Consider the following 50,085-nt stretch of genomic DNA (forward strand, 5'->3'; position numbering starts at 1 on the left):
GTGCTATTCGACTAAGAGAGAACCCTTCCGAGCGTTACCTCTTCATTTGATTCTTCGATATAACCCTTCAATTCCGAAAGGAACTGCCTAGCTTTACCAGAGTAATGTGACCATTCTCCATTTGAGCTAGGAACATTCCGCACAACTAAACTGCACCGTTAGCCATCCATGTAGCGCAAAAACCAGCGCTACATCACAGAAAATGAAAGATGATTAAGTTCTTTCATGGGAGATGAATAGCACGCCTCATAAAATAATTGTTAGTCTTAACCTCAATTATTATGCTTCTTTCGCTACAAGAGACTTTACCTTTGAACGTTTTACATTGATTCCCCGCTGCTTATTGTAAAACCATGTAACAAGTACAGAGGGGTTGCCATATTCTTTTTTCTTGCCATAGCAATTCTCAATATACGTATCACAAACTCCATGTAATTTCGTTATATTCAAATAGGCATTACGTGTTTGCAAAGGATCTTTTGTCCAGTTCATTTTTTCGTAGCCAATTTGAGAAGCAAGTTGTTTTTGTTGTAAAAAAAACCAGCTAAGCACCTATTTGCTTAGCTGGTTATTTTAAAATTATTCCTTAATTCTTCCCATGACAATCGTATTATAATAGTTACCATCTGAAAGGAGTTTATCATTTTTTAAGACGCCTTCAACTTCAAAGCCAAGCTTTTTATAGAGCAATATCGCTTTGTCATTTGTCTCTAAAACATTCAAGGCCATTTTTTTAATGTCATTACCGTCAGCCCATTCTACCGATGCTTTTAAGAAATTTTTGCCTATCCCATAGCGCCAAAATTCCTTTAATACACCTACACCGAAATCTACTTTATGAGCAAATCTTTTTAATGGAGACCCCTCACATCTAGAAAATCCGACGATGCGATTATCGACCACTGCTACTAAACACAAATTCCTTGGACTTTCTGTGTCAACTTTAATGATCTGCTCGAAACCTTTTGTATCGATAACAGCTTCCCCTTGTTCTCTATCAAAGTTTTCCGTTTCTCCATCAAGTTGTAATCTTATTGCAGATAATGCTTCGGCATCTTCTATTTTGGCGGATCTAATTGTGTAATGGAGTTCATTTACATAACATTCTTGGCTGTTTATTAGCATTGTTGAATCCCCTCTTTACTTCGTATTAAAAAAAGAACGTGGCTGAATTTTCACGAATCGATTGTTCCAAACGGACTCGTGGTGCTTTATAATTTGCTGCGCATTTAGTACGTGACTATCTAGTGTGGAATGTGCACCTTCAACTAAAACATTTTGATGGTATCCTCGGCTATAGGCATTTCGAATGGTCGTATCAAGACAAAATTCTGTTTGAGCACCAGCGAAAATAAGCTGCTCAATTTGTTGTTCCTGTAAGTATTGAGCCAACTCCGTTTGATAAAATGCATCCCACGTTGTTTTTTGTATGACTTGATCCTCCGGTTGTCGTAGAAGACCATGATATAAATCCCAGCCTGGCTTGCCAAACGCAAAATCATCATCTTCATTTGAATCCGTATGCTGGATAAAAATGATTGGGACTTCGCTATGTCGTGCCGAAGTTATTAACGTATTAATGTTTTCTACCACTTTTTCTGCTTCAACTAAGTAGTTTTGTTTTTCCAAAAAGAAAGCTTCCTGCATATCTATAATAATTAATGCCTGCTTCATCTCATTCTCCTTCAAGAATCTGACTTTAATTATCTTATTGTACAGAAATTCACATTCCATTTAAAGAAAATTTCGAGAAATGAGGAAGGTTCCCTTTTTAGCTGGGCGCTTTCAGCATGGCGTCTGATGAACCGCTTCGCTTTTCACCTTACCTGCTCCTTGATTAATCTCAAATAAAAATACTCCATTTTGAAAAAGTTCAATCAAAATGGAGTCTACTGTTGTGAATGTTTATAAAAAAAGTATAAAAATAAACCTATAAACGTTTGTTATAGATTTTTATGCTTCGCCCATAAACATAAGTAGTACGACTGACAATATAACGCCGATGAAATAAATGCCTAGATGATTTAATTCTTTCATCGGAGTGGAATAAATGTAGCACTTTTATTAGCTAACTAAGTTAAAACTATAAATATAAAAGTTGTAATCCTACCCCAACTTCTTCTAAAACAGCAACTGTTGAAAGAGCTATTTTCGACTGTAAATCTGTACAATGGCAAGCATGAAGCTTAGTTGGTTTAAGATCTTTTATATAACGAACTGTATGATCTAACTGCTCTTTAGTCGGATTTAATAGGTGAAATCCTCCGATAATATCAACTACTCTCTCTTCCTGACATACCTCTTTAGCATATTCAATAATGTTACATATCCCAGAATGTGCACATCCAGCGATAATAACTAGCCCTTCTGAAGATTTATAAACTATTGCTGTGTCATCCCTAACGAGGTCGTTAACGCTCCCTTGCTCTGTAACAACTTGCCCTATAGAATCTTTTCCTTCAAAATCGAATCTTCTTTTAATTTCCCCTAGAAATACTAGTCGATCTGTTAACCATAACGGTTCTATAGTTAATTGGACTGGAAAATGTCTACTTACCTTTTCATGAGATAAGATACTCCCTATCTCTCCTACAGGATCAACTAGTTTAGTGTTAAAAATCAATGGATGCCCAATAATCTTAGGCGTATTGGATAGTATTTCTTCATTTTTAGCTTCCATGTGTAGTCTAATTAAATGTGTCAGTCCCCATGTATGATCCAAATGCCCATGTGATAAGACAACATAATCGAGATTTCTTAAATCTATTCTCATTTTATCTGCATTCTTTATAAAGACATCAGAATATCCGGTATCAAAAAGGATACGTTTATCATCTTCTTCAATAAAAAAGGATAGCGCAGGTTCCCCTAAAAAATAGCGATCAATTAAAGTATTATTATCTACTAAAACGGTTAATTTCATATAATACCTCACTTTTTGGGCTCATCACCAAAAATTGCGAATGGCATCTAAATGACGCAAGGCCTTAGATAAGTTGATTGGCGTGGAGGCTTGGCAACTCCTTGGGGTCAGTGTCAGAGGAACCGAAATCAACCACACGTTACGGTGAATAACCTTTTTTGTTAATTATAACAAAAAAAGACAGTTGTTATATGATCAGTTTGTATCGCCCTTTTACAACAATGGGACGACTTATGCTGTGTATGCCATTCACCTAAATAAAGCCTTTCCCCATATATGGTGACTCCATAGAGCTACTGCAAAACATTAGTACTTTTTGTGTAATAAAATAATATGCGGTACAATTTGGTAAACAGATAAAATCTTTAAATTTGAAAGAAGTTCCTCTAACTGAAAATAAAGTGGATAAGAGTTTAAAGTTTTAGATCAATTTTTGATTCTGGAATATGTAATGTAGATTCAAATTTAACTATAATACTGTTCATATGACAAAACATATTCTTGTAAAGGCAAGAAAGGATGATGACAAATGCACAAAATTGCAGAAATACTATATCAGAATAGGCTATTCTACTCCATAGAGGAATTCGAAACATTCGAAGCTACACTTGCTCAAGTTGACCTGTCTAACCCTGTGTTGGTTTATGATCTTTGTCTCGTTTTTGATGATGAAACAGAGTCCCCTGAGGTTATGTATGGTTTGATTCATTGTATTGAAGCATTTGAATGGAAGGATGCACTAAAACAAGTCATGTTAGCTACTCCGCGAATGATGGAAAAAGCGGCAGAATGGGCAGATACGATGCATCGTAGAATTCTAAATCATGATCAATCTCGTATATGGTACAAAGAATATCTCCATACATTTGAACCAGATCAAAGACAACCTCTTATTCAATTACTTCAATCGATCAAACTAGACACGCCGGACCGGTTTAAAGATAAAATAGACGAGATCATAGGAACGTATGAATAAATTTGATACGTTCCAAGAAATGGTTTAAGTATGGAGTAGCACCACATGTCCATCAAGCTAACATTTTGAGACGCCCCAAAACGAAACTTTCATCTTTTCGTAGGTGTCTCTGAGAATTTAGTTCATTTTTCGTTTTGGGATAATTATGAATTCTTCAGCTGATAAGTATGTTAAGTGCTCTTTTTTATTTAGTGGGTTCCAGCATAGCAGTACATGAGAGCTAAGATAAAAATAAAAGTTATGACTGCTCCTAAAACATTTTGGTTATGAGTGCTTTTTCCATTCTTTAAGTTCTTCAAAAAAGTAGTAAAATTTAAAAACCATAAAACTCCTAATAAAGGTATGACAAGCCAAAGCAAAAATAACATAAATTATTCCTCTCCTTCCCATTTACTAAAACTGTTCGTTAGTGAAAAAGCGGCAACTCTATTGAACAATCAATTGAAGAACTATCCAATATTTTTTCTTACGCCCCAACCTAAATCAATGACATTTTAGTTGTCTTTATTATTGAATAAAGACGATACTCCCCCTGCAAAAGGCAATCACTGGCATAACTCTTCGTTTATCTTTAACAATGGCTTCAATCAGCTTGACGATAGATGCTGTTGGGGCATAATAAGCTCTACCATTGCTATTTTCATACTATTAATCTTAATTAAAACATTATTTCGCTACACTAAGCTATACCTAGCAATTTTAAAATAATGACAAACCACACTTAAATACATATAAAACCACAACATTCCAATCGAATAATCACAATAAAACCCCTCCATAGATAGTATGAAGGGGTAAACTACATTTTATTTCATTAATTCCTCAACAAATTCAACTGGTACATATGTTTTCGTTGGTTCTAATAAAGCTGGCGCTACTTTAAAGTGACGAATTGCTTTATTATAGCCGTATTCTTTTTGACCACGTGTAATTGTGTAAGATACTGCACCTTTAGAGATCATTGCGCCTTTTCCTGTTGATTCTACTTTATAGCCCAATTCTTCGGCAATTAAACGTAGTGGTACCATTTTTGTACCTTCAACTTCATAAAAGTCATTGTTAATGATTTCTTGTATAGCAGATTCAGATGGATCCACCTCACCCGACTCTTCTGCAATCGTATCTAAAACGACTACTTTTGAAGGCGGTGTTTGTGCTGGGATGCTCATAGTTGCGATTGTATAGAACACTAGTAAATGTTGTTCTGCTAGATCCTCAGCCTTTACTTCTTTGCCAGATAGGCTAAGTAATTCTGTTTCTTCACCAACATTTAGTTTTAACGTGTTATCCGTATTCACTAATTCTTTATTAAAGAAGTCTACTTCAACAGTTCCCATTTCTTTTGTTTCTACAATGATTACTTCTGGGTTATATTGTGGTGGATAAATCGTAAGCATTGGTTTATTTGCATATGTATATGCTGTAACTTTATCACCTTTTTGTAGTTCTACTTCTTTACCCGAATTATCGAATACAAGTGTATCATCATTTACAACTAAAACATTTGTATCTTCGCCCTCTTTAACAGTGTAGTACGTTGCCTTATCACGTTGTTCAACATTGTCAACTGTTCCAGCTACTTTAATAAAAACCGGCTCAACCTGAGGATTTTGCTCCTTATTTTCAGTAGTGTTCGTTACACCTGCATTTCCTTCGTTTGCTGATGCGGATGGAGCTACTACAGCACCCCCAATTAGTAATGCTGTCATAGCAAATGGTACAACTTTCTTCATTTTCATAATAAAGTCTCTCCCTCATTTTACAAATTCATAGTAGTAGTCGGTTATAAATGAAAAAGGTTACAACATTACCAACATTTTTTATAATGACTCTAAAAAGCCGTGATTCTTTTTATGATGAAGAATCACGGCTTTTTTACTTTTGCTGTTGGACGGGTGTTTTGTTCGGTTCGTGGGGATTCACCTCGCTTTCGCGGATATTCTACTCCTTCGCGCAGGTATTGGCCTTGCTTCCGCGGATATTTACCTTGCTTTCGCGGATATCCCCCTCCTTCGCGCGGATATTTACCTTGCTTTCGCGGATATTCCACTCCTTTGCGCGGGTATTTACCTTGCTTCCGCGGATATCCCCCTCCTTCGCGCGGGTATTTGCCTTGATTCCGCGGATATTCCACTTCTTTGCGCGGGTATTTACCTCGCTTCCGCGGATATTTACCTTGCTTTCGCGGATATCCCCCTCCTTCGCGCGGGTATTGGCCTTGCTTCCGCGGGTATTGGCCTTGCTTTCGCGGATATCCCCCTCCTTCGCGCGGGTATTTACCTTGCTTCCGCGGATATCCCCCTCCTTCGCGCGGGTATTTGCCTTGCTTCCGCGGATATTCCACTTCTTTGCGCGGGTATTTACCTCGATCCGCGGGTATTCTCTTGCTCCGCGCCGATATTCGCTTCTCTCGTGCGGAATTCACTTTTCCCGTGCGTATCGCTCCGATTAAAAGCATCTTTATTAAAATATAGATTGAAGCCGATTTAAAACACGTTGTAAAAAATATTGATGCTCACTTTGCTTTGTTCGGATATCCAAGGCGACATCTGGAAGATCAGTAATGACTCCGTTGACATTTTTCTCGATAAATTCTTGTAATGAATGATCTTTATTCAATGTCCATACAAACAAATCCATCTTTTGTTGCTTCAGCTCTGCGATTAGCTGATCTGTTATCCAAGATTCCTCAAGTGAAATAAAATCTACAGTTTCTACCATAGGTCCGATATTTAATGCATACACAATACCCACACGTAAGTTGGGTGCCAATTTTTTTAGTTGTGCCATCATTTGTAGATCTGATGACTGTACATAGTGTGTATCGAGTACCTTATAAACTTTTAGCTTTTCTACTAACTTTGGCAATACGTCTTCCGTTTCTTTACCATGCACTTTCAATTCAATCAGCAAGGCAACGTCTAGAGCCTTTGCTACTTCAATAAAATCATCTAAAGATGAAATTTTATCGTTAAAGCCATTAGCATGGATTGTCAGCGTCTTTAATTCACCAAGTGTCATATTGGCTATGGCACCATTTTTACCTGTCAATCTTCTTAATGTTCGATCGTGGAAGACAACGAATTCTCCATCTGCTGTTTGCTGAATATCGATCTCGATTAGGTCTGCCCCAGCACTCGCGGCACTTACAAGACCACTAATCGTATTTTCCACATTACCTGACGTATAGCCCCGATGAGCAATAATTTTTGTATCTGGTGCATAGACACTTTTCTCAAGCGAAATCGTGTTCATGACACTTAGTACGATGAAAACAATCAAAATAATGAAAGATAATGGCTTATAGCGCCTTTTTTTAAACTTCGGTGTAAACCTTAACTTACTTAAAATAGGTGTATTATAAGTAATAGCTACCATTACTTGTGAAAATGTTGCTTGCAGTAAACTAAATAGCACTACGAAAACCATTTCTAAAAAAGCGAGCGTCATCCCTGCTGTAACAAGTGCTGCACTCGGCATAAAACGCTCCAACAAATATAATGGCAACGTGCTTATCACTGTAATTCCTAGCATTACGAGTATATGACCCGCTAAAAGCATGGTTAATAATATTAAGAGTAAGACTAAACCATTTCTTGAAAAACGCCAACTTTGTATCAAGGATCGAAGTATTGATATATTTGGTTGGATTGTAAAAATCGGCAAGGTCAAAAGACTACGAATACCTACTATTATTAAGACAATCACAACAGCAGCGTAGAGTAGCCTGCCAGAGCGACTGTTCATTATTTCATCTGTTAAAAAATGTGGAAGTGAGATTGTTTGAGATATTGTTTGAGGTAGGATCCATGAAGCGAATGGTAGTAAAAGGGCTATATAGACAACTAAAAAAAGAACTTGCACACTAAAAAAAGAAAGGACCTTACGATTGAGCTGCTGCCATATGTGTAAAAATCGATAACGATTACCCTTTTGTTGGTGAAAGGCCATTAAAAAAAGAAAGCCCATTTCATAATAAATACATAACAAAATGACCATGATCAAAAGAATAATCATTGAGATAACAAAAGGATGCGCCATAAAGCTTTGAATATTTTGCTCAGTAATATGTGTATAACCTGTTACTTGTAGCATTACCTTAAATACGATAGTTGTCACCGGCATTATTAATAAAAACTGAAATAACCTAATCAGAGCGAAAATCTGTATATAGTCAATGCGATACTTATAAATATTGTAGATACCTTGTCGCATTACTTGTCCGGCTTTATGCATTCATTCACCCCAGTCCATAGCTATCGTACTTCAACTTCAGCATGTTTACGCTTTTTATATGATATGATAATCTGCTTATTTCAAATTACCTTTATCTATAGAAATACAATTTGTCCCATATAATATGCGAAGATGATGAATAAGATTTATGTATTTATGGTGGCTCCAAACATTTTCTTGAAACTTTTTTGCATGTAACTCAGTAGATAATATAATTGATACTATTTGAAGGGGGGAGAAACAATTATGAGACAAACAATCTATAACTTCGGAGATATCATTAGTACAACCGTACTTCTTGTTATTTTCCTCTCCATATTTTTCGTGATGATTAATATGATTAAAAAAATGAAGTCTACAGCTCCCCTGCCTCCTCAGCAAACACTTCAGCAAAAAGTTGAAGATTTAACATTACAAGTTAAAAGACTAGAGCAGCAAGTGAAAGATTTATCAGAAAGAAGATAATGGGAAAAGCCTTTAAAGTCTATCCCTTTCTTTTTGGTCTAACATCACAAAAAAATCGCTGTAAAGTTTATTCTTTACAGCGATTTTTATAAACGATACGGCCATCAACAACCGTATATGTGACTTTAACTTGTGGAATGTTTTCGATATCTATCGTAAAAAGATCTTCTTCTAGTACTGTAAAGTCTGCTGTATAGCCCTTTTCAATCTTACCTCGAACTTGATCTTGAGCTATTATTTGTGCAGCTCCTACAGTATAAAGCTGAACTGCCTCAAAGCGTGAAATTTTCTCCTGTGGGTTGTAGCCATCATGTGTCTCTCCAAAATTTCTTCTTGTCACTGCAGCATACATGCCGTACAAGGGATTAGGCACTTCAATCGGAGCATCACTGCCGCCTGCAACAACTAGCCCACGATCAAGCAGCGATTTTAACGGGTGCAAGCCTTGTGCTCGTTCCTCCCCTAGTCTAGCTAGTTCTGCTGCATATTCTCCCTGTACAAACTGCGGTTGCATATCCACTGCAACCGGTAATGAAGCAAGTTTTTCTAAGAGATCTTCATCAACCAAACTACAATGAATAACACGATCTACTTGACCCTCTCGAGGCGGATAGGCGGCAAATACTTCTAAAATCGTTTCAATGGCTAAGTCCCCAATGGCATGCACTGCTACTGTTTGTCCATGCTGACGAGCAAGTTGAACATATTCCTGTAATTGTTCTGTTGAATGAACAAGCATACCGCAATTGTCTAGCTCATCACAGTACGGTTGACGTAATGCAGCAGTACGTCCTCCAAAGGCACCATCGATAAAGATCTTCATTGCACCAAATTCCAAATATGGAGAAGATGTTTCTTGCATCTCAGCAATTTCTTCAAATACTGTATGATGTTGCAATAAATGAACTTTAAACGATTGCTGCGCCTCAACGATCTTTCGAAAAGCATTTATTGGTTGAATCGGTGGCCCATAATAGCTTAAATCTTCAGAATGACCACCAACTAAGCCGTATGATTGCAGTGATACTACTGCCTTCTCGAGCGCATCCTCAATATATTCAGGCGTAATATGGGGCATATGGTTAACAATCATATACAAGGCAGCATCCTTTAATACACCTGTTAGCTGTCCATTCACCTTATCGATCACGCCCCCCTCTGGTGAAGGGGTATCATTTGTAATGCCTGCAAATGCTAATGCCTTAGAATTTGCTAAGATTAAATGGTGACAACTCCGCTTAATAATGAGATGCGCTTCACCCAGAACGTCAAGCTCCGCCAATGTTGGGAACATAGGAACTTCAAATTGTGTCTCATTAAGCCCTATTGCGATGACCCATTGATCAGCATGAACGTCTGTCATCCGTTCACGAATAATTGCCAGTAGCTCGTCCTTACTTCTAACGTTCGATACATCAATATGCTTTAATTTTTCCCCGTAGCCAATAATATGTAAATGACTATCAACAAAGCCTGGGTACATCACATTCCCTTGCAAATCTTGAATAGAAGTAGCATGTGGCGACAAGCTATCTACTGAGCCTGTCGCCACAATTTTTCCATCTTCTACAAGGACTGCTTCAACTGTTTCGCCAACTTGCGCCATCGTATAAATTGTTCCACCTGTCCATAACGTTGCCAAAACAATTCTCCTCCTATGAAATCGCTTCTAATCAATTATGCCTCGGCATAATTGCGTCCTGAATCGGCTTTGTGCTAGCACAAAGAACTCCTTTCCGATTCCGTGACATCCGCCGGAGGCTTTAATTTCTTTCAGCGGGTGTTTGGAACCCCGCTGAAAGAAATTAGATGTGCACTTTCTAAACGTCGACGAACAGTTACGCCAACCCATGCTGCTAGAACAGCTTTCAGAATACCGACAACGATAAATGGTGCTACACCGCCCATAAATGCTGCAGTCCAACTTAAGTCTGCTGCAACTTTTAACCAAGCCGTTCCAAATGCTAATGTCACAACCATCCCAATCAGGTTCGCAATAATAGCGTGGAAGATTGTAATGCCAAATTTATCTAAGTATAAGCCCATAATAACTGCCGTAACGAGAAAACCTACAATATAGCCACCTGTTGGACCAACCAAAATTGCAAATCCTCCCGACATACCACTAAATACTGGAAGACCTACTGCGCCAAGTAAAATATATATCAGTACTGAAAATGTACCAAGTCTTGTCCCTAAAATTGTTACGATTAAGCCTACTGCTAATGTTTGTCCTGTAATCGGTACAGGTGAAAATGGTAATGGAATACTTACTTGTGCTAACACGGCGATAATCGCTGCACCAAATGCCGCCAACACATAATTATATGTACTGCTCTTTTTCAAACTAAATTGCCTCCCTTTGTGCGTTAACTCTAAATGTAAATAAGTTAACACAACGATAAAGCAAATGAAAACTGTTGTCAATCTATTTCGAAAAATTGCTATAAAAAAAGAAATTACTATAGTGAACTAGCAATTTCTTTTCATAATATCCATTACCAAAGTGGTGTATTCATAGGATCGTCCTCTTTTAATACCATAACGTGTGGTTGATTTCCGTTCCGACTGGGCGCTTTGCCGCTGACGCTTCGCTTTCGCGCAGAGCAGAGCTTCCTGGGGGCGTCCGATGAGCCGCTTCACTCGCGTGGCTCGCTCCAGGGTCTCGGGCCTACACGATGTAGGTCACGAAGGCGTTATCACAGGACGTGATGCTCTTAGCCTTCGTTCCTCTAGCGCTGATCCCCAAGGAGTCGCCCAGCCTCCACTCCAATCAACTTATATACATGGCATACGTTTTAACAATTGTCATCCACAACTATTGGTGATGTGCCAGATAACCCCCTTATTTGTTTGGTTGATATGCTTATTGAATATACGATTCGTTAACAATCTCCAATTCGTGTTCGTGTTCGTGTTCGTGTTTTAATAATAATTAGTCCTTTTTAGATTGAAAGTTATTCGGAAAAAGACCCATATCCCAAAAACGAAGAATGGATGTCTCAGTCTCCAACGTGAGCGAGCAAACGTCAGAAATTTATACCAGAATGTTTTCAATTTTAGAAAAATATGTGTTGTCACATTTTGGGTAATATGATAATCTACAGAAGTATTTTTCCATTATTAAGGAGGTTAATTATGAAGAATCTTGGTATCTTGTTTTTAATTTTGGGGTTAGGAGCATTCATACTACCGCTATTCGGTCTGCAATTCAAATTATTTACTGTTTTTGGCAAAATTTTTGGCGGAGGCGAAACCTATGCCGAAATTGCTCTTGCATGTATCGGCGCCGTTCTAATAGGCGTTCATTTATTTAAAGCAAAGAAGGACAAGTCGTCCGTAGCGTAAGAACACTTGGTTTGGGAGGAAGCTATTTTTGAAATCATTAATTGCAAAACTATTAAAATCAGTAACTATTATGACTTTTATGATGATGGTGTGTGCGGTTCCCGCATTTGCCGAAGAGGAGCTAAATTGGATAGAAGGTGGACAGAAAGTCGACGTGGGAACCAATTTAGCAGAACTGCAGTTAGGCAGCGAATTTCTTTTTCTTGATGAAGAAAATACGAAAAAGTACATTACGCAGAACGGAATGGAAGCGAGCGGGTTAGAAATCGGTGTGGTTTTCCCAAAGGATGAAGCACAGAGTTGGACCGTTTATTTCGAATATGAAGAATCTGGACATATAAAAGACGACGAGAAAGCGGAAATCGATGCTGACGCCTTGCTGAAAAGCTACAAAGAAGGCACAGAAGAAATGAATAAAGAGGTAAGTCCTGAAAATCAGCTATTCGTTGACAAATGGGATGTTGCTCCATTCTACGACAACGACTTACACAGTTTGTCGTGGTCTTTATTGGCACATGATTATCAGAACAACGATGTTATTAACTACAACGTGCGGATTCTAACGCGCGAAGGCAATATCTCGGCAATACTTGTCTCAGATCCGGCGAATTTGGAAGCGGACCGTAAAGTGTTTAACGACATGATCCTGTCGCAGTTTCAACTAAAGCAGGGCCAGCGGTATGAGGATTTTGACAGCAAAACCGATAAGGAAGCTGAATTCGGCTTGACTGGATTAATTCTTGGAGGCGCGGGTCTAGCAGTTGCCAAAAAAGCGGGATTGTTTGCTGTGCTCATCCCTCTTTTGAAGAAGTTTGGGATCGTGTTTGTGATAGCAGGTGGCGCGATTTTTGGCTTTATTCGCAGAAGAATCGGATCGAAGAAAGAGCAGTCGGAGGAACAACCGACACAACCGGAACAGCTAGCAGAGTCAGAGCAACCGGACCAGGACCAGGAGAGTGACCGCAGCAAGGTTAATTCGTAAGAGTAATAACCGCTAAACGTTTCGCGGATGTGGTTATTGAATTGTTCGAAAAATAAGAATAATCAAACCCCTCCTAATCGCTCGATAGCCGAGTGATTGGGAGGGGCTTTTTCATATCGTTTATTCATTTAAAGAAGCGCCTTATAAAATAAGCTACTTAAAACTAATGATTAATTAGGATTACTTAGACCAAAATACGTATATTAGTAATAGAGTTACTAGTACGATACCTTGAATATAACCCATAATCATCCATATTTTCTTCTTATTATCTTTCTTACTTATATTATTTTCACTCACCATACTCGTTCTCCTTTACATTCTATTATTAACTCCATCTAAAAAAGCGTATTGATAACATAATAAAGACAATCGCCATAAGCATTAAAATTAACACGTCTATCCATATTGGATTTACAGATTGACCTGTCCATGTAAATGTTAGAAGATCATTAACATAATGTAATGGTAATGCTTTTGCAATTATTTTTAGAGGAATTGGTAGAATTTGATATGGTATAACTCCTCCAGATAAAAATGTTTGTAGATTTAAAGCTAATACACTAATTCCTGCTGCCCCCTGCATAGTAGCACTAATACCTGTTACTAATATTCCAAATGAAAATAATGCCGCCATACTTAATGCCAAAGCTACAATTGTAGCTAACAAATACATAGGTGCCTGAACATTATAAATGAAATAACCACTAACATAAGAAATAATTATACTAAAAAGGGAAATAATTACACCTAAAATACAAAAAGATAGTATCATTCGAATAGAAAGTAACGGTGTTGTTTGATAAGTCCTTAATAATTGAGATTCTTTATAATTTACAATTCGGGTGCCTAAAGTAAATAAAGCCGTACTTAAAAGTGAAAGAGCAATCATATTCGGGATTAATAAAGTTTTGTAATTAACGTCGTCTACTTCGCTACTACCAAACAAAAATCCTAAGAAATATATCATCACAAAAGGAAAAATAAATGTCCAAATCATTGATTGTAAATCTCTAAAAAATAATTTCAATTCTGTCAGCGTCAACTTTTGAATAGCAACCATTACATCTCCCCCTCTTTTTGAGGTAGTCGAACAAATAAATCATCTAACGAACCCGTATTAAATCTAAAATCTTCCACAATCCAACCTTGCTTATTAACTAGTTCGAATAGTTTATGTGCCGTCAATTCTAGATTATCGGTGAAAATTTGATATAAATTATTTTTTAATTCTATCCTTAGTACACTTGCTATCTTTTGAATCAATGCTATATCTAATTGTTCACAAGCAATCCAGATTGATTTCTCCTTGTTTAAGCTTTGAATAAGTTTTTTGGGTGTATTTAAACCAACTAATGTTCCGTGATGAATCAATGCTATTCGATCACAGAGGTATTCAGCCTCTTCCATATAGTGTGTAGTTAACACAATTGTTGTTCCAGCATCTCTTAGTGAGACGATCAATTCCCATAGTTCTCTTCTAGATTTTGGATCTAATCCTGTACTTGGTTCATCTAAAAATACTATTTGTGGCGAATGTAATGTAGCTAATGTTAATAGTAATTTTTGTTTCCAACCTCCAGATAAATTTTTGAAATAAGTATTTCGAAATTTTTCTAGTTTTAACTTTTCGAGTGCTGTTGCAGTATCAATTTGCTTAGTATAAAATGATGCAAACAATTCCACAGCTTCTCCCACTTTAATTTTTGGTTGTAAATTTGTGTGTTGAAACATTACACCAATGTTTTCTTGCATTTTTTTTGCATCTTTCCAAGGATCATATCCTAATACTGATACTTTGCCCGATGAACATTCTTGCAGACCTTCAATAATTTCAATAGTAGTTGTCTTACCAGCCCCATTCGGTCCAATTATGCCAAAAATCTCTCCTTTCTGAATAGAAAATGATAGATCCCGAATCGCTTCAAAAGATCCAAAAGATTTCTGTAATTTTTCTATTTGTATAATTGCCTCCATCACTATTCCCCTTTCAAGTGTCTTAAATATTACCAAAGTGGTTTTTGAGGCTCCTTCATCGGATCTTTTTCCTGGAAAGCAAATAAAAACGGAGCTAAAGTCCAATAGAAAGAAATGGTACTAATTAAATAAAAACCTATTCCTACCCATACATTTTGGAAAGTTACATTTGTTAATAAAATTAGGTGAAGTATAGGTATCTGGAGAATCCCATTTAATCGCATTGATTTATTTGTACGATATTGTTTTTGACCACAATGTTTACATTCAATTGGTTTTGCATTATTTGTCCATAACAGCTTGTGGGATTGTTTATAGGACCACGATTCTCCGCATTGAATACAAACTGGTAAACCATATTTCTTCTTTTTCAAATAACGTCTTATTAAAAATGCTATAATTTGAAAAACACTGCATATCAAAATTCCCTTCACAAGGTCATATTCTAGCAATCCCAAAATGCTCCATGTATCCGCTTCTTGCTGTAAGCTAGCAGCCTGATGACTTCCACTATGTTGGTCTTTATTCTGTGATAATAAATAACTAAAACCAATCACAAAAATCGTAAACGTTGCTAGCACCACACGATATTGCCACGGGCTACTCGTTTTTCGTCCATTTTTACTCCGAGCTTTTTCGGCAATCACTTGTTTTCGCGCTTCTGTGAGTTTTACATCTTGAAGTTCTTTAAGTACCTCTTCTTTAAATTGATTCATGGCGTAACACCTCCCAATCATAGTCACCGATGGCTACTGCAAGCTGCTTTCTAGCACGTTGTAATCTAGTGCGTACCGTTGCTTCTGGACAACTTACGAGTTGTGCGATTTCCACGGTTGTCATATCCTCAAAATAATAGAGAATCAGTACTTCTCTATATGCCACAGATAATGTAAACAAAGCTTCCACTAGCTCTCGTTTTGTGGACTTAGCAAGAAATACTTTTTCAGGCGTGACTGCTGTCGTACGTCCTGTAATTTTCTCAAATAGTGTCAGTCGTTTACTTTTCCAGCTTCGTAAATAATCATGACTTCGATTGACCGTCATTTTTACTAAATATGTACGTAATGATGATTCTTGCCGAAATTGTTCCTGTTTTTGATAAAAGGCGATAAACACATCCTGCACAATGTCCTCAGCTGTTGCTTCATTTTTCACATATAAATAAGCAACCTTTAGTAAATAGTCACCGTGCTCAGCAATAATTTTTTCGATATTCATGGTTGTCCTCACCTTCTTTCTACACTACTGACGGACGCCAATTCATTTCCGATTCACTTTTTTCAAAAAATTTTTTTAAAGAAAAGAATCTGCAAAATCCCAACGATGATTCGCTGAAATAAAGCAGATTCTTAGCTATGTTTTTTAATCAATTTTATGATTCTTGTGTGTCTTCGTTTCTTTTATATTCCAAAATATCTCCTGGCTGACATTCTAATGCCTCACAAATTGCCTCTAAAGTTGAAAAACGAATCGCTTTTGCCTTTCCATTTTTCAATATAGAAAGGTTAGCCATCGTAATTCCAACCCTCTCCGAAAGCTCTGTTACGCTCATTTTTCTTTTAGCTAGCATCACATCAATATTAATTATCATTGGCATGTTATTCACCTCAGACCGTTAAATCATTTTCTGATTTTATATCGATGGCATTTTTCAACAGCTTTTGAAGAACAGCCGCAAAGACTGCAATTACAAAGGAAGCAAAAATAATGACCATTCCGATAACAATAATACCCGGAGCGTCGTCTAGATCCGCCATGAGATAAAATACAGGCATGCCTATCACATACATGCCACTAATAATGATTGCACAATATTTTATATTTTTTAAAGCTCTAACAGACAAATCCGAAAAAGCTTCATTCTTGTCAATATAGCTTAAAAGTCTTAAAGCCATATATAATGCAACGAAAAACATGATCGCTGTCACATATACACCAATTAAAGTGGGATATTGCAAATAAGCTAACTTTGGATAATGTTCTGCTGCTTCATTAGCGAACCAAGGCAACCAAAATATACACAAAGCAAGAACCGGAATTCCAATAAGAAAAACAGCCATCTTTAAAAAGAGTGTTTCCCGTTTCATAAAAAGCACCTCACTATTTATTGTCAATTAGAATTTAACATATTATTTATCGTTTAACAATAATTTTTTATTTATTTCAGCGACATTATTATCGTTTGCGTAAATTTCATCCAGTGTGTCGATTAACCATTTTTATCTACTTTTATTAACTAGAGGCACATCACCATAACTTGGGGTTGATTTCCGTTCCGACTGGGCACTTTCCCAGGGGTCCATTCTCCACTCCAATCAACTTATATACATGACATACGTTTTAACAAAAAGTCACCCCTAACTTTTAGTGATGACTCCGATGCTTTTCGCTATAGCAACTCTGTTCCTGCAGCGAACGCCGAGCCGTTCCCTCCGCTTTAATGGGTCAATAATAATGATATACTTTCGTAATCAACATACCTGAAATGTTATAAATTAATTCTATACAAAGTTAGAACGTCTCTTTTGATGATATTATCTAGATCATCTTGAGTGCTATAATCAAGAAGGATAAAATCAAAGCTCAATAGTTGTAGTCCTTTAGAATATCGCGAAAGGATGATTGCTTTAATGAAGTCTATTGAATTAATCGTAACGATAGATAGGCCGATTGGATACGTTGATCATTATAACAATGTTTACCCAATTAATTATGGTTATATCCCTGGTGTGATAGGTGGTGATGGTGAAGAACAAGATGCATATATCATCTCAAAAAAAAGCAAGAACCACTCGAGTCATTCACTGGAAATTTAGTCGCCATCATTCATAGAAATGATGATATCGAGGATAAATGGGTAGTTGCTTTACCAAATGAAGAATTTTCAGTTGAGGAAATTTGGGAACAAGTTAGTTTTATGGAGCAATATTTTGATGCAGTAATCGAAATAATTAAATAAAAATGGTAGGCATGTTGATTAGGGAAAAATAGGTTTATTATTGAGCGATAAAAGGATTTTTTTGTTACTATTTTGCTAAAACATTCTCATTTTCAACTGATTGTAGCGTAGGGCTACTCGACTCCCGCGGGAAAGCGAGACAGACGAGACCCTGCACGGAGCGAAGCGGAGGAAGCGGCTCGACGCTCGCCCGCAGGAAAGCGAGTAGCCCGTAGCGGAAATCAGAGCCTTCTAATTAATATGGATAAAGATAGTTAATCAACACACCTGTAAAAATGGAGAGGTTTTCTTCCTCTCCATTTTTAGTCTATCTTTTGAGGTACAGTACAATTTAAAGCAAGCCTCTTTTTCTATTATCTACTATTTCCCACTTCACTATAATGATTATTGATTGTAATTTGGTTTCGTCCATTTCGCTTTGACGTATAGAGTGCTAGATCTGCATTATGAATTAGTTCCCCAACCTCAGTAATTTGCCCTTTTTTATTTGTGCTTACACCGATACTAAATTCCAAATGAACGACCTCATCATTCATTGTTAAGGACAAAGAAGTTAATGTTTGATAGAGATTTTCCGCCATCGTTTGAACAGATTCGTTTTTCTTTAATTCGATAAGGACAATAAACTCATCTCCTCCAAAGCGAGCGACAATCGACTCAAACGGATGAAAAAATTCCTTTAATGTCGTCGCGGTAATGGTCAATGCATCATCCCCACATAAATGACCATTTGTATCATTAATTACTTTAAAATGGTCTAAATCAATCATCAATAACGCTAGTTGCTGATTGTCTAATGAAGCTTTTTCCACCATTTTTTCTGCATTCTCATCAAAATAACGACGATTATAAATATTCGTTAATGGATCAATATAAGAAGTTTTTTCAAATTGCTTCTTCTGGTCATTGTACTCCATCTCAAATAACACATGTGCATAATTCTCCCTTTGTATTTCCAGTAAAATGTTAATATATTCCTTTTGTATCGAGTATAAGACAATTTTATTACCTTGCTCTTCTATTAGTCTCACTAATGAGTTGTAGATCGTTTGAAGCAAAGATAAATCATTATTCTCTAAGGCATAATACTTCGATTTTTGATACCAATCAATTGCCTCGCCAAAGCGTCCTTGTTTTTCACAAAGTAAAGCATAGGCATTCATAACCTCCAATTGAACCTTGGAATATGGGGGGTTCTGAATCTTCATCAGTAACTCTTGCAATATTTCATATGCTTCATAAAATTCCCCCAACCAAATTTTAGAAACTGCTAAGTTTAATTTAGGATAAATAATTCCTGTATAAGGCCTATTATCCTTCGTCTCTAAAGCATTGACGTAATTTAGGCTCTTTAAAGCAAACTCTTTTGCCTTCTGATAATTTCCCGATGTAATTTCTAAATCACTTAAATTATTATAAATTTTCCCCATGCTTTCTACATGCTGAATACGCTCCGCAATATTTAGTCCCTTGATCATAAACTCTTCAGATTTCTTTAAATGACCAAATGTCCCCCAATAAATGGACGCTAAAATATAATGATGGATCAAATCGATATCATCACCATATTGAAAGGTTAATTCACGATATTGCTCAAGTACACTAATGGAGATTTGCAAATCACCTGTTTGAAAATAGCTTGCACAGCGATAACGTAATAAAAGGATTGCTTCTTTATACATACCAAGCTCAATGGCACTTTCAATTGCGGCGCTACTTAATTCTATATATTCTAAAAAGCGATTCGCATTATATAATTCATTTAGCGTAATCCATAATTCTTCAAATTCTTGTGTGTTCATACCGCGCCCCCTCATATTAACCCTCACTTCTTTAATACTATCTTCATGTGTAAAATATTACAATTCTTCTGGCACATTATTTTCAATTTAATAAGCAAATTTTACCTAAAAATAAGATATAAGGATCAATTTCTCCCGATAAAAATTTTTTAGCATATGTAAATAGACTCGTATTTTTATGACCGTACAAAAACTAAAATTTCCTGACAACTAAAAACAAGCCCCCTTCTTATAGAGACTTGCAAAGATTCTTCAATACCTTCTATCGCCTTTCACTCTTCCATTAAACGACCGTTTCACTTCTTTTCACAAAATTTAAAATAAAACCTTGACCTTGGAGCATACTCCAATGTTAGGATAAATTTAGGAGGTGTTCATATGCAAATCAAGCAGTTTGCAACTAAGTATCATGTATCTACTGATACCGTGCGTTACTATGAAAAAGAAGGATTACTACATCCAAATAAACAGGACAATGGCTATCGAGTGTATGATGTCACGTGTGAACATACAATTAAATTTATTCTAGTATTAAGGCAGCTTGGCTTTACATTACAAGAAATCAAACAACTACTTTCTCTAGAGCAAAAGCCTGTTTCAGATTCCTGCAATCAAGAAACGGTACAGCTCTTCTCTAGCAAGATCACTCACATTGAACAACAATTGCTGTTTTATCAGCAGGCATTACAATCCTTACAGCTCACTCGAACATTATTAGCTGAAGGAAAATATGCGGAAAATAAACTGGTGATCGGTTCACTTATCGAGGATATGTATAAAAAATTACAGGAAGGTCGTGGTCATTATGAAACTACGTAAAATTATTTCTTTAGAATATGTAATAGCGTTTTTAGTAACTGTATTTTTCTACTGGCATTTTGACTTTTCGTTCGTATATTTTGTCTTGTTTTTATTACTACCTGATATAAGCATGTTAGGCTACATGGTCAACACAAAGGTTGGTGCTTTATTTTACAATATTGGTCATAGTTTAGTTATGCCAGCCATTCTCTTGGTTTTAGGCTTTGTCACTGTATCGACACCGCTGCTAATGGTCTCTATAATTTGGCTGGCCCATATCTTTTTAGATCGTGCACTAGGCTATGGATTAAAATATGAAGAAGCCTTTACTAAAACTCATTTACAGCAAATCGCTTAAATCAGCGGTTTTGATAGATTGATCAGCGGTGTGAACAGGTTTATCAGCGATTTTGGTTCCTTTATCAGCGATGCGAGCAGATTTATCAGCGATTTTGGTTCCTTTATCAGCGATGCGAGCGGGTTTATCAGCGATTTTGTTTCTTTTATCAGCGATGCAGACGCTTTTATCAGCGATTTTATTACCTTTATCAGCGATGCGAACACTTTTATCAGCGATTTTGGTTCATTTATCAGCGATGCGAGCGGGTTTATCAGCGATTTTGTTTCCTTTATCAGCGATGCGGGCGGATTTATCAGCGATTTTGGTTCATTTATCAGCGATGCGGGCGGATTTATCAGCGATTTTGGTTCATTTATCAGCGATGCGGGCGGATTTATCAGCGATTTTGGTTCCTTTATCAGCGATGCGGGCGGATTTATCAGCGATTTTGGTTCCTTTATCAGCGATGCGGGCGGGTTTATTCCGCTGACGTAAAAAAATCCACGTTTTGAACAGTGGATTTTTTAGTTTTTTTGAAGGTACGTGTAGATCGTTTTAAGATTCTTTTTAATACCGTTTACACCCTTCCATTCTTTATACTTTTTAGGGATTTCAAATGCAGAAATAAAATCTTCTACTGGCAATTTTCGTTGAATCGCCTCTTTTGAGCTTTGAGTCAAAAAAGATAAGTAATCGATTAATGTATTACACAAAGCCATATTCGTAACGCTTCCATGACCAGGTACAATTGTATCTATATCCATTTGATTAACTTGCTGTAAAATAGACAAAAATTCCACAGGGTTATCAATCGGTACATGCAAGTCTTCTGTCGCTATATCACCCATAAAAGCTATCTTTTCTTTTGGTAGGTACATAAATGTATCATTCGGTGAATGTCCCCCGCCTAAACAGTATAATTCCACCATTCGTTCGGCACCATTGATGGTCAATTTTTCTTCAAATAACAAGGATGGTAACACAATTTGTAATTGCGATAAATCATCCAACACTTTCGACATTTCTTGATATTGGTTGATTAGACTTGCTTTTAAATTGTTGTCTTCTGTTGAATCAATTTGATTTTTTAGCTGAAGAAGATATTGCTTCATTTCCTTCTCTTCTTTCTCTAAATCCTCAATATTATTTTTTTCATTACACAATTTCTGTGTGTCATATGTTGAAATAATCGTTGTATCCAAAAATACTTGATTCCCAAAAACGTGATCTCCATGATAGTGACTATTAATCAAGTACTTTACCTTCTTACCAGTTAAACTTTCCGCTTGGCGTCTTAACTCTTTCCCAGCAGAAGGCGTACTTAATGAGTCAAAAACAAGAAGCTCTTCACCTAAATCAACTATTCCTGCATTACTCCAAGCACCTTTACCTGGTTTAGCAATGGCAGCAAATACACCGTCATCTAGAGTATGCAAAGTAAAATATTCGGTTTCTACTCTCTCACAAGCCATTTACAACCCTCCCTTGAAGTTTTTACATATTATAACATTAATTTAAATAAACATAAAAAAAGAAAATCCACACTTGTATGGATTTTCTAATCGTAATCAATTATGCCCCGGCATATGCGTCCGGAGGCATTAACTTCTTTCAGCGGATGATTGAACACCCGCTAAAAGAAGTTAAATAAGTCGCTTTATCATCGTTTCATATAATGCCACAATCAGTATGCCACCAAGTATAGGGATTAAAGAACTAAAGTTAAAATAAAACCCTTCTTCATTGTATTGTCCAAAGAAATGAAATTGCAGCCATGAAACGTCATATGTTTCACCTACACCATATAAAAAAGCTGTACTAAATAAAAACAACGCGAGACATTTTATAAATTCATTCCTCTCCATACAATTCACCTCACTTTACGACGGTCATTTGTTTTGCATAAGCGGCAAGGTCTTCAATTGTTAGCTCTGGGTTTACCATCATAATGCCATATTGATAGCCCTTTTCTTGCCAGCCAATATAACGGAATTTACTCTCGTCCATGACAGTACCTTTTTGACCTCGGATGTCCATTTCTTTTTCACCAAAAATAGGCTCTTCCTCAGTAACACTACTATTCGCTTTAAAAACCGTTACTGAAATTTCTTGTTGACCATTCTTTACATAATTGAAAGTGTACTCTGGTCGATCTTCTAGCCCTTTATCTAATAAAATCTCCTCTAAAGTAATACCATTTTCTTCTGGCACCATTAAAAATTCACCTAGCTGTTCTTTCACTACATCCAGTGTCACTGATTCAGGTTCTTCGACAGTTATTTCTTCCACTTTTACATCCTTTGGTAAATCAATTGTAAATTGTGTATCATCAATTTTTGCACTTTCATCCATTTTTGTATATTCAGTCGTTGTTTTATTGCCTGCGCTGTTCATTGTCATTTTTAATGTCAGCCATGTTTTTTTATCAACCCAAACTTCCATATCGCCAAATAAAGTATCATCTTTTTTGACTTTCGCTACAAGTTTGTAAGTATCTCTTCCAGCAATTTTCTCTTCGCCTGCAATCGATATATCATGCGTATCTTTTACTAAATTAAACAACGCTTCTGCCTGCTCTCTAGGTGACGGAAACGTGTTCAATGCATCCTTAGAAATATCCATCTTTAAAGCTTTATTTGCTTTGACATCATACGTAATAATTTGTGAACCATCGTTGACTGAAATGCTGTTCTCTCCATTTTCACCTATGATCTCAATACGTCGTTTCCCATCTTTCGTCCACTCTTTGATTTGAGCTTTTCCACCAGCCTCGCCCATATCCATTGTGTATTCACCGTAGTAAGTAAGTGGTTCTTTCGTTTCCTGCAACGCTTGATCAATAATTTCCTGTGGTGAATACGATGCCTCGGTGTTACAACCTACCAAGCTAAATGTTAGTACGGCAACTAAACTTGCTGCACGTAATGATTTTTTCCAATTCATGATCATATTTCTCCTTTAAATGGTGGCAACCAGCATAATACAGCTGTGCCATAGCCTTCTTTAGATATAAGCTCTACTGTCCCACCATGCTTTTCTATTATTTGTTTTGCAATATTTAAGCCTAGTCCAGTGCCTCGCTCCCCAGCCTTCGTTCGCGCTGTATCTGCTTGGTACATCGGCTCAAATAACTTCTCAATATTTTCTTTATTTACACCTTGCCCGCTATTTTGCACAATAATATACATGCCATCTTGCTTTGCCAGTGCTGGTACTACAAAATCAAAGCACCATATAGGACAATTCCCTACATTTACAGCTGCTAAACCTATCGTTGTACCTATTTCCCCATAGCGCCAAGCATTACTTATTAAATTGTCGATCACACGTTGAAGCTGCTTCGGATGTACTGCATAGATCCCCTCTATGTCACAAGTAACTGAAAGCGTAAATCCTTCATTCTCACATAGATGCTCGTAATCCGACAGTGCCATTTCAAAAAATTCTTCCCCATCTACTTCAACTAGCTCTAAATGATAGCTTGTAGATTGCAATAAAGTGTACATTAGTAAATCCTCTAACATCTGCTTCATTATGTCAGCCTTCGTTAAAATAATCTGTCGGTACTCGACTTGCTGTTCCTCTAATAACGCCTCGCCTTGCAAAGATTCTGCATATGCTTGAATAGCTGTAAGAGGTGTTTTTAAATCATGGGAAATGCTAGCAATCATTAGCTCCTTTTGCTGTTGTTCAGCTTTTAAGTGAGCGCGCGCAGTTTCTATTTCATCCTGCATAGCAAGAAAGGTTTGAGCAAGCTCCCCAATTTCATCTTTTCTTACCCCTAAATTCGATTCCGCATGCTCTCCCTTTGCAAAAGCTCGCATTTGCCGCATCAATTCATGCAACGGCCGATTTAATTTACGGTTAAGCAGCATCATTACTGCAAAATAAATTAGGAGAAATAATAATATAGAGCCAGCTATTACAAGCCAAGAACGACTTTCTACGCCTTTTACCCAATCCGTCCTAACTAATTGAATTTCATATACCCCAAGCAATTCCTCATCTTGATAAACAGGTTCTTTATACGTAAAGGCATTGTACCTTTGCTTTAAATCGTATAAATCTTTAAATATACGGTCTTTCGATACAAATCCCGAATTCAATGGATTTGAGGAATACAAAACATAGCCAGATTTCGAATACAGTGTAATGGCTAACTGATCATTGGTTAGTACTTCAATATCTTTTATATCTGCATTTTTTTTATAATACACAGGATTGTTGAGTACAGATTTTACCTGATTAAGTTCTGTCCACTTTTCGATATACTCACTAAAGTTTTTATCTTGATAATAGGCGTTAATCCACACATAAAGGCCATATGCACCAGCTATAGGTAAAATCATCACGATAAAAAAAGTGATGAGTAACCAAGTTTTAATTTTCATAGCGGTTCCCCAATAAAGCAGTAACCCTTGCCCCATACTGTTTGTATATAATACGGCGTTTTGACTGGGTCTTTTAGCTTTTCTCGTAGCGCCTTTATATGTACAGTGACTGTATGTGTTTCAACTACGCTTGCCTGTTGCCAAATATGCTGATAGAGCTCTTCTTTTGAAAAAGTTTGGCTTGGATTTTTCGCCAGTAGTTTTAATAGTGCAAATTCCTTCTGTGTTAAGGCAAGCTCTTCTTCATTAAGGCGCACTGTTTCCTTTTGCCAATCAATCTTTAAGCCGTGTGCAAAGGATGTAACATCTTCTGATATTTCCTTTTTGTTATAACGTTTCCAGCGACGTAAGTGAGAGGCTACACGTGCCTTTAGCTCCTCTAAGCTAAACGGTTTTGCTATATAATCATCAGCGCCCTGCAAGCCCTCAACCTTATCTGCCTCTTCCTTACGCGCACTCATCATTAAAATTGGCATATCACTTTGCCAGCGAATATTTTGGCAAACAGTTAGACCATCCATCTCAGGTAACATCCAATCGACTAACACTAAATCGAATGTATTTGCTTGAAAATCTGATAGTCCTTCAAGCCCTGTCGTTGCCCAAGTAACTTGGTAACCCTCTTGTTCAAGCGTATCCTTTACAATACGTCCAATCGCCGTATCATCCTCAATCAGTAATAGCTTTTCTCTCATCTGTTTTCCTCCTGTACTAACCTTACTATGTAAAAAGTCTTTTTATCCGAACTTTACACTTTCTTTATAATTACCACAGATTCTGCTATCCGTCGATTCGATATGGCTATCCGTTGAGCGGAGCGAGCTATCCGTCGTTTTGTCTTTTCTTTCCGTCGTTCTGTTCGAGCTATCCGTCGATTCGTCCTTTCTTTCCGTCACTCTGCCCTTTCTTTCCGTCGTTCCACCTGAACTTTCCGTCGCCTTCTTTTCTATCCGTCGTTATGCTCGAGCTATCCGTCGCTTCGGCTTTTCTTTCCGTCACTCTGCCCTTTCTTTCCGTCATTCTACCTGAACTTTCCGTCGCCTTCTTTTCTATCCGTCGTTCTGTTCGAGCTATCCGTCGCTTCGTTCTTTCTTTCCGTCGTTATGCCTGAACTTTCCGTCGATTTCTTTTCTATCCGTCGTTATGCTCGAGCTATCCGTCGCTTCGGCTTTTCTTTCCGTCGTTCTGCCTGGCCTTTCCGTCGCCTTCTTTTCTATCCGACGTTCTGTTCGAGCTATCCGTCGCTTCGTCCTTTCTTTCCGTCACTCTGCCCTTTCTTTCCGTCGTTCTGCCTGAACTTTCCGTCGCCTGCTTTTCTATCCGGCGTTCTGTTCGAGCTATCCGTCGCTTCGTCCTTTCTTTCCGTCACTCTGCCCTTTCTTTCCGTCGTTCTGCCTGAACTTTCCGTCGCCTTCTTTTCTATCCGTCGTTCTGCTCAGCCTTTCCATCACTTCGCCATATCTTCCCGTCCCACTCTGCTCGTCTCTATCACTAAATAAAATCAAAAAAGGGAATGCACGCAAATTGTGCATTCCCTTTCATTGTTAGAAAAATAAACTTAAGAAATAATAAATAGCTCCTGCCATGACTGCAGAAATTGGCATTGTGATCACCCATGTTGTCACAATTTTTCGTGCCATGCCCCATTTAACACCTTTTACACGATGTGCTGTTCCTACCCCCATGATGGATGAAGAAATAACATGTGTTGTAGAAACTGGTAAGTGAATTAATGTCGCTCCAAAAATGATAGATGCTGAAGCAAGGTCAGCTGCAACCCCATTTACTGGACGAATTTTCATAATCTTACCACCAACTGTTTTGATGATTTTATAACCACCTACCGATGTACCAAGACCCATCGCACATGCTGCTGCAAAACGTACCCAGAAAGGAATGTCGTCACCTTGATGCAAGCCTCCCGCAATTAAAGCGAGCGTTATAATCCCCATCGCCTTTTGCGCATCATTAGTACCGTGAGTAAATGATTGTAAAGCCGCTGTACCAATTTGCATCGTCCGGAAACCTTTATTCGTTCGATATAAATTCATATCCTTGAATATAACTTTAAATAAAGACATCATTAAGAAACCAGCTGCAAACGCAATTATTGGTGAGAAAAGAAGCGCTTGAAGGATTTTTATAAAGCCGCTATAGTTCAAAGCATCAAAGCCTGCCGCTGCAATGGCAGCCCCTGCCACAGAACCAATCAATGTATGCGATGAACTAGACGGAATTCCAAAGTACCACGTTACTAAATTCCAAGTGATTGCTGAAAATAATGCCGCTAAAATAACGACAGAACCTGTAGTATCTCCATCAAAAGCATTCAAGCTGTATGGGTCAACAATATCCTTTGTTAATGCTTTCGCTACCCCTACAAATGTAATAGCTCCGATGAAGTTCATACCCGCAGCCAAATATACTGCTGTTCGCGGCTTCAAAGCTCTTGTTGATACAGAAGTTGCGATCGCGTTGGCTGTATCATGGAAACCGTTAATAAAATCGAACACAAGTGCGAATATAACGATTAATATTGTTATTAGTAATATCGTATCCATTTCGTACACTCCATCTTACGCGTTACGCATAATTATTGTTTCAATTGTATTTGCTACTGTTTGACAGTAGTCTGCAATATCTTCAAATTGTTCGTAAATATCTTTGAACACGATGATACGCATTGGATCTTTTTCCTGGATAAATAATTGCTTCATTGAAGAACGGAAAATTTCATCACATTCACGCTCATAATCCTTAATTTGAATCGCATGTTTCCGCATTTCCACAAGCTTTCTACTATTTAATAGCTCCATTGCTTGTACCATTTCATCTGTACTTTTCGCAATATATGTTAGGAATTGACGCATCGGCTCTGTCACTTCAGTTAAATTATACATATCAAAGTGAGCAATACAGCCTTCCATGCCGTCAATGACATCATCTAATTTATTAGCAAGAGCTAAAATATCCTCGCGCTCGATAGGCGTCATAAATGATTTATTCAGCATGACGATCAGCTCATGAATCAATTTATCTCCACTTTTTTCATATTGTTTCATTGTATCTGCGATCTCTTTCAGCGCATCTATATCTTGTATACGTGCATTATGTGCATAGTAGATGCCTTCATTAACATTTTTAGAAATGTTTAATAACGCCTTAAAAAATGGATCTTGCTTGTTTGAGTTGAACATAATGTTCCTCCTGTTGAAAGAATATAGTGGATTTCTGCAATCATCATAACAAAACCTTTACACAATTCTACATATTTTTAAACATAAACGAGTTGAATTTACAAAAATGTAATATAAAATTCGACACATTTATTTTTAAGTACTTTTTCAAGTTGAAAACGTTGGTAACCTAATAATAAAAATCACCATATTTTCTTTAAATATTACCGTTTTTTCTTTTATTTTTATAAAAATACTTGAAAAAACTTTTTTCTCTTCAATTTTTTCACCGTTACAAATGTTAAGGAATTGTAAACGATTTTTACATAAATATGTCGAGTCTTCATTGTTACTTATTGCCATTCGTCGTGTTATGACAAAAAAATGGCTAACATTTTTACTTGCAGGTAAGGTTGACTTTAAAAAGATTACGTAAATAATAATTTTCTTTACTCGTTCATTGGTGCATACACCATACACCTTGTTTCACCAGCTATTTTAAAGCCTCTATCGCTTGTTATGCTCTTCCTAGTTGCAACTTATACGGTTTTCAAGAAAGTTTGGGACCATACTAATTGAACTAACGTAATTTTCAATCAATTGACAAAATTTATGTGCATGCTATAATACTTTTGGGCTTCACCGCATTGAAGCGGAGAAGTGACTGTTAGGAGGATTAACATGTTTCGAATTGAAGCAAAAAGTAACCCTCGATTTATCGAGGCAAGCTTCATTATATTATTAATTATTGCCACGATGGCGTTCAGTATTGGGTATCTACAAGCGACACCCCATATACCTATTTTACTTGTCATTTCGCTTTTAATTGCCTATGGATTACTAAAAAAAGTTCCTTTTCGTGAGCTTGAAGCTGGTATGGTGGCAGGTGCAAGTGCTGGTCTTGGAGCTGTTTTTATTTTCTTCTTTATTGGTATTTTAATTTCAAGCTGGATTATGGGTGGCACAATCCCAACGCTTATCTACTACGGTTTCTTAACGGTTTCACCAAGCTTTTTCTTTGCCATCGTATTTTTGATTTGTAGTATCGTTGGTATTTCTGTTGGTAGTTCATTAACAACAGTTGCGACTGTGGGCGTTGCTTTTATGGGGATTGCAGGTGCAATGGACATCTCTTTAGCTATAACAGCCGGTGCGATTGTGTCCGGAGCTTTCTTTGGAGATAAGATGTCTCCGCTATCAGATACAACAAATCTTGCATCTGGTACAGTTGGCGTAGACCTTTTCGAGCATATTAAAAATATGGGTTGGACAACGATTCCTGCTTTCTTAATATCATTTGTTCTTTATGCAATATTATCGCCAACAGGAGCAGATACTTCATTTGACACAGTTGAGCAATTTAAAGAGGGATTACTGTCAACTGGACTTGTTCATTGGTATACATTATTACCAATTGTTGTTCTCGTTATTATGACATTTTATAAAGCACCCGCACTAATTACACTTGCAGTCGTTTCAATTATTGGTGTTGGAATTGCCTACATACAAGAACCGATTGCACTGTCGAATGTATTCAAAATGCTTTTTGATGGCTATGTCTCTAATACTGGTAATAAAGACGTAGATGCATTACTGACACGTGGTGGTATGAACAGTATGCTCTTTACAATTGCCTTAGTTTTATTAGCATTAACAATGGGTGGTCTATTATTTACGCTTGGCATTATTCAAAGTATTTTATCGAAGGTGGAAGGTTTCTTTAAAAGTGCTGGCTCTGTTATTACAGGCGCTGCCATTACAGGAATTGGTGTCAACACATTAATTGGTGAGCAATATTTATCCATCCTTCTTACTGGGGAAGCATTTAAAGCACAATTTGAGAAGGTTGGACTTGCCCCTAAAAATCTATCTCGTGTCATGGAGGACGCAGGTACTGTAGTCAACCCTCTTGTTCCGTGGAGTGTTTGCGGTATTTTTATTGCTAGTGTACTAGATATACCAACTACTTCTTACCTGCCATATACCTTCTTCTGTCTACTCGGACCAATTTTAACAATCATCTTTGGTTGGACTGGTAAAACATTAACGAAGCTTGAAAAATAAGATTGGTAGCTGATGAGAACGTCAGCTACCTTTTTTTGTTGAGTATCTTTCATGTTAAACGGTAAATTAATAGTAGCCGTATTTGAAATTGAGGTGATAAATAGAAATGAGAACATGTTGTTTTAAAATGAATTTACCATTAGAAGATGCTAAAAAAAGATATTGCGATTGGATCGATGAGGAAATTGATCAATCAGTACATATTGCAGAACATGAAGATGGATGGACATATTTTGTAGACTTAGAAGGAGAAGCGTTCTTTGGTTTAACAAATGAATCTTGGCTGGAACTTGCAATGGATCATTCTGTTACTTATGCATACTACGATGAGGATTTTAATGCAGAGCTACTAGTAATAGAAAATGGCGAGTTAATACGAGAATTTTCACTTTATGAAGATGAACCAGATGCTAATGTGAATTTTGGCACTTTTGAATATGAAAAAAGTTCTCCAATAGAAGATTGGAATGATGTAGCAACTTTTCTTGAAACGGAATTGACTATTTAATTAAGGAGCCAATGCAGGTAAACGATCATGGCGCTACCGTACAAAGCCTGTCCCCTTCTATATTCCAATGTGGAATCAAAACTGATCATTTTCCGCATTTCTGTTCACCTAAACCCTCTGTTATGCTCAAACAAAGGAGATGGAGAGAAATGACAACAACATGGAATGCTAATTTATATGATCAAAAGCATGACTTTGTTTCAAAATTTGGAGGAAGCTTAGTGGACTTACTTGCCCCTCAAGAAAATGAAGAAATTTTAGATGTTGGTTGTGGCACAGGTGATTTAGCACGTGATATTGCAGAACTTGGTGCCAATGTGCAAGGGATAGATGCCTCCCACGACATGATGATCGCTGCACAGCAAAAATATCCAGACATTCAGTTTTACACACTGGATGCTGCCGCACTTCACATAACAAATCAATTTAATGCCGTCTTCTCAAACGCTGCACTCCATTGGATGAAGCAGCAAGATCAAGTCATTCAAAATATTTACAACTCCCTTAAACAAGGTGGCCGGTTCGTTGCTGAAATGGGTGGACACGGTAATATTGCTTCTATTGTATGGGCATTACAAAAAAGTATGAAGGAATTAAATCTGTCTTATATAGAGGAATATTTCCCATGGTACTTCCCTACTTTAGAAGAATACCAGTCGAAATTAGAAGATGCTGGTTTTACGGTTGAAATGATTACGCTATATGAACGCCCAACCCCACTTCAAGGTGACGATGGGCTACGTAATTGGCTAGTGATGTTCAGCCATAATATGCTCCAACATTTATCAGAAGCTGAAAAAGAACAGATCTATGCAAAATGTGAAGAATTACTAAAGCCTATGTCTTATCAGGATGATCAATGGATTGCTGATTATTGGCGATTACGATTTGTTGCTATAAAGTGAAACTATAAAAAATAACAAGAAAAAAAGGTTACTTTCTTTAAGGTAACCTTTTTCCTTGTTATGAACGAGGGTATAAAATAACCATTACGCCAATTAAACAAATGCCTGCTCCAACCCAGTCCAAGACATCGGGTTTTTTGCCGTCTATTCCCCAACCCCATAAAATAGAAAGAACAATAAAGACACCTCCGTAGGCTGCATAAACCCTTCCAAAGGTTGGGAAGGATTGAAAAGTTGCGACAACCCCGTATAAAGCTAACGCAATACCACCTATAATACCCCAATAAAATGGTTTACCTTCTCTTAACCACAGCCAAATTAGATAGCCGCCTCCAATTTCGCCTATTCCTGCGAGGATAAATAATAATGTTGCACTAATCATTTTTTTCACACTTTCTACATTTATATTTTGAGCTCTATTATAATCTATTCAAATTTGACAGCATTTTTTAACTCCTCCCTCTTTATTACAATCTCCAGTATGTAATCGTATCAGTAATACCTAAAATGATTAATATAACGCCCGCAACCATCTGAATCACTCTCCCCATTTTCATGCTTGTCCGCATAATGAGCCTTTTTGCATCAAATAAATGAATAAGCCCCAGCATTACCAGAAGTGGCACAGAGGTTGTCACACCAAAAATTGCCGGTAAAACTAACCCGTAGGAAGATGTAGCGACTATCGGCATTAACCAAACAAAGAACAGAACAAACATCGTAGGACAAAACGCAATGGAAAAACTAGCACCCATCAGAAAGGAGCCAACTTTCCCCTCTTTTAAAACAGTCGGAATAAACGAGGGAATTCGATTCAGAAATTTTAGTTTTAAAATGCCAATCAACACGAGTCCTGTGATCAGCAGTATCGGACCAAGCGCTTGACGAAAAATAGGAAAATACTTAGTCATCTTCGTTTCAAAGGACTGTCCAAATAACCAAGCGAAAAAGCCGATAAAACTAAATACCACGACTTTCCCCAGTATAAAAAACATAATTTCTTGCCAATTACTTTTCATTTGAATTGCTCGATTCCCATAAAAAGTGATAGCACTTATATTCCCCGTTAACTGACAAGGTGCTAATGCGCCTATTAATCCAAGTAGAATGGCCATAATGAACGGAGAATGTTCATAGGAATTTAAAAATATTGAAATAGGTCCGCTTATAAACTCGCTTATGTTCGACATCATACTATACATCTAAAAACACCTTCTATTTTTAATTATATAACTTTCCGATTGATCTAGTATAAAAGGAATATATGAATAAATGATGCAGATTTGCTTGACAATGTTGTTTGAAGAAAAACTTTGACCAAATGATGACTTAGTAAAAAAGCTCCTTAAGAATTTAGACACGCTAGTCTAAAGTCGCCCCATTGTAGACGGAATGGCAAACGGCTAAGAATGCCTCAATATCCGCTGACAAATATTTTGATAAAAAATAAGTGTTCGATACAATATGGGAAAACTCCTGTACCGAATAGCTATGAAGCAATTGCTGCTGAAATTCTGCCTCGATCACACTCTTTGGTAAAAAAGCGATACCTAATCCTTGTTTGACAAAGTTTTTGATGACCTCTGTTTGATTGATATGCATGCTTTTATAGCTTGGGAATTGTTGCAATACTTGTTGTATGTCTTGCCAGTAAGGTGCGTATTCATGTGTTAAAATAATTTCCTGCTGTAAAAGAGTCCGTGCATCTGTCGCTCTTTTTGACATCGGAGCAATTAATTGAAGTGGTTCCTGTGCGAGAACGACTGCTAGAATGTCTCGAGTCGATGTCAATTTTGATAAACCGATATCTACTACGCCTGCATATACCGCTTCTCCGATTTCATTGGATTTTAACAGTTCAATCGTGATTTGAATGGAAGGTCTTTGCTGCTGAAATGTGTGAATGATTACTGGTAATTTGGAATTGGCGATTTGAGGTGCAACACCAATTGTTAACTGAGACGTATACCCATCCATAAAAGACGCCGTATTTTGTAATCCTTCATCAATTGTTGCAATCATTTTCTCTGCTTGTAGTAAAAAATGGGCACCAATATGATTTAATTTCACCTGCTTACCCTGTCTTTCAAAAAGTGTTGTTTGAAGTTCTTTTTCTAGATGCTGCATATGCTTCGATACTGTCGATTGCGTAATAAAACGTTGTTCTGCCGTCTCACGAAAATTCTCTGTTTTCGCAGCAACAATAAAAGTTCGTAACCATTCTGTTTCCATAAATAGGCCTCTCTAGTTTTTCATTCATTATATCGAAATCTATTTACGTCTTGAAACCTTTTTATGTCTTTTTTCAACAAAGCATTAACCGTCCGTTTGTCGATTTATTTTATTTTATATCAGAAAATCTAAGCAAAAAAAGTAGTTGAAGCTCTACATTTACTTGTATCTTCAACTACTTTTTTATCTTATCTCATCGTCTAAAACGTTTAGTGAACAGCTTCACTCTATGGAAGAAGTGAACGGTGTTACTGCTGCTACTTGTGTGAATTCTCCTTTTCTTGCAAGTCCGTTAGAATAATAACATTTGGATGTTTCGATAAAACACTTGCTGGTACATCTTCTGTATATTCAGACATAAGCACACGTTCTAATACATCACGTTTAGCTTCTCCGACAGCGATTAACAAAATACACTTTGCGCGCATAATGGATTGAATCCCCATCGTCAATGCTTGGGTTGGAACTTCATCGATTGATTCAAAGAAGCGTGCATTTGCTTGGCGAGTTGATTGTGCAAGCGTCACAAGATGTGTGAAAGAATCAAATGACGTACCTGGTTCATTGAAACCGATATGACCGTTTTGTCCGATGCCAAGCAATTGGAAATCTACTGTATGCTGCTGTAATAAAGATTCATAGCGTGCCGCTTCCTCTGCTGGATGATCAGCTAAACCATTCGGTAAATAGGATTCTTTAAATGGTTTATGACGAAATAAATGTTGATCCATATAACATGCATAGCTTTGTTCATGTTTAGCACATAGTCCAACATATTCGTCTAAATTAAAGCTAATACAATTGGAAAAATCAACATCGATTTCACGGATTTTAGCATACAGCGGTTCCATCGTACCACCTGTAGCTAGACCGAACGTTGTAGCACCGCTTTGTTTAGCTTTTACTATAATATCTACTGCACGCGTGTATACATCTTCTTTTGAAGAAAAACGTTCCAATTTCAATTCCTTATTCCCCCTCTTTTAGGCTGTTTGCTATTTATTAATCGAAATAATATTAGTAGAACCTGCTCGTTGGAAACCTGATTTATTAAGTGTTACTTCTTGTCCAACTAAACTTGTGAAAACAACTGGTGTAATGGTAGAAGGCACTTTGTCTTTAATAGTCTCTAAGTCTACTATTAATAACGGATCGCCGCATTGAATGACTTGACCATCTGTAACCAACGTTTCAAATCCTTCACCATCTAAGTTGACAGTATCTAAACCGACATGAATTAATATTTCTACACCTGTTTCAGATTTTAACCCTATCGCATGCTTTGTTGGGAAAATCATCACTACTTGTCCATCAAACGGTGCATGAACTGTACCATCTTTCGGATGAATACCAAAACCGGGGCCCATCATTCCTGATGAAAAGGCTTCATCGGGCACTTCAGATAACGGAATTAAATCACCTGTCATCGGCATTTCAAAATCATCTGGAGAAATTGTTGCTTCTGTCTCTCCTATAATAGACACACCTTTCTGTAAAGACACATTCGCAGGAGCGGGATTACCTTTTTTCAGGCGATCTTTCATAGCTTCTGCTAAAAACTCTACGGATGTACCGACAATAACTTGTACATTCGTCTTACTAATACGCATTACACCACGTGCACCCGTTTGCTTTAAAGTTTTTTCATCCACCTGCCCCGCATCAATTACTGTCATTCTTAGACGTGTTGTGCAGTAATCAACTTGTTTGATATTATCTAGTCCACCTAGTGCTTCAATTGTTTTATAAGCACGTAAATCTAAATCATTAGCTATAGCTGAATCAATTTCCGCCCCTTCTTCCTCTTCGTCTTCACGACCAGGTGTTTTTAAATCTAATTTCTTGATTAAGAAATAAAAAATGACAAAGTAAATAGCCCCAAAACCTAATCCCAATGGAATTAATAGCCATGGTCTATCAGCTAATCCAAAGTTTAAAAGATAGTCAATTAAGCCTGCCGAAAAACCGAAACCATCACGGAATCCGACAATATATGAAACGGCAAGTGAAATACCTGTTAATACTGCATGGATCGCGTAAAGTATTGGTGATAAGAACATAAATGTAAATTCAATAGGTTCTGTTACACCCGTTAAGAATGCTGTTAAAGCGATGGAAACGAACATACCACCAACTGCTGCCCGTTTGTCCTTTTTCGCGGCAAAGTACATAGCAAGACAAGCAGCTGGTAAACCAAACATCATGATTGGGAAGAAACCAGCTTGGAAATGGCCTGCTGACGGGTCACCTGCTAAGAAGCGATTGATATCCCCTTTGATAAGTTCGCCAGCAGCATTTGTAAATTCCCCAAAGTCAAACCATATCACTGTATTCACAACATGATGTAGACCGACTGGAATTAATAGTCTATTTAAGAAACCATACATTCCAACTCCAAGCGATCCTGCACCGATTAACCAGTTCCCTACTGCATCGATACCCCCTTGAATCGGTCCCCATACTATAGCTAAAACACTAGCTAAAACCGCCATTGTAATGGATGTTATGATTGGCACAAAACGCCGTCCTCCGAAGAATGATAGCCATTCTGGAAATTTAACATTATAGAATTTGTTATATAGTAAACCTGCAGTAATACCTCCAATAATACCGCCAAATACACCCATATTTAAGTCTTCATTAACGGCCCCTAATACTGCGACTAATACAAGATGTGCAATGGCACCTGCTAACGCAGCACCACCGCTATTATCATGTGCTAGGCCCATTGCAATACCAATTGCAAAAATAATAGCTAGATTTCCTAAAATAGCATTGCCTGAAGCCGCCATAATACTCGCAATATACTGGACTATGTCATTTGGAACTGCCCCAAGCATATCACCAGAGCCTAAACGTAATAGTAATGCAGCTGCCGGTAACGTAGCGATTGGAAACATTAACGACTTACCGATTTTTTGTAAGAAAGCTAACATTTTTATGCCTCCCTCTTTTGGTCTAGTTGTCTATACCAATTTATTTACTGTCTATTATAATCTTCATCCTGCGAAAAATAAATGTTTTTCTGAATTTTCAATTTCCATTACTTATGCAATTCATCTTGTAAACGTCGATAGAATCTACTTCTAGTGCCTTTTCGGTATTTTTTTATGGTGACGGATAAATATGCCTCTCTTGTTTTCAGTTATGAAGACGAAACTTTTTTACATCTTGAAACCTTTTCCAAAAATTTTCGTATGTATAATTATTAAAGTTAATAGGAGGAATACAAATGTCTTTTTTTAACAAAGCACTTGCAAGTATTGGGATTGGCTCGGCAACAGTCGATACAATGCTAGAAAAGTCTACATACCAGGCGGGAGAAGTTATGCGTGGTGAAATCGTTGTGCAAGGTGGGAATGTTGAGCAGCAAGTCGATACCATTTTTTTATCGGTGAATACTACTTATATTCGAGAATCTAATGACCATAAATATACGGAAGTCGTAGCGCTACAAAAAGTTAAAGTAACGGAGCCATTTGTGATTGCTGCTGGTGAAAAGAAAGTAATTCCCTTTTCTTTAACATTGCCATTCGAAACACCTATTACAGCGGGCAAAACACAAGTATGGATTCAAACAGGGCTTGATATTAAAAACGCAGTAGACCCTCATGATAAAGATTATATTCGTGTCCAGCCTACAGAGCTTGCAGCACATATTCTCGATGCCATTAATGGACTTGGATTCCGTTTACGCGAGGCTGAATGTGAGCAGGCGCCAGCTCGATTCCGTGGATACTATCCCTTCATCCAAGAGTTTGAATATGTGCCAACTGGGCAATTTAGAGGACATTTAGATGAGCTTGAAATCGTCTTTTTATCTCAAACTAATCATTCAGTAGAATTACTCATGCAAATTGATCGAAAAGTAAAAGGTATTGGTAGCTTCTTCTCTGAAGCTTTAGATATGGACGAAAGCAATGTTAGAACAACGATTACGATACAGGACTTACCAACTATTCAAGCAAAGCTACAGCAAATTATCTCTAAACATTTGTAGCCCTTGATGAATCTAAGAATTAGAAAAACACGGTATGAAAGTCGATTTCATACCGTGTCTTTTTTATGCTGTCACATCACGTTTCATGAATGACATATAGCTTATTGCTAAGAATAAAACTGCATAGATCGCGAGAATTGTAAGAGAGAATGGCATTGTGATACCTTCTATCATTAAATTACCACTTTCATACTGTGTTAAATTTGAATGTGTTAGCCAAATATATTTAACTATTTCATATTTGCTTAAGAACATCACAATCATTCCGCCCATAAAAGATAAGAACATCGTTAAACCAATCGCTAAAGAGCTTGAACGGAAAACTGAGCCCACTAAGAAAGCAAACAATGTCGACATCACAAAATCTCCGCCAGAAAGTAAATAGTGATAGGCCAAATCATTCCATACCGCTTTTTCAACTACCTGACCATTGATCATCTCTAACTCAACACCCGATGCACCACCAAATAATATGAACCCTACTAGAGCGCTGACTACTACATTGACAGCAATCAAAAAGAGCCCAAATACGAAAGTTGTCAGTAATTTTGAAGTTAATATTTTTGCCCGTGACATAGGACGTGTTAACAACATTTTAATCGTGCCTGTTGAGAATTCACTTGATACGATACTCGCTGCTAAAATTACAGTGAACAATGTTACTAAAGATAGCATATTACTTGCAAATGACATAAAGCTTGCTACGCTTCCCTCTGATTGAGAAGGCACGTCATTTGCTAATCGATACTCAGAAATAGCAATTTGCTCTTCAAAGTCTTTTTTATCTTCTTCTGAAACATCGTCACCCTTCAACATGTCTTTATAACTATTAATGACCTGTTGTTCATTTTCCTGCCACGTTATATCCTCTGCAGTCTTTGTTTCATAGTATTTCATCATAATACCAGGACCAACAATAGCGAGAATTAATAGCGCGACCATTGCCCAAGTTCCTTTTTTATGCCACAATTTCATCCATTCATTTTGAATTAGCTTCAGCAATTTGGCCACCTCCTGTCATTTCTAAGAATTGATCCTCTAACGTTTTTTGATGTGGTTGTACGGCGAATAATTGGATTTCTGCGTTCACAAATTGCGTAATAAGCTTCGGTATATCTTCTTTCTTTATTTCCACTACGAAACCATTATTTTCTACAGTAAAGTTATAATCGAACTTTTGTAGATGAATGGCAACATCATCTTTTGGTGCAGCTTCAATATAATAAAATGAAGAAGTTTCAATATTAATATCACGAATATCGATGAGTTTACCATTTTGTATAACAGCTACTCGATCACACATTAATTCAATTTCGGATAATAAATGGCTAGAAACAAAAACCGATACGCCATCCTCAGCTGCAATTTTACGCAAATACATACGAAACTCACGAATACCCGCTGGATCAAGACCATTTGTTGGTTCATCTAAAATTAAAAATTTTGGTCGATGAAGTAGTGCCTGAGCGAGTCCTAAACGCTGACGCATCCCAAGTGAATAAGTCGATACCTTTTCATGAATGCGTTTCTCTAGGCCGACCTGTCTAACCACCTCTTCAATACGCTCTTTTGTAACGTTTTTATGCATACGCGCAAAATGCAGTAAGTTTTTATAGCCCGTCATAAATTTATACATTTCTGGATTTTCTACAATTACGCCGACCTTACTAATCGCTTCTTCATAATTCTCCTGTAAGGAAAGACCATCAATAATGACTGTTCCCTCTGTTGGATGCATAAGCCCCGTCATCATACGAATAGTCGTCGTTTTCCCCGCGCCATTTGGTCCTAAAAATCCAGTGATTTGACCTGGATATAAATCGATATTCAGTTGCTGAATTAATTGCTTACCACGAATGGTTTTTGATAAATTTTGCAATTGAACTATTGGTTGTGTTGTCATTAATCTCATCCTTTCTTATAATACGTCTTCATCCATTGCACAGCATCTTTATTCGTAACATCTCGAATCGTCTCTACTTCCTCATGTGCAATAATCGAACCATTTTGCAGTAAAATGATTTGATCTAAAATAGGTTCTACCTCATATAATTCATGCGTTGATAACAGTATTGTTTGGTTTTCAATATCTGTAAATTGAATTAACCCTTTAATAAGCTGTTCACGAACAATTGGATCTAAACCAGAAAATGGCTCATCCATTAAATAAAAGGGTACTTCTCGCCCAAGAGTTGCGGCCATTTTCATTCGACCACGGTTCCCCTTTGATAATTGTCCTAGCTTCATATTTTTATCAACGTTTAAAAACTCTGCAACAATACATGCCTTATCATATGAAAAATCTTCGAATTGAGAAGCATAGTGCTGAAAAAGCTGCTCACCTGTGTAGAAATCAAAAAATAAATCAGTATCAGGTAAATAAGCAATCTTATCCGCACTTCTGCGTGTAACAGGCGTCCCATTTAGCAAGACCTCACCATTTGATGGACGTAATAAGCCCGACAATACTTTTAAAAGTGTCGACTTGCCACTCCCATTTTCTCCAACAAGCCCAATGATTTTGCCAACCGGAATGGAAAAAGACACATCTTGCAAAATCGGCTTTTTCATATAACGAAAAGAAACATTTGATAGCTGTAACATTTATTTCACCCCACGATTTTTGGTTAACACGACAAGCATCTCTTCTTTGGAAAATCCCAATGCTTCAATAGATGTTAAAAAATTTTCAGCTAATTGGTTTTTCATATCTTCTCGTAAAAGTACAATTCGCTCTTCATTGGTTGTAATAAATGTACCTTGACCTCGTTTCGTTTCCGTTATATTCATGGCTTCTAACTCCTTGTACACGCGTTGTACGGTATTTACATTAACACCTGTTTCAACTGCATATTCTCGAACAGAAGGAAGTCGATCCCCTAGCTCTAACTTTCCTTTCAAAATATCTCCACATATCCGATCTACAAGTTGGCTATATATGGGCTTATCACGTGAAAAGTCGATTGTCATCGTAATACCGCCTTTTCAAGCCACTTCGTCGCTACGATAAATAGAATGACGATCAAAATTATCATCACTACTTCCTCCACAACATAAAGCGGATTATAGATAATCTCAATAGTCGATACTTTTGCCTTTGGTAAATAGTGTGCCAACCAATCTAATGGCATTTCAATATGATGAAAAATAGAAGCATATAGCTGGCTTTCAGTAAATTTATACCATAAATTCATACTGAAGAAAAAAGCACCCATCATAATAACAATGGCAAAGCGACCAATAAAATGCTTCATTTGGAGATAAAATACTAAAAATAATAGCAGTATGACAAGCATCATCCATTGTAAAATGACTGAAAATCCTACAGTAAGTATTAGTGATAATACTATTTGTCCAAAATTGGCTACAAATTCATCTTTCACATTGTACATTGCGATCATAATAAAAATTAAATTGAAGATAGCATATCCAATTAGTGAAAAAATAACTTTAACACCTACAAGCTGTGTAATCGGACTAGTGGAGTGTAGCCATATTTCTTTGGACTTTAAATCATGTCGCATACTAGCTACAAATTGTAATATCGAATAAAATCCGCCTAATACAATCACGAGCATTGTGAGTGCAAATGATAGCTGATTTTCCGGTATTGTCATGCCATCAACAAATCGCTTTATTAAATATGGAAGCACCAATGACAACATAATTCCTGCAAAAATCGCAAAAAATAGCCATGTCCTAAAAAGCACCCATTCCTTTTTGAATAACCCTGCAAATTTTTTCAATGCCAACACCTCGTGTTATAGTGTACTAGTTGAATATTACACTATGACTTTTAAGTTTGCAAGTATAAAATGCAAAAAAAGGAAGAGCCTTTAAATTACAGGCTTCTTCCTACATGTTGTAATGGCATTAAGTTTAATAAAGTATGCATCCTCGCTTCCTATTGCTGAAATCTGCTGTCCAGACCGTAGCAAATAAGAATAATCCCTTTCAATTAACCTTCTTCGTTTCCAATTCTTCCACTCTCATCTCCGCTGCCAAACATCTTCATCATGTACGTAAGACTTCCGTTTTCAACACCGAGTAGTCTTTCTACGTTGAATACAAAAGCAGGAATACGTGAAGCACGCTCTTCATTTGACATTTCAACCAGATCATCATCAAAAACGGTATTCGTATAGGCCACAACCATTTCCATACATTCATATGGATACGGCGTACTGAATAACCCCTGTTCGATACCCTCACGGATTATTTCCGTCAAGATTGGAGGAAGGCCGTTCATGATAACCTTCTGTATTTTCCGATGCATAAGCGCGTTCTGAGGCTTATGTATATGATCAATAATTTCCTTGCCATTTCCGGCACTTATATTTAGTGCCATGACAACACGGACAATACGCTCGTTAACGGATATGCTCTTATCTGCGGCAATTGCCTTAGCATCTCCTAAAATTTGGGCATTATATCGCTCAATTAGCGCGTCCATAATGTCCTCTTTCGACTTGAAATGATAATACAATGTTCCTCGCGCAATTCCGACCTTTTCGAGAATATCATTTGTACTTGTGCGATCAAAGCCCTTTTGACCGAACAGCTCATCCGCTGCATCAAGTATTTCGTTTCTACGTTCCTGCGCTTCTTTTCTCATTTTTCCCCCTCCTTATAGACCGACTGTCTGTCTATAAAAATCATAGCATTTTACAATTAATTTCAATAATATGCTGATTTTTGTAAAAGATGAATTACAAACTCTAATTTAAGTAATGTGACTGTCGCTTTGCTTTCGTCTTTAATGAAAAACGAAGGAAAAAATATCCTTTCATAGATAATTAGTGATAGAATCATATGTAAGTTGATCGTTAAGAGAGGAAAGCAATGATGTCTGAATTTAAAAAAATAGATTACACAATGGGGAAAAAAATACGCGAAAGTTTACAGGCGGACTGTCAGAGCTGCTTCGGTCTATGTTGCACGGCTTTAAATATTGCTGCTTCTAGCGACTTCGCCATTAATAAGGCAGCTGGGACACCATGCCCAAATCTACAATCTGATTTTAGCTGTCAAATTCATAGCAAACTTAGAGATCAAGGGTTTAAAGGATGCACAGTTTTTGATTGTTTAGGAGCAGGACAAAAGGTTTCACAAACAACCTTCCATGGACAAGACTGGCGACGATCCCCTGAAATTTCTGAGAAAATGTTTCGTGTCTTTCCTATTATGGAGCAGTTATATGAAATGATCGCCTATGTAGCAGAGGCTTTATCCCACAAAGTTGATTCATCTCTATTTAACAAGCTACGATTGCAATTAGAACAACTACAGCGTGCAACAGAGCTAGAAGCAAATGCATTGCTAGCAATAGATATTCCTAATTATCGACTGCCAGTGAACATTTTACTATTAGAAACAAGTGAGCAAATTCGCCAAAGCCTTATCGTAAAGATGAAGGAAAAAAACGCTCGAAAGTATGACAATAGAGGGGTCGATTGGATGGGGAAGAATGTAAAGAGGAAGGATTTAAGAGCAACTAATCTTCGAGGAGCTTATTTAATTGCTGCTAATTTTGAAAATGCAGATCTAAGAGGTGTTGATTTTATTGGTGCGGATTTACGTGATGCCAATTTACGTGGCGCAGACCTTTCAACAAGTATGTTTTTAACCCAAATGCAACTTAATTCAGCACAAGGCAATCATCAAACAAAATTACCCTCCCACCTGAAACGTCCGTCTCATTGGGATCACTAATTAAACAGAGGCTGGGACATAACTAAATGCTTCCTTCATAAAGTCGAATAATCTCGAAATTAACAAAACACGATAAATAGAAAAACCGAACTATTCCGAAACACTTCATGAGCGTTTCATTGGATAGTTCGGTATTTTTGTTGGCTGAAACACTTTTGTCCCAGCCTCTTCTTTTTATTTTTGCTTCTTTTTAAAGATGATCGTAACTACAACTAGCACAAGTAAAATCGCTTGTCCAATCATTGTCTCTACAGTTGGGTAAAAACCAATGAAGCTGATAACCGGTAAGCCATCTACAATTGTTGTAGAAACTGCATCCCGCAGCTGCAATGTATGCAGACTGACACCAATGATTTTAAAGGCCAGTACATAAATTAACACCGTTGCCACTGCGAAAAATTTATGAACTGGTATTTTTCCACTTGCTTTAAATAACACAAATGCAAAAATAGTTAATACTAGAAGTGCTACTACGATACCTAGTACAAATTGCGATGTCTCCATTTTAGGTGCAATTCCTGCATAGAAAACAAGTGTTTCTGCCCCTTCACGGAAGACAGATAGGAAGCTAATTGCGGCCATGGCAAACACTGAACCACTGGAGATCGCATTGCCCATTTGTTTAGAAATATAGCGATTCCAGCTTGCCACACTTGATTTACTGTGGAGCCAAATCCCAACTCCTACCATCATTGCTGCAGCTAGTAAGCCAATATAGCCTTCCATCAGCTCTCGGTTTGTATCAACTGTCGGAGAATTTAAAATTGTCGACATTAAAATAGCCGCTACTGCTGATAACAGAACCCCTACAAATGCACCGATATAGATCCATTTGCGCATTGGCTTTTGTCCTGATTTCTCTAAGAACGATACTAATGCCAAAATAATTAGCAATGCCTCTAAGCCTTCACGCAATAAGATAAGCGCCGAATCCCATAAAGTATAATCTGAATCAGCTTGAATTAACTCTATTTCAGTGCGGAAATTATCTAATTTACTTTTAATAGCTTCTTTATCGACTGTTGATTTTAATAAATCACTAGCGATAATCGGCATATCACTCTCAATTTTAGTATATAGGCTACCGTTACGAGTCGAAATTTCAATTTCTACACTTGGCCATATCGTAATGAATTCTAGAATTTTATCAGAGGCAGCTTTATAATCACCTGCATCGATAAAATCGTTTGCCTCATCAATATAGGCAATTAATGTAGATAACGAATATTCTCCTTCGACCGCTTTCGCTGTTTCCTTACCAGCTACAAAATCCTCAATTGTTTGTTTTAACTCTGCAAATTGGGACTTCATAAGAGTTACATCTGGCTCCTCAGCGGAAATGGAAATGCGTAAAAACGCCATTTGTGTTTCAATTTGCCCATACATCGCAATACTTTGCTCACGCACAGGTCTTTCATTTTTATTCCATTTGATATTAAAGTCTTTATAGGCTTCATCGATGGCTGCAATGTCCCCACTGGCTAATGCTTTTTCAAAGTCCGCCATGATGGGTTTAAACTTTTGTCCAAATTCTGCACGTTGCGCCGCTTCATCCACAGGGTTTTCAAGCTCTTCTAGAGCACGTAAAGCATTTGACAAAGCCGATAGTGCCTCTAAACGTTCATCCTTTGAAGTAGCTTCAACTGCTTGAGCAAGAAGTTCATCCACTTTTTCTTTTGCTTCTGTCTGTTCAGATGTTACGGATGCCCAGTCTTTCGTAAACTGTTCAAGTGCCAGTTTTGCCTCGGCTTCTTTATCCTGCTTCGTATTCATCAGTGCATCACTAATCGAGATGTACAAATGACTATAAGATTGCGCTGCCTGCACTGGTACAGCAAGTGCCAATAACAAGCATAAAATTATACTACAGCGCGTTAAAAAGTGCTTCACCTAGATAACTCCCCTTTTGTACACCAGGGAAGCAAGCGAACACGGCACTGCCTCGATGGGTAATGTACTCATTCATTTTATCCATACGCCCTAAACTATTTTGCACTGTTGTAAATTGGGCCGGGTCTTTTTGAAAAGATATGAACATTAGCCCCGCATCATGCGCGCCAGTATTCGTCATAACACCGGATGCATAAGAGTATGAGCGACGTAAAATACGCGCACCCGATTTACGAGCCAAATGCACATGTGATGTATCTGGCATAATATACTCGCCATTACTATCCTTCGCTTCTACGTCGAAATCATCGAACTCTTTCTTTTTACCAAACGGTGCCCCACTATCGCGATAACGACCAAATGTTGCTTCCTGATCTTTTAAAGATGTGCGATCCCATGTTTCAAGATGCATTTGAACTTTACGAGCAACTAAATAAGAGCCACCTTTTAACCAACCTTTATCGACCCAAACCACTTTGTTTAGATCTTTTTCATCAGTAGGATTGCCCGTACCGTCCTTGAACGCAAATAAATTTCGAGGTGTTCCTCCGCCAGTTGGGAAAGAGTTGAATCCTGCCTGTGACCATTTAACCTCTACTTTACCAGAAGCTGCACGTACTAAATTACGTACTGCATGAAACGCCACTTGTGGGTCATCTGCACATGCTTGAATACAAATATCTCCACCTGTGTATTCTTTTTGTAGCTGATCTTTCGGGAAATGTGGTAAATCATTTAGTTCAGCTGGCTTTAAGTGCTGGATACCAAGCTTTTCGAAAAGAGATGGACCAACCCCTATAGTTATGGAGAGATTTGAGGCGTTTAATCCTTCAGCTTCACCCGTATCTCCTGTTGGAACTCTAGTATTTGTTGTTAAATCTACCATTAATTCACCATTCATTAAACGTACAACAAGAGGTGTCCATTGTTTGAACAACTCTTGTAGTTCCTTCTTTGATGTGAATAAAACATCTAAAGAAGCAAAATAAATATTCGTTTGAACGGGTGTAACAATGCCAGATTGATGTTTTCCATAGAAATCAACTTTATTACGTGCTGTCGTGCTATCCGCAACGGGCTCAAACACATCATAGCCCATTGCTTTCATAACACCACCTAAGCCTGAAGCACCGATCGCTACACCTGCTGCCCCGATGCCAGTTAGCTTTAACATGTCACGTCTAGATATTTTTTTATTGATCCATTTTCCATCATTTGACTCTGTCATTTATTATCACTCCAAAATAATCCCCATTTGACTTAATGGTTCTCCTAGTTGATTAACTGCTGCTGCAAGTGCTTTTGTGTTTTCTTCTGTTAATTCTTCGTAAGAAACATATCCACCGTCAGCTGTTGCGTGCTGTGCCAATAAATCGTCCACTGCTTTGAATTTTTCATCTAATGTTGCTACTAATTCTTTATCTTTTGCTTCTAATTTCGGACGTAAGATTTCAAAGATTTTTTCTGCGCCTTCAATATTTGCTTTAAAGTCATAAAGGTCTGTGTGAGAATAGATTTCCTCTTCACCAGTGATTTTAGATGTTGATACTTCATTTAATAAATCAACAGCACCTGTAATCATTAAATCTGGTGTTACTTCAACAGTTTGAACTAATGCGTGTAATTCTTTTGCATCGGCTAATAGCTGATCTGCTACCTTCTCGTAGCCTGCAGTTTTATTTTCAACCCAAAGTGCATGTTCAAGCTTATGATAACCTGTCCACTCTTCCTCGCCCTTACCTTCTTCTTGGATATCGGCTAAACGACCGTCAATACGTGGGTCAAGGTCTCCAAAGCTTTCTGCGATTGGCTCTGAACGCTCAAAATACATACGAGCTGGTGCATAGGCTGCTTTTGCCCCTTCAATATCGCCAGCTTTAACTAGGTTTACAAATTTCTCTGTTTCTAGTAAAAATTGATCCATTTGTTCTAAAGCAAATTGTTTATAGGCTGCCAGTTCAGCTGTAAGATCAGCCCCTTTTGTTTGTTCTGCTTTATTTGCTTGCTCCGTTGCGGGCTTCTCTTCTTTTTTTGTTTCTTCTGTATTGCCACAGCCAGTCATTAGAATGCCACCTGCAACTAATACTGACAATATTGATGTTTTTTTCATGCTAAGTACCTACTTCCGAAATAGTTTATATTGAGAATGATAATGATTATCACACTCTATTGCAAGAAGTATTTTTATTTAAAGAGAAAAACGTCATTTTCTAGTTGATATTTTAATATAACTAGAAAAATAACGCTTTTCCTACAATATAACGATTCTAATCTACGAAATTTTTGTTATTTTCATATTTTCCATATAAGAAATAATAAAGGATAATTGACAGTAAAATTACGAATACCATCGCAAAGAAAATCGCACTGTATCCCATCGTTGGAACGAAGAACCCTAAGAAATAAGGACCAACACCTAAACCTAAATCATATAAAATAAAATAGGTCGATGTCGCAAGTCCTAATCGCTCATTTGGTGTAACCTTAATAGCGATTGCTTGTGCTACAGAATTGAAGTTACCATAACCAATACCAATGCAAGCAGCAGCTAGTAAAAATACAACACTACTTGTAGCCGAGCTAAAGGCATACATACCGATTGCAAAAATGACTAAACACGGATAAATAACAATATTCGCACCTCTTGAGTCTAGAAGCTTTCCTGTAAATGGACGTGTCGCTAGAATCACGATTGCATAAATAATAAAGAAATAACTTCCCGCTGAGACCAAATCAAGCTCTTTCGCATAAAACGTCATAAATGACATAACCCCTGAGTAAGCAAAACCGATAACTAACCCCACAAAAGCAATTGGCACAGCACGCATCTCGATAAAATTGCTTAGCTTAAAGCTTGTTTTCTCTGCCATTTCTTTGGCTTTCTTCGGTGCGTCAGGAACTGTCACGATAAAATACATCAAAAAGCAAATAATAGCTAAAACTGAATCGACTGCAAAAATCATACGAAAATCTTCAAACAGTTGTGTTAAAAGAATACCTACAAACGGTCCAATAGCAGTTGCTAAGATGGCACTTAAACTGTAATAACCAATACCTTCACCACGTCGATTAGACGGTAAAATTTGTGCAATAATTGTTCCAGTTGCCGTACTCGCCACGCCAAGTGCAATTCCTTGTACTAAACGATTGAGCATGAGAAGTGTCAAATTTACCGCAAAAAAATAGGACATCGTTGATAGCATAAACAATAATAATCCACAAAATAATGTTTTTTTACTACCCCAATCCCCAATGATCCGTCCTGCCCCAAGACGCCCTATTAATGTACCTATAATAAAAATACTCGATACAAGACCTGCCGTACTAGTTGAAGCGCCAAAGTGCTCAACCGCATAGCCTGCAATTGTTACCATCAATAAAAAAAAGATTAATGTAATGGTAAAGTTAATAAGTGAGACGATTAAGAAGTCTTTTGTCCATAGTCTATCTCTAGTTGTTTCCACTTTCATCTCTCCTACCGATTTATGTTTGCACAAATTTTCTCTAAAACTTGTGTCGCAATCTCAATCTCCTGCTTTGATACGCCTGCAAGTGCCTGTTCAAACAACGGTTTTAAATGCGCCTTTATTTCTAGCACAAGTTCTTCACCATAAGCCGTTAATTGTACAAGCTTTTCGCGCTTATCCCTGCCCGCTACCGTTTCCACATAGCCTAGATCTACAAGCTTGTGAACAAACCTTGTGACACTTGGCTTTTCAATTGACATATAATTCGCAATCTCCACGAATGAATGTCGCCCCTTATCATTAAGTAATCGAAGAACAGCCCATTGTGAGCTATATAACTGATATTTCTCTAATTGCACATTCACTTGATTGATAAAAGGTCTGTACATTAAGCGATACTGATTAAAAAAATTCTGTTCAACCGTCACAATACCACTCCTTATAAATTAGTTAGCCTAGGTAACTATATACCTGAAATCTCTATTTGTCTAGTAGGAAATGAGCGAGAATTCCTCTAGTTTAGAGCCGCTATCGTTGTCGTTGGACTTTCCGTCGCTTCGAGACTTTTATCCGGCGGTGTCGCTGGTCTTTCCGTCGCTCCAAGACTTCTATCCGTCGAAGACTCCATTGTTTCCGTCGCTGCTATTTCTATCCGTCACCTTAAGATTTTTATCCGGCGGTGTCGTTGGTCTTTCCGTCGCTCCAAGACTTCTATCCGTCGAGGTCTCCATTGTTTCCGTCGCCGCTACTTCTATCCGTCTCCTTGAGACTTTTATCCGTCGGTGTCGCTGGTCTTTCCGTCGCTCCAAGACTTCTATCCGTCGAAGACTCCATTATTTCCGTCGCTGCTACTTCTATCCGTCACCTTGAGACTTCTATCCGGCGTTGTCGCTAGTCTTTCCGTCGGTTCGAGACTTTTATCCGTCGAGGA

The 50,085-nt window shown here is 37.4% G+C and carries 55 protein-coding genes and 1 pseudogene; 17 read left to right on the forward strand and 39 right to left on the reverse strand.

Annotated elements, in window-relative coordinates; genetic code table 11:
• Positions 1-279: 279 nt before the first annotated feature.
• From ACVWXS_RS19995 to ACVWXS_RS20010, 4 genes are all read right to left on the reverse strand, one after another.
• On the reverse strand, positions 280-552 hold the full coding sequence (locus ACVWXS_RS19995) for a hypothetical protein (protein ID WP_456959878.1): 273 nt from the start codon (positions 550-552) through the stop codon (positions 280-282).
• Positions 553-579: 27 nt separating this feature from the next.
• On the reverse strand, positions 580-1,125 hold the full coding sequence (locus tag ACVWXS_RS20000) for an N-acetyltransferase family protein (RefSeq protein WP_456959879.1): 546 nt from the start codon (positions 1,123-1,125) through the stop codon (positions 580-582).
• Between the two features lie 15 nt (positions 1,126-1,140).
• Positions 1,141-1,674, reverse strand: a complete 534-nt coding sequence (locus ACVWXS_RS20005; protein WP_456959880.1) for a cysteine hydrolase family protein — start codon at positions 1,672-1,674, stop codon at positions 1,141-1,143.
• A 409-nt stretch (positions 1,675-2,083) separates the two neighbouring features.
• A complete protein-coding gene (locus ACVWXS_RS20010) occupies positions 2,084-2,923 on the reverse strand; it encodes an MBL fold metallo-hydrolase (RefSeq protein ID WP_456959881.1) in 840 nt (279 codons plus the stop codon).
• Between the two features lie 529 nt (positions 2,924-3,452).
• On the opposite strand from ACVWXS_RS20010, the gene ACVWXS_RS20015 reads away from it, so the two are divergent.
• Positions 3,453-3,899 carry an Imm30 family immunity protein gene (locus ACVWXS_RS20015; protein ID WP_456959882.1) on the forward strand — a complete coding sequence of 149 codons (447 nt, stop codon included), beginning with the start codon at positions 3,453-3,455 and terminating at the stop codon, positions 3,897-3,899.
• An 806-nt stretch (positions 3,900-4,705) separates the two neighbouring features.
• Here the strand turns inward: ACVWXS_RS20015 and ACVWXS_RS20020 are convergent.
• Together ACVWXS_RS20020 and ACVWXS_RS20025 are read right to left on the reverse strand one after the other, a co-directional pair.
• Positions 4,706-5,638 (reverse strand): stalk domain-containing protein, encoded by a 933-nt coding sequence (locus ACVWXS_RS20020; RefSeq protein WP_456959883.1) that lies wholly within the window; start codon positions 5,636-5,638, stop codon positions 4,706-4,708.
• Positions 5,639-6,362: 724 nt separating this feature from the next.
• Complete coding sequence (locus tag ACVWXS_RS20025; RefSeq protein ID WP_456959884.1) at positions 6,363-8,135, reverse strand: glycerophosphoryl diester phosphodiesterase membrane domain-containing protein; 1,773 nt, start codon at positions 8,133-8,135, stop codon at positions 6,363-6,365.
• A 246-nt stretch (positions 8,136-8,381) separates the two neighbouring features.
• Between ACVWXS_RS20025 and ACVWXS_RS20030 the strand changes: the two genes are divergently transcribed.
• Complete coding sequence (locus ACVWXS_RS20030) at positions 8,382-8,600, forward strand: FeoB-associated Cys-rich membrane protein (protein WP_402985968.1); 219 nt, start codon at positions 8,382-8,384, stop codon at positions 8,598-8,600.
• A gap of 67 nt (positions 8,601-8,667) precedes the next feature.
• On the opposite strand, the gene ACVWXS_RS20035 is transcribed toward ACVWXS_RS20030, so the two are convergent.
• The 3 genes from ACVWXS_RS20035 to ACVWXS_RS20045 form a co-directional block, all read right to left on the reverse strand.
• Positions 8,668-10,242 (reverse strand): amidohydrolase, encoded by a 1,575-nt coding sequence (locus ACVWXS_RS20035; RefSeq protein WP_456959885.1) that lies wholly within the window; start codon positions 10,240-10,242, stop codon positions 8,668-8,670.
• 131 nt (positions 10,243-10,373) lie between these two features.
• Positions 10,374-10,946 (reverse strand): biotin transporter BioY, encoded by a 573-nt coding sequence (locus ACVWXS_RS20040; protein WP_456959886.1) that lies wholly within the window; start codon positions 10,944-10,946, stop codon positions 10,374-10,376.
• A gap of 126 nt (positions 10,947-11,072) precedes the next feature.
• Positions 11,073-11,243, reverse strand: a complete 171-nt coding sequence (locus ACVWXS_RS20045) for a hypothetical protein (protein WP_456959887.1) — start codon at positions 11,241-11,243, stop codon at positions 11,073-11,075.
• Between the two features lie 495 nt (positions 11,244-11,738).
• Here ACVWXS_RS20045 and ACVWXS_RS20050 point away from each other — a divergent pair, with 495 nt between their 5' ends.
• Complete coding sequence (locus ACVWXS_RS20050) at positions 11,739-11,948, forward strand: hypothetical protein (RefSeq protein WP_456959888.1); 210 nt, start codon at positions 11,739-11,741, stop codon at positions 11,946-11,948.
• Positions 11,949-11,976: 28 nt separating this feature from the next.
• Positions 11,977-12,930, forward strand: coding sequence for a DUF2167 domain-containing protein (locus ACVWXS_RS20055; RefSeq protein ID WP_456959889.1), 954 nt, complete (start codon positions 11,977-11,979; stop codon positions 12,928-12,930).
• 328 nt (positions 12,931-13,258) lie between these two features.
• Here ACVWXS_RS20055 and ACVWXS_RS20060 read toward each other — a convergent pair whose 3' ends face one another.
• The 6 genes from ACVWXS_RS20060 to ACVWXS_RS20085 all read right to left on the reverse strand — a co-directional run bounded on the left by ACVWXS_RS20060 (position 13,259) and on the right by ACVWXS_RS20085 (position 16,994).
• Positions 13,259-13,993, reverse strand: a complete 735-nt coding sequence (locus tag ACVWXS_RS20060; protein ID WP_456959890.1) for an ABC transporter permease — start codon at positions 13,991-13,993, stop codon at positions 13,259-13,261.
• On the reverse strand, positions 13,993-14,907 hold the full coding sequence (locus tag ACVWXS_RS20065) for an ABC transporter ATP-binding protein (protein WP_456959891.1): 915 nt from the start codon (positions 14,905-14,907) through the stop codon (positions 13,993-13,995). The genes ACVWXS_RS20060 and ACVWXS_RS20065 overlap by 1 nt, the downstream gene beginning before the upstream one ends.
• Before the next feature lie 29 nt (positions 14,908-14,936).
• A complete protein-coding gene (locus ACVWXS_RS20070) occupies positions 14,937-15,623 on the reverse strand; it encodes a TIGR04104 family putative zinc finger protein (RefSeq protein ID WP_456959892.1) in 687 nt (228 codons plus the stop codon).
• Complete coding sequence (locus ACVWXS_RS20075) at positions 15,610-16,125, reverse strand: sigma-70 family RNA polymerase sigma factor (protein ID WP_374967165.1); 516 nt, start codon at positions 16,123-16,125, stop codon at positions 15,610-15,612. The genes ACVWXS_RS20070 and ACVWXS_RS20075 overlap by 14 nt, the downstream gene beginning before the upstream one ends.
• 154 nt (positions 16,126-16,279) lie before the next feature.
• A complete protein-coding gene (locus tag ACVWXS_RS20080; RefSeq protein ID WP_068985595.1) occupies positions 16,280-16,504 on the reverse strand; it encodes a helix-turn-helix domain-containing protein in 225 nt (74 codons plus the stop codon).
• A gap of 10 nt (positions 16,505-16,514) precedes the next feature.
• The gene (locus tag ACVWXS_RS20085; protein ID WP_368636448.1) at positions 16,515-16,994 is read right to left on the reverse strand and encodes a DUF2975 domain-containing protein; all 480 of its coding nucleotides are present in this window, start codon (positions 16,992-16,994) and stop codon (positions 16,515-16,517) included.
• Between the two features lie 543 nt (positions 16,995-17,537).
• Here ACVWXS_RS20085 and ACVWXS_RS20090 point away from each other — a divergent pair.
• A pseudogene (locus ACVWXS_RS20090) lies at positions 17,538-17,866 on the forward strand (inorganic diphosphatase).
• A 353-nt stretch (positions 17,867-18,219) separates the two neighbouring features.
• Here the strand turns inward: ACVWXS_RS20090 and ACVWXS_RS20095 are convergent.
• Entirely contained in the window at positions 18,220-19,668 is a 1,449-nt protein-coding gene (locus tag ACVWXS_RS20095; RefSeq protein ID WP_456959893.1) for a tetratricopeptide repeat-containing diguanylate cyclase, read from the reverse strand.
• A gap of 378 nt (positions 19,669-20,046) precedes the next feature.
• On the opposite strand from ACVWXS_RS20095, the gene ACVWXS_RS20100 reads away from it, so the two are divergent.
• Genes ACVWXS_RS20100 through ACVWXS_RS20110 form a run of 3 tightly spaced genes read left to right on the forward strand, consistent with a single transcriptional unit; the run spans position 20,047 to position 21,304 of the window.
• Positions 20,047-20,487, forward strand: a complete 441-nt coding sequence (locus ACVWXS_RS20100) for a MerR family transcriptional regulator (protein WP_068985599.1) — start codon at positions 20,047-20,049, stop codon at positions 20,485-20,487.
• Positions 20,474-20,827 carry a DUF4260 domain-containing protein gene (locus tag ACVWXS_RS20105; RefSeq protein ID WP_423474960.1) on the forward strand — a complete coding sequence of 118 codons (354 nt, stop codon included), beginning with the start codon at positions 20,474-20,476 and terminating at the stop codon, positions 20,825-20,827. The genes ACVWXS_RS20100 and ACVWXS_RS20105 overlap by 14 nt, the downstream gene beginning before the upstream one ends.
• Before the next feature lie 18 nt (positions 20,828-20,845).
• A complete protein-coding gene (locus ACVWXS_RS20110) occupies positions 20,846-21,304 on the forward strand; it encodes a hypothetical protein (RefSeq protein ID WP_456959894.1) in 459 nt (152 codons plus the stop codon).
• A gap of 29 nt (positions 21,305-21,333) precedes the next feature.
• Here ACVWXS_RS20110 and ACVWXS_RS20115 read toward each other — a convergent pair whose 3' ends face one another.
• The 5 genes from ACVWXS_RS20115 to ACVWXS_RS20135 form a co-directional block, all read right to left on the reverse strand.
• Positions 21,334-22,281, reverse strand: coding sequence for an MBL fold metallo-hydrolase (locus ACVWXS_RS20115; RefSeq protein WP_456959895.1), 948 nt, complete (start codon positions 22,279-22,281; stop codon positions 21,334-21,336).
• A 171-nt stretch (positions 22,282-22,452) separates the two neighbouring features.
• Positions 22,453-22,674, reverse strand: a complete 222-nt coding sequence (locus ACVWXS_RS20120) for a hypothetical protein (RefSeq protein WP_374967171.1) — start codon at positions 22,672-22,674, stop codon at positions 22,453-22,455.
• Positions 22,675-22,684: 10 nt separating this feature from the next.
• A complete protein-coding gene (locus ACVWXS_RS20125) occupies positions 22,685-23,752 on the reverse strand; it encodes a LolA family protein (protein WP_456959896.1) in 1,068 nt (355 codons plus the stop codon).
• A gap of 2 nt (positions 23,753-23,754) precedes the next feature.
• Positions 23,755-25,200: an ATP-binding protein gene (locus ACVWXS_RS20130; RefSeq protein ID WP_456959897.1), complete on the reverse strand. Its 1,446-nt coding sequence runs from the start codon at positions 25,198-25,200 to the stop codon at positions 23,755-23,757.
• Complete coding sequence (locus ACVWXS_RS20135) at positions 25,197-25,895, reverse strand: response regulator transcription factor (RefSeq protein ID WP_456959898.1); 699 nt, start codon at positions 25,893-25,895, stop codon at positions 25,197-25,199. Before ACVWXS_RS20135 ends, ACVWXS_RS20130 begins: the two co-directional genes overlap by 4 nt.
• Before the next feature lie 113 nt (positions 25,896-26,008).
• On the opposite strand from ACVWXS_RS20135, the gene ACVWXS_RS20140 reads away from it, so the two are divergent.
• Together ACVWXS_RS20140 and ACVWXS_RS20145 are read left to right on the forward strand one after the other, a co-directional pair.
• On the forward strand, positions 26,009-26,311 hold the full coding sequence (locus tag ACVWXS_RS20140; protein ID WP_456959899.1) for a hypothetical protein: 303 nt from the start codon (positions 26,009-26,011) through the stop codon (positions 26,309-26,311).
• A complete protein-coding gene (locus ACVWXS_RS20145; RefSeq protein WP_456959900.1) occupies positions 26,304-26,699 on the forward strand; it encodes a hypothetical protein in 396 nt (131 codons plus the stop codon). The genes ACVWXS_RS20140 and ACVWXS_RS20145 overlap by 8 nt, the downstream gene beginning before the upstream one ends.
• Positions 26,700-26,744: 45 nt before the next feature.
• On the opposite strand, the gene ACVWXS_RS20150 is transcribed toward ACVWXS_RS20145, so the two are convergent.
• Both ACVWXS_RS20150 and ACVWXS_RS20155 read right to left on the reverse strand, forming a co-directional pair.
• Positions 26,745-27,761, reverse strand: coding sequence for an inorganic phosphate transporter (locus tag ACVWXS_RS20150; protein ID WP_374967177.1), 1,017 nt, complete (start codon positions 27,759-27,761; stop codon positions 26,745-26,747).
• 15 nt (positions 27,762-27,776) lie between these two features.
• Positions 27,777-28,397, reverse strand: coding sequence for a DUF47 domain-containing protein (locus ACVWXS_RS20155; RefSeq protein ID WP_374967178.1), 621 nt, complete (start codon positions 28,395-28,397; stop codon positions 27,777-27,779).
• Between the two features lie 277 nt (positions 28,398-28,674).
• On the opposite strand from ACVWXS_RS20155, the gene ACVWXS_RS20160 reads away from it, so the two are divergent.
• From ACVWXS_RS20160 to ACVWXS_RS20175, 4 genes are all read left to right on the forward strand, one after another.
• Positions 28,675-28,812 (forward strand): hypothetical protein, encoded by a 138-nt coding sequence (locus ACVWXS_RS20160; RefSeq protein ID WP_456959901.1) that lies wholly within the window; start codon positions 28,675-28,677, stop codon positions 28,810-28,812.
• Between the two features lie 245 nt (positions 28,813-29,057).
• Positions 29,058-30,440 (forward strand): Na+/H+ antiporter NhaC, encoded by a 1,383-nt coding sequence (gene nhaC / locus ACVWXS_RS20165; RefSeq protein WP_456959902.1) that lies wholly within the window; start codon positions 29,058-29,060, stop codon positions 30,438-30,440.
• 106 nt (positions 30,441-30,546) lie between these two features.
• Positions 30,547-30,948, forward strand: coding sequence for a hypothetical protein (locus ACVWXS_RS20170; RefSeq protein ID WP_456959903.1), 402 nt, complete (start codon positions 30,547-30,549; stop codon positions 30,946-30,948).
• Positions 30,949-31,097: 149 nt separating this feature from the next.
• A complete protein-coding gene (locus tag ACVWXS_RS20175) occupies positions 31,098-31,853 on the forward strand; it encodes a class I SAM-dependent methyltransferase (protein ID WP_456959904.1) in 756 nt (251 codons plus the stop codon).
• 58 nt (positions 31,854-31,911) lie between these two features.
• Here ACVWXS_RS20175 and ACVWXS_RS20180 read toward each other — a convergent pair whose 3' ends face one another.
• The 5 genes from ACVWXS_RS20180 to nagE form a co-directional block, all read right to left on the reverse strand.
• Positions 31,912-32,235: a YnfA family protein gene (locus ACVWXS_RS20180; protein WP_456959905.1), complete on the reverse strand. Its 324-nt coding sequence runs from the start codon at positions 32,233-32,235 to the stop codon at positions 31,912-31,914.
• Positions 32,236-32,320: 85 nt separating this feature from the next.
• Positions 32,321-33,055 (reverse strand): urease accessory protein UreH domain-containing protein, encoded by a 735-nt coding sequence (locus ACVWXS_RS20185; RefSeq protein ID WP_456959906.1) that lies wholly within the window; start codon positions 33,053-33,055, stop codon positions 32,321-32,323.
• 160 nt (positions 33,056-33,215) lie between these two features.
• Entirely contained in the window at positions 33,216-34,085 is an 870-nt protein-coding gene (locus tag ACVWXS_RS20190) for a LysR family transcriptional regulator (RefSeq protein ID WP_456959907.1), read from the reverse strand.
• 257 nt (positions 34,086-34,342) lie between these two features.
• Positions 34,343-35,050, reverse strand: coding sequence for a glucosamine-6-phosphate deaminase (locus ACVWXS_RS20195; RefSeq protein ID WP_456959908.1), 708 nt, complete (start codon positions 35,048-35,050; stop codon positions 34,343-34,345).
• 30 nt (positions 35,051-35,080) lie between these two features.
• The gene (nagE, locus tag ACVWXS_RS20200; RefSeq protein ID WP_456959909.1) at positions 35,081-37,021 is read right to left on the reverse strand and encodes an N-acetylglucosamine-specific PTS transporter subunit IIBC; all 1,941 of its coding nucleotides are present in this window, start codon (positions 37,019-37,021) and stop codon (positions 35,081-35,083) included.
• A 296-nt stretch (positions 37,022-37,317) separates the two neighbouring features.
• Between nagE and ACVWXS_RS20205 the strand changes: the two genes are divergently transcribed.
• Positions 37,318-38,085 (forward strand): sporulation protein, encoded by a 768-nt coding sequence (locus tag ACVWXS_RS20205; protein WP_456959910.1) that lies wholly within the window; start codon positions 37,318-37,320, stop codon positions 38,083-38,085.
• A gap of 63 nt (positions 38,086-38,148) precedes the next feature.
• On the opposite strand, the gene ACVWXS_RS20210 is transcribed toward ACVWXS_RS20205, so the two are convergent.
• The 6 genes from ACVWXS_RS20210 to ACVWXS_RS20235 all read right to left on the reverse strand — a co-directional run bounded on the left by ACVWXS_RS20210 (position 38,149) and on the right by ACVWXS_RS20235 (position 42,700).
• Positions 38,149-39,087: an ABC transporter permease gene (locus ACVWXS_RS20210; protein ID WP_456959911.1), complete on the reverse strand. Its 939-nt coding sequence runs from the start codon at positions 39,085-39,087 to the stop codon at positions 38,149-38,151.
• The gene (locus ACVWXS_RS20215; RefSeq protein ID WP_423475307.1) at positions 39,065-39,988 is read right to left on the reverse strand and encodes an ABC transporter ATP-binding protein; all 924 of its coding nucleotides are present in this window, start codon (positions 39,986-39,988) and stop codon (positions 39,065-39,067) included. Before ACVWXS_RS20215 ends, ACVWXS_RS20210 begins: the two co-directional genes overlap by 23 nt.
• Before the next feature lie 5 nt (positions 39,989-39,993).
• Positions 39,994-40,689, reverse strand: coding sequence for an ABC transporter ATP-binding protein (locus ACVWXS_RS20220; RefSeq protein ID WP_368636473.1), 696 nt, complete (start codon positions 40,687-40,689; stop codon positions 39,994-39,996).
• Complete coding sequence (locus ACVWXS_RS20225) at positions 40,690-41,055, reverse strand: GntR family transcriptional regulator (protein ID WP_456959912.1); 366 nt, start codon at positions 41,053-41,055, stop codon at positions 40,690-40,692.
• Positions 41,052-41,831 carry a hypothetical protein gene (locus ACVWXS_RS20230; RefSeq protein WP_456959913.1) on the reverse strand — a complete coding sequence of 260 codons (780 nt, stop codon included), beginning with the start codon at positions 41,829-41,831 and terminating at the stop codon, positions 41,052-41,054. Before ACVWXS_RS20230 ends, ACVWXS_RS20225 begins: the two co-directional genes overlap by 4 nt.
• Before the next feature lie 212 nt (positions 41,832-42,043).
• The gene (locus tag ACVWXS_RS20235) at positions 42,044-42,700 is read right to left on the reverse strand and encodes a TetR/AcrR family transcriptional regulator (protein ID WP_456959914.1); all 657 of its coding nucleotides are present in this window, start codon (positions 42,698-42,700) and stop codon (positions 42,044-42,046) included.
• A 230-nt stretch (positions 42,701-42,930) separates the two neighbouring features.
• Here ACVWXS_RS20235 and ACVWXS_RS20240 point away from each other — a divergent pair, with 230 nt between their 5' ends.
• Positions 42,931-43,797 carry a pentapeptide repeat-containing protein gene (locus ACVWXS_RS20240; protein ID WP_456959915.1) on the forward strand — a complete coding sequence of 289 codons (867 nt, stop codon included), beginning with the start codon at positions 42,931-42,933 and terminating at the stop codon, positions 43,795-43,797.
• Between the two features lie 174 nt (positions 43,798-43,971).
• On the opposite strand, the gene ACVWXS_RS20245 is transcribed toward ACVWXS_RS20240, so the two are convergent.
• From ACVWXS_RS20245 to ACVWXS_RS20265, 5 genes are all read right to left on the reverse strand, one after another.
• On the reverse strand, positions 43,972-45,687 hold the full coding sequence (locus tag ACVWXS_RS20245; RefSeq protein ID WP_456959916.1) for an FTR1 family iron permease: 1,716 nt from the start codon (positions 45,685-45,687) through the stop codon (positions 43,972-43,974).
• On the reverse strand, positions 45,662-46,915 hold the full coding sequence (efeB, locus tag ACVWXS_RS20250; RefSeq protein WP_456959917.1) for an iron uptake transporter deferrochelatase/peroxidase subunit: 1,254 nt from the start codon (positions 46,913-46,915) through the stop codon (positions 45,662-45,664). Before efeB ends, ACVWXS_RS20245 begins: the two co-directional genes overlap by 26 nt.
• Positions 46,916-46,921: 6 nt before the next feature.
• A complete protein-coding gene (gene efeO, locus ACVWXS_RS20255; RefSeq protein ID WP_456959918.1) occupies positions 46,922-47,797 on the reverse strand; it encodes an iron uptake system protein EfeO in 876 nt (291 codons plus the stop codon).
• Between the two features lie 157 nt (positions 47,798-47,954).
• Positions 47,955-49,151, reverse strand: coding sequence for an MFS transporter (locus ACVWXS_RS20260; RefSeq protein WP_456959919.1), 1,197 nt, complete (start codon positions 49,149-49,151; stop codon positions 47,955-47,957).
• A gap of 11 nt (positions 49,152-49,162) precedes the next feature.
• Complete coding sequence (locus ACVWXS_RS20265) at positions 49,163-49,582, reverse strand: MarR family winged helix-turn-helix transcriptional regulator (RefSeq protein WP_456959920.1); 420 nt, start codon at positions 49,580-49,582, stop codon at positions 49,163-49,165.
• 70 nt (positions 49,583-49,652) lie between these two features.
• On the opposite strand from ACVWXS_RS20265, the gene ACVWXS_RS20270 reads away from it, so the two are divergent.
• Positions 49,653-50,024 carry a hypothetical protein gene (locus tag ACVWXS_RS20270; RefSeq protein ID WP_456959921.1) on the forward strand — a complete coding sequence of 124 codons (372 nt, stop codon included), beginning with the start codon at positions 49,653-49,655 and terminating at the stop codon, positions 50,022-50,024.
• The last annotated feature ends 61 nt before the right edge of the window (positions 50,025-50,085 follow it).

The organism is Lysinibacillus sp. TE18511, from assembly GCF_054062295.1.

Coding starts and splice junctions, on each gene's coding strand:
- ACVWXS_RS20000 (WP_456959879.1), bottom strand. CDS start 1,125: ATGCTAATAAACAGCCAAGAATGTTATGTAAATGAACTCCATTACACA.
- ACVWXS_RS20005 (WP_456959880.1), bottom strand. CDS start 1,674: ATGAAGCAGGCATTAATTATTATAGATATGCAGGAAGCTTTCTTTTTG.
- ACVWXS_RS20010 (WP_456959881.1), bottom strand. CDS start 2,923: ATGAAATTAACCGTTTTAGTAGATAATAATACTTTAATTGATCGCTAT.
- ACVWXS_RS20015 (WP_456959882.1), top strand. CDS start 3,453: ATGCACAAAATTGCAGAAATACTATATCAGAATAGGCTATTCTACTCC.
- ACVWXS_RS20020 (WP_456959883.1), bottom strand. CDS start 5,638: ATGAAAATGAAGAAAGTTGTACCATTTGCTATGACAGCATTACTAATT.
- ACVWXS_RS20025 (WP_456959884.1), bottom strand. CDS start 8,135: ATGCATAAAGCCGGACAAGTAATGCGACAAGGTATCTACAATATTTAT.
- ACVWXS_RS20030 (WP_402985968.1), top strand. CDS start 8,382: ATGAGACAAACAATCTATAACTTCGGAGATATCATTAGTACAACCGTA.
- ACVWXS_RS20050 (WP_456959888.1), top strand. CDS start 11,739: ATGAAGAATCTTGGTATCTTGTTTTTAATTTTGGGGTTAGGAGCATTC.
- ACVWXS_RS20060 (WP_456959890.1), bottom strand. CDS start 13,993: ATGGTTGCTATTCAAAAGTTGACGCTGACAGAATTGAAATTATTTTTT.
- ACVWXS_RS20065 (WP_456959891.1), bottom strand. CDS start 14,907: ATGGAGGCAATTATACAAATAGAAAAATTACAGAAATCTTTTGGATCT.
- ACVWXS_RS20070 (WP_456959892.1), bottom strand. CDS start 15,623: ATGAATCAATTTAAAGAAGAGGTACTTAAAGAACTTCAAGATGTAAAA.
- ACVWXS_RS20075 (WP_374967165.1), bottom strand. CDS start 16,125: ATGAATATCGAAAAAATTATTGCTGAGCACGGTGACTATTTACTAAAG.
- ACVWXS_RS20080 (WP_068985595.1), bottom strand. CDS start 16,504: ATGCCAATGATAATTAATATTGATGTGATGCTAGCTAAAAGAAAAATG.
- ACVWXS_RS20085 (WP_368636448.1), bottom strand. CDS start 16,994: ATGAAACGGGAAACACTCTTTTTAAAGATGGCTGTTTTTCTTATTGGA.
- ACVWXS_RS20095 (WP_456959893.1), bottom strand. CDS start 19,668: ATGAACACACAAGAATTTGAAGAATTATGGATTACGCTAAATGAATTA.
- ACVWXS_RS20100 (WP_068985599.1), top strand. CDS start 20,047: ATGCAAATCAAGCAGTTTGCAACTAAGTATCATGTATCTACTGATACC.
- ACVWXS_RS20105 (WP_423474960.1), top strand. CDS start 20,474: ATGAAACTACGTAAAATTATTTCTTTAGAATATGTAATAGCGTTTTTA.
- ACVWXS_RS20115 (WP_456959895.1), bottom strand. CDS start 22,281: ATGGCTTGTGAGAGAGTAGAAACCGAATATTTTACTTTGCATACTCTA.
- ACVWXS_RS20120 (WP_374967171.1), bottom strand. CDS start 22,674: ATGGAGAGGAATGAATTTATAAAATGTCTCGCGTTGTTTTTATTTAGT.
- ACVWXS_RS20125 (WP_456959896.1), bottom strand. CDS start 23,752: ATGAATTGGAAAAAATCATTACGTGCAGCAAGTTTAGTTGCCGTACTA.
- ACVWXS_RS20130 (WP_456959897.1), bottom strand. CDS start 25,200: ATGAAAATTAAAACTTGGTTACTCATCACTTTTTTTATCGTGATGATT.
- ACVWXS_RS20135 (WP_456959898.1), bottom strand. CDS start 25,895: ATGAGAGAAAAGCTATTACTGATTGAGGATGATACGGCGATTGGACGT.
- ACVWXS_RS20145 (WP_456959900.1), top strand. CDS start 26,304: ATGCCTGAACTTTCCGTCGATTTCTTTTCTATCCGTCGTTATGCTCGA.
- ACVWXS_RS20150 (WP_374967177.1), bottom strand. CDS start 27,761: ATGGATACGATATTACTAATAACAATATTAATCGTTATATTCGCACTT.
- ACVWXS_RS20155 (WP_374967178.1), bottom strand. CDS start 28,397: ATGTTCAACTCAAACAAGCAAGATCCATTTTTTAAGGCGTTATTAAAC.
- ACVWXS_RS20160 (WP_456959901.1), top strand. CDS start 28,675: ATGTTAAGGAATTGTAAACGATTTTTACATAAATATGTCGAGTCTTCA.
- nhaC (WP_456959902.1), top strand. CDS start 29,058: ATGTTTCGAATTGAAGCAAAAAGTAACCCTCGATTTATCGAGGCAAGC.
- ACVWXS_RS20170 (WP_456959903.1), top strand. CDS start 30,547: ATGAGAACATGTTGTTTTAAAATGAATTTACCATTAGAAGATGCTAAA.
- ACVWXS_RS20175 (WP_456959904.1), top strand. CDS start 31,098: ATGACAACAACATGGAATGCTAATTTATATGATCAAAAGCATGACTTT.
- ACVWXS_RS20180 (WP_456959905.1), bottom strand. CDS start 32,235: ATGATTAGTGCAACATTATTATTTATCCTCGCAGGAATAGGCGAAATT.
- ACVWXS_RS20185 (WP_456959906.1), bottom strand. CDS start 33,055: ATGTATAGTATGATGTCGAACATAAGCGAGTTTATAAGCGGACCTATT.
- ACVWXS_RS20190 (WP_456959907.1), bottom strand. CDS start 34,085: ATGGAAACAGAATGGTTACGAACTTTTATTGTTGCTGCGAAAACAGAG.
- nagE (WP_456959909.1), bottom strand. CDS start 37,021: ATGTTAGCTTTCTTACAAAAAATCGGTAAGTCGTTAATGTTTCCAATC.
- ACVWXS_RS20205 (WP_456959910.1), top strand. CDS start 37,318: ATGTCTTTTTTTAACAAAGCACTTGCAAGTATTGGGATTGGCTCGGCA.
- ACVWXS_RS20215 (WP_423475307.1), bottom strand. CDS start 39,988: ATGACAACACAACCAATAGTTCAATTGCAAAATTTATCAAAAACCATT.
- ACVWXS_RS20220 (WP_368636473.1), bottom strand. CDS start 40,689: ATGTTACAGCTATCAAATGTTTCTTTTCGTTATATGAAAAAGCCGATT.
- ACVWXS_RS20225 (WP_456959912.1), bottom strand. CDS start 41,055: ATGACAATCGACTTTTCACGTGATAAGCCCATATATAGCCAACTTGTA.
- ACVWXS_RS20235 (WP_456959914.1), bottom strand. CDS start 42,700: ATGAGAAAAGAAGCGCAGGAACGTAGAAACGAAATACTTGATGCAGCG.
- ACVWXS_RS20240 (WP_456959915.1), top strand. CDS start 42,931: ATGTCTGAATTTAAAAAAATAGATTACACAATGGGGAAAAAAATACGC.
- efeB (WP_456959917.1), bottom strand. CDS start 46,915: ATGACAGAGTCAAATGATGGAAAATGGATCAATAAAAAAATATCTAGA.
- efeO (WP_456959918.1), bottom strand. CDS start 47,797: ATGAAAAAAACATCAATATTGTCAGTATTAGTTGCAGGTGGCATTCTA.
- ACVWXS_RS20270 (WP_456959921.1), top strand. CDS start 49,653: ATGAGCGAGAATTCCTCTAGTTTAGAGCCGCTATCGTTGTCGTTGGAC.